The following is a 52,909-nucleotide window of genomic DNA, read 5'->3' on the forward strand; positions in this document are numbered from 1 at the left end:
CTGCGAACCAGGCAGTACCGCTCTCGGAAACGGCAGCCTTGAAGATACGGCGGTGCGCTGAAGCGGATCCGGCTCGCAGATCTTCAAGAAGGCCCACAGAATCCAGCCAGCTGTAGGCAGCCTCATACTGCGTCGGGGTTATGTCGCTGAAATCCTGATGGCTTGTGAACAGCGCTCGACAGCGCGCCGCACCGGAACGCGGAAGACGCTCCAGCCAGCGAGCTGCCGCCCGCAGGACAGGCTCAGGCGGCAGTGGCACGGAGATGCCCCATCAGTGCCTGAAGGTCGCGGAAGTCAAGGCCACCGCCAATAGCAGGCTCTTCGTCGAGGTCCGCGAGTTCCTGAACTGCGGCGTCATCAAGGATTCGCCCCATGAACTGCAACTTGTCGCTGAGTCGTTGTTCTACAACCTCGTCGATGGTGCCCTCCGAAGCGAGCACCGTGATACGTGTCTCGGTGTCTGGCGCCAGGCCCAGACGGTGGATTCTGTCGAGGCTCTGAAGAAACCGCCCGGCCGCGAAGTCCCGGTCGACGTAGACCGCATCGTGGCAGTGGTGATGAAGGCTGATGCCTTCACCCAAGGTGGCCGGGTTGGAGAGGAGCACCATGCAGTCCGGGTCATTGCGGAACCGGTTGATCTGTTCCTCTCTGTCTTCCGTCCCCCCGTGGACCACGCTCGGGGAAAACCTGCCCAGCATCCGCTGCAAGGTGTTGATGCTGCGGATGAACGTTGACCAGACCAGAGTTTTCCTTCCCTTCGCCGCGTTCTCCGCGACGATAGCGAGGGTCTCCTGGTACTTGGGCGACAGCTCATAGCTCGGCAGGTCGGCCATCAGCTCGAACAGCGGCGAATCTGGCGGGACCGCCAACGGCGGCACCTGATATGCAAGCGGCTCATAGCGCGTAGTACCGACTGCGAGAAGCGCCGGGCTGGTGGCGGCCATGAGCATGTAGACGATGATCTTCCCGAGGGCCTGGAAGTCTCCCTCAGACCCTGCGGCGCGTGCGGAGAAGCGCCCAACGAGCGCGTCGTAGACCTCCTTGTGGAGAGGGGGCAAAGGCACGGGACGCAGCGTGGTTGTCACAGGAGGCAGACGGAGTTCGCCCTTAGTGGTGCGCGTAAAGAGTGGTCGGAGGACCTGGCTGGCCTTGGCGAGATCGCCTCCAGCGACGGCCTGGGTCACCTGCTGTCGGCCATGTCCGGGCCAGACGAAACCGAAGAGGTTCTCAAGGTCTTTGACACCGTTCGGAGCGGGCGTTCCGGTGAGGATCAGACGGTGGCGAGCACGGGGCCCCAGAGCGAGGCAGGCAGCCCCATACTTGCCTTCCGCTCCCAGTTTCATCCGGTGCGCCTCGTCCAGAAGCAGCACGGATGGACGGGCTGCGAGCCACTTGCCGAGCCTGTCGGCGGCGCCATCCAGTCGTTCGTAGTTCACGATCAGAACCTCGGCAGATGGATCCACGTCACGAGAAAGGACGTCCATACGCAGAGGGTGAGCGAAGCACTGATCATTCTCGTAAAGCCACGACTCGTAACAGGATTTCGGGCCGACGATCAGCAGCCGCTCAATACCTCGGGTGCGACGCAGGGCTTGGAAGACTGCCAAGCCCACACGTGTCTTTCCCGCACCGGGGACTGAGAAGTTTGCGCCGTGCCGGAGGGACAGCAGCTTGGCGATGTCCCTGCGCTGGAACTCCGTCAGTTCAGCCGTCCACTCAGGGCCCAACAGATCATCGATCTCGCCAGGCTCGACCTCCCCTGCCCCACCGCTGGAAGGGTCAAGTCTTTGCGCAACGACTTGGGCGTCCATCGCCGAGTCAGTTGCCAGCGCCGCCAGGGAAGGGTCCCAGGTCACCGTTGCAGGATCAGGCCAGGACCCGAGCACAGCCAGGTTCGTAAGGAGGTCATCGATCTCGACGTCCGTAGTTGTCGTCGAACGCTGGACGCTGCTCCGAAATCTCAAGGCGAGACGCCTCAGATCCTCCTCGCGCCCGACCGCTGCCCTGAGCCTGGCCTGCGTCACGGTGTCCCCGAACTCGATCTCCAGACTCGGCTGTGCTGCATCAAGCGTCGTCACGAGGTCTCCCGCGTAGCGTCGAGCAGCCAGTTCACACCGTCTCCGGGAGTGCTGAAGGTACGGCCTGCCTGCTTGGCGAGACGCATCAGGCTGGCACGAAGCGTGATGAGGGCATCGTCGAAAGCATCCTCGTCGAGGGCACGTTTCTGCTTGGCGTCCGCAAACTCGGCCGCGCACTGGTTCACGTAGTCAGCCGCGTCGGTGAGGCGCTCAGGTACGGCAATCTGGCGCTTCTGTAGTTGAGCGTTCTGGCCGGCCATCTTCACAGCCTGGTCGAACGTGGTGCGCGCAGTCTTGAGGAGTCCATCCGCCTCAGCTGTCTGAGCGGCGGTGAGCATGTCTCCACCCTGCGCTGTCGCCTTCGCCTTCGCCTTAAGCAGAGCATCGGTAAGCGCCCGCGCTGTCTTCACCTCCGCGCTAGCGTCCGGAACCGCTACTCCGGGCAGGCCAGGGATGGCGACTGACGCTGATTCCTCTACCTCGGGCTTGAGCTCACCAGGCAGTCGCTCATCGAGGTATCGGACGTGGAAGTCAGCCTCGGCGAGACGGACAGTCGTCTTGGGATAGTTCAAGATCACCATCGCCAGCCGGGACTCCTTCAACCGCTCAGCGGCGTCAGGGTCAGACTTGGCCAGTTTGGTGAAGTCGCGATGCAGTTCACGCAGCTTCTCCTGGTGATCTTCAAAGTCCACCAGCCGCAGCCCTACGCCGTGGCCTGTACTGCTCCGATCGATGGCGTCGTTAATCAACTGGTAGACCCAGCGGTCCTGGTGGAGCGTCGTCGTCTTGATGTTGAAGTCACGGGCTACGTCTTCTTCTCGTCGTCCGCTCGCCAACTCCTCCTCGATCGCGATGAGGCGGTTGATGTACGAATAGTCGCGACGCTTGTCCCGGCGCAGCTGGAGCGACAGCTCCACGGTGTTGATGTCCCGACGGGAGGTGTCAGGGGGCAGCACGCCCACCCTGATGTTCTTGATGCCGATCTCGCGCATCGCTGCACAGCGGGTGTTCCCGTCGACGAGAATCCCGTTGGGACTGATGATCCCAGGTTCCTTCTGCCCGAAGTCGTCAAGCTCGTTCATGAGCGCGGTGTAATCGGGGTCGACCTGGTCCGGGTTGGCCGGCCGCCGGCTGAGGAGGTATCGCAGGTAGTCCTGTCCGCCCTCGCTCCATGGCTCCTCGACGAGCACTCGATAGCGCTCCGGGTCAAGGGTCATCTGGGCACGGATTCGGTGGGTGTCTGGATTGAAGTAGAGCATGTCAACTGGCATGGAGATGACATGCAGATGCTTCTGCTCACCGCGCCACTCGACCGTGACCTTGGCTCCCTCTTCCGCCATGGACTGACTCAGCCGCTCCGCCACGAGCGTGCGGATCTTCTCGCCCTCAGGGGGAACCCCAAAGTTCACGGCCATGGTCTGCGCCTCCAAAGCACCATCTTCAACTCGCTCCTCCATGCATGATTACAGGAGCCGCTCAGAGAGTGCCTCGATGATCATTAAATCGAGGCCAAGAAGGCTGCTGCCGCCTCGACCGGAGAACGGAGACCCACGTGCCCATGCCAGCTTGGAACGACCCGAACCTCAAGGCCGGAACCATGGTCAAGGGGGCCCTGTGGCTCATCCAAGTGGTAGGCGAGGGCAACACGTTCACCAAAGCGCAGGTTCGGGGAGCGTTCCCGGGCGTCGCGCAGGCCGACCGCCGGTTCCGCGACCTCCGGGACTACGGGTGGGTCATTCACACGAGCTCCGACGACGCCACACTGATGGCAGAGGACCAGCGCTTCGTTAAGGCTGGAGCAGCTGTCTGGGATCCCGCCGCCCGGCGAGCTGCGGCTCCCCAGAAGGGATTGTCGGCCAAGGAGAGGCAGGCAGTCATGGCCCGGGACGACTACATGTGCACCGTGTGCGGCATAACTGGTGGCGAGGCGTACCTGGACGACTCCAATCAGACAGCGGTGCTCTCCGTATACATGCGGGAAACCGTCCTTCCCGGCGGGAGGACCGGCACTCAGGCCGTCACCGAGTGCAAGCGATGCCATGCCGGATCCGACGGCGCACCTGTCCGGGCCGACGAAGCGATGGCTGAAATAACGGCGCTCGACCCTGCCGACCGGCGCCGCCTCGTCCGATGGATCGAGCGTGGCCGACGAGGCTCCACCCCGCTGGAGCGAGCATGGAACGCCTACAGGCGCCTGCCCGCCCAGGCCCAGGATCAAGTGAGGGCCTCCATCAAGCCTTAGTCCGGATCCAGAACACAGCGGGCGGTGATGCTGGCGGTGACCAGAAGTATGAGCGGGTCACCGTAGACTTCACACTCTTGCCTCGCTTCACCGAACGGAATGGCCCTCTAGGGCCTTAGGCCTGCGGATATCGTGCTGCACGCGGTACCAGCAGGTTCCGGACACCCGTGTTGCCGCAGGGATTCCAGCACCGCTGGATCGCTTCGCGCCGGATGGCCCGGCACGCCTGGAAGGAGATCACCATGTCCACATCGCCGCTCTCTGAGCAGCTCGAGGTCGTGGAGATCTGCGCTGGCGCCGGCGGGCAATCCCTCGGACTGGAGCGCGCCGGGTTCCGGCACCGGCTCGCTGTAGAACTCGATGCGACCGCGGCCGCTACTCTTCGGAGTAATCTCGTGAACACCCTTGGTTACGACCAGAGCGAGGCCGAGAAAACGGTCGTGGTCGGCGACGTAGCGGACACAGAGTGCTGGGACCCGGCCACACACAACAACGTCGATCTGCTCGCTGGCGGAGTTCCGTGCCCGCCATTCAGCATCGCGGGTAAGCAGCTCGGCGCCAACGATGAGCGCGATCTTTTCGCGTGGGCCATCGAGCTGTGTGGCACGGTGCAACCGAAAGCCCTCATGCTGGAGAACGTGCGCGGGCTCAGCGCCAACCGGTTCTCTGCGTATCGCCAACACGTGCTCGACAGACTCGACAAGCTCGGCTACATCGGGGAATGGAAGCTCCTTCACGCCAGCGATTTTGGGGTCTCTCAGCTCCGTCCTCGGTTCGTACTCGTGGCACTGCAGAAAGACTTCGCACCGTACTTCCACTGGCCAGATCCGCACACGCAGCCGCCCCTGACCGTGGGTGAGCTCCTCAAGGGCCTTATGGGTGAGAACGGCTGGGAGCGCGAGAAAGTCGAAGCATGGGTCAAGCAGGCCAACGACATCGCGCCCACGATTGTCGGCGGTTCTAAGAAGCACGGCGGCGCCGACCTCGGACCGACCCGCGCCAAGCGAGCTTGGGCCGCCCTCGGAGTCGACGCCATGGGCGTGGCGAACGCAGCACCACCTCCGGGCTGGGAGCCGCCCGAGAATGTGCCTGGCCCGAAGCTAACCAAAGAGATGGTCGCCCGGATTCAGGGCTGGACCGGCGGCGAGTTCGCTTGGCATTTCGAGGGTAAGAAGACCTCTGTTTACCGTCAGATCGGCAACGCGTTCCCGCCACCAGTCGCCAAGGCGGTCGGCAGCGCAATTCGTAAGGCACTCCTGAAGATCGGCGAACCAAGAGAACTCCTGGAGAACACGGACACAGTCCTGGACCCCGTCTACAAGCTACTCCGGGAGACTCCCCGCCCGATCAGCATCGATCAGATCATTACGAAGGTCGCCAAAGCGCAGGGAAAGCTGATGGACGAGTCGGAGGTGGAGAGGCGCCTTAACCACCTCACCCATGACTTCGAAATCGAGACGACTGAGCGCTCCAATGGCGTGCTCGCCTATAGCCTTGGCGAGTTCAAAGCTTTCGTAGGCCAACAGGGACACAAGCGGCACGACTTGTTCGCCCAACATCGCTCGAAGATCAGCTGACCTTTCCTACGCAGGCCGTGGGCGCCCAGGCCCACGGCCTGCGTCAGACCGCCACGCACTCATCCAGATCCACGCCAAAGTCGGCAGCCAGGACTAACGCCAGCCGCCGATACGCCTGCGCCTCACGTCGGCAGCGTTCATCGACCGCAGCCAGGTACGGCCGCACCAGCGAATTCTCCTCACCTCTGATCGGTGAATCCAGACCGTACGGAGAACGGTGCGCTGGCAGAAGCACCGGCTCTGCGACCGGTTCGGGCACTACCGTCATGACGCCCTCAGGGCCCGGCGCCCCATCTCGCCGCGCCCCCCGTCGGCCGGCCCCCAGCCCGGCCAGAGTCCAAAGGCGTCGGACAAGCCCCAAGGCCCGACCCCTCACGCCACCTCCCCCTCGTACCGCACAACCGCCTGATCCAGCAGATCGTCCGGATCGCACCCCCGTGCCGCCGCCCAGTGCAGCAAGTCAGCGATCAACTCGACGGCAGGCTGAGCGAGCCCAGTCGGGGCCTTCACCGCGAACAGGAGCGGACGCCCGCGGTGGTCTTGATAGGCCTGGAGTGCGTCGTGGGCACGCCGAACACCGGAGGGGAATTGGCGTCCCGGGAGGGCCAGTTCACACCAAACCGCCTTGCCTGAAGCCGTGAGCAGAGTGCCCCATTCTTCAGCGAGCGCGGCGATCAGATGGAGCCCGCGACCGCACTCCGCGCCGCACCCCACGCCCGTAACCAGCGGGATCGCCTGGCTCTGGTCATGGACCTCAATACGGAAGCGGCCACCCCTGAGCTCCGCAATCAGCGTTGCCGTCGCGCCCGCTCCCACGTGGTGCAGGACGTTCGTCGCGAGTTCTGTCACGACGAGCTGGACCTCCTCCACGAGGGCATCAAGCGACCAGCGCTCAAGCAGGCCGGCGACCTCCTGGCGCAGTCGCCGCATTTCGATCGGGGCCGCTTCAAAGAGCAGCACGTAACGGAGTTGGGGCTCAGAAGAGACGTCGTAGTCGGCCATAGCCGTACTCCCTCCGAGGCCACACAGCGCTGCGCCCGCCGCATCCATGCGACTGCGCTGCGTAGCGGAACGACCACGAGCATGGCACAGAGAAGTCTCACTGTGTAACTTCTCACAAGAATCCATCGAGTGAATCCGCTGGTCCGCCAACTCCCGCCACGCCTAGCCTGATTGGGATCTCCGGGGCCACCCGGTGCCTGCGGGGAGGAAGTCCATGTCCGTCCGGACCACCACACGCCGCCGCCAGCTCGGCGCGATGATGCGCAAGCTGCGCGCACGCAAGGGGCTCACCCTTGAAGAGGCCGGGAATCTGGTCGGCGTATCGAAGGCGACCGTCAGCCGGTACGAGACGCAGGCCGGCCCTGTGAAATGGCTCGTCGTAGACGCGTTGTGCCGGGAGTACGACGCGACCGACGCCGAACGTCAGGCAGTCGTCGCGATCGCCAAAGACGCCAAGCAACAAGGCTGGTGGAGTTCCTTCACCGACTCCATCCCGGAGAGCATGAACCTGCTGCTCACCCTGGAGGACGAGGCCGTACGCGAGGATCACTTCTGCTCGGTCTACGTCCCTGGGCTGCTCCAGACCCGCGAGTACAGCACCGCGCTCCAGAAGGCCAACGAAGTACGGCTCGCCCAGTCCGAGATCGAGCGGCTCGTGGACATCCGCATGAAGCGGCAGGCGATCCTCGACCGCCCGAACCCTCCCCACCTGTGGGCCGTCCTTGACGAGTCCGTGATCCGCCGGGTCGTCGGCTCGCCCGCCATCATGAAGGCGCAGCTCGACCGGCTCCTCGAAGCCAGCGAGTCGGAACACATCACGCTGCAGATCCTGCCGTTCGCCAAGGGGGCCCACGGGGCCGCCCTGGGGAGCTTCGTCATCCTGGGAGCGGCGGAGTCGGCCCTCGACGTCGTGTACGTGGACATCCACACCGGCTCGCTCTTCCTGGAAAAGGAGGAGGAACTCGCGCGCTACCGGCTTGCGTTCGAATACCTTCGCGCACAAGCGTTGGACATGGAGGCATCCGCCGCCGTGATCCAGAACGTACGCAAGGAGCTCTAATGCAAGGTGGGCCCGCGCTTCCAGCGGCTCGGACGTGGTTCAAGTCGTCGTACAGCGGCGCCAATACGAGTGAGTGCGTGGAGGCCTGCCCCGTCACCGGTGGGATGGCGATACGTGACTCCAAGGCCCCCGAAGGGCATGTCGCTACCTTCAGCGCCCGCCCCTGGGCCGAGTTCCTGCTCTCCCTTCAGGACCCCGGCCGCCACCCCCGCGGCCCGCAGGGCGTGAGGTAGAACTCGCGCCCGGCCGCGGCGGGTTGACCAGAAGCGAAGGTGACGGGTTGCGGCGCGCCGCGGTCAACGCCCCCCGAATCTCCCCCGCCACCCCCTCCCTCCGCCCCCGCAAATCCTCCGCCGTGACGGCAAGCACCGGGAGGCCCGCCGTGGCGAGGCGGTTGCGTTGCGAGAGGGTGCGGCGCCAGGAGGCCGGGTCCAGGTGGTACTCGCGGGAGTCGACCTCCAGGGCCAGGCCCTCCGCCGGCCAGTACGCGTCCGGGCGCGCCAGGAAGGTGCCGGTCAGCGGGTCGTGGAGGTTCGGGTTCCACAGGGGTTCCGGGAGGGCGTAGGTGTGGATCAAGGTACGGGCGTCCGCCTCCAGGGGTGAGTGGATGCCCGCCATCAAGTGGGCCGTCGACCTCGCCACGTACGGGGCATGGCGGCGCCGCGACGCGGACAGTTCCGCCAGCAGGTCGTCCGGCGTGCAAAAGCCCCGCTGCACCGCCTCCGCCAGGAGCGCCGTCACATCGCGTTCGCAGGCCAGCGCCGGCACCGCGTCCGCCACCGCGCGGGCCGGCGCCGCGCACCGCAACCCCGCCACCGGGCACCCCTCCGGCATCCGTCGCGTGCGGTGCACCTTCACGTACGACGTTCCGCGCGCGCCCGTCCCCTCGTACGGGACCAGTACGTCCACCCAGCGCAACCGCTCCGGGCGCGGCGCCGCGCGGAAACCCCGTACCGCGAGCGCCGCGTGCCCCGTCAGCAGGGCCTGCTCACCCGCGTACAGGAGCGCCGCGCGCATGCGCTGACGCGGGGTCGGGGTGCCGGAGTGGAGGAGGTGGACCCGCGGCAGCAGCCGCTGCCACGGGCCGCCAGGGTGGCAACGGCGGTTCGTGGTCGAGTTCGCGCAGCCGAGGTCCATCAGCTGTTCGCGCGTGAGGAGTTGGTCCTGGGTGAGTGCGAGCGGGTGGCGGGCGAGGGCGCGCACGGAGGTGGTGTCGTTCACGCTCGCTTCGTGCCCGGCCCCGCGCGCGCTCACCTCTCCGTACCCGGCCCGTGGCGGGGCGCGGACCGGACTGTGACGGCTCAGCGCCGCTCCGTTGTCATTTCGCGTCACAGCCCCACCGGCACGTGAGACCCAGATCACACTTCGGGCTGTCACACTCGCGGTCCCGGCTCCGTCACATCTACGTAGCCATCAACAAGGCCCGCGCAGGGCGTACCCGAGGAGTCCACATGGAAGCCCGCCTCAACCCCTTCACCAGCCCCATCGCCGGGAAGGTCATCAAGCACATCAACTCCGCCGGGAAGGTCGTCGCCGACTCCTCGCTGCCCGCCGTCACCCAGGAGCTCGTGAAGATCCGGGCCAGCCAGATCAACGGGTGCGGGTTCTGCACCGACATGCACACCAAGGACGCCGCGCACGCCGGGGAGACCCAGCAGCGGCTCAACCTGATCGCCGCCTGGCGCGAGGCCACCGTGTTCACCGACGCCGAGCGCGCCGCGCTCGAACTGACCGAGCAGGGCACCCGGATCGCCGACGCCGCCGGCGGCGTCCCGGACGAGGTGTGGGCGAACGCCGCGAAGCACTACGACGAGGAGCAGCTCACCGCACTCGTCTCGCTGATCGCGATCATCAACGTCTACAACCGCATGAACGTCATGGTGCAGATGCCCGCCGGGTCCTACCAGCCCGGCCAGTTCGCCTGACGGACCCAGGGCGTAACCTCACAAATGGGCGGGACCGGCCCACCCACGGGTCCCGGCCCGCCCTCCGGAAGCCGCTTCCGGACACCACTACGCAGGAGGTTCGCCCCATGGCCCGCGCCCTTCCCACCGCCCCGATAGCCGCCGCCGGACTCGTCGGGGGCTACGCCACCGCCCGGTTCACCAAGAAGCGGCAGCTGGGCGGGGCCGTGCTCGCCGTGGCCGGGGCCGCCGCCGCGACGCAGTGGACGAAGACGCGGGGCGGGAAGGTCGCGGGGGCGCTGACGGGCGCGTACGTGGCGGCGTTCGCCGGCTCGCACCCGCTGGCCAAGAAGGTCGGGGCGTGGCCCGCCGTGTTCGGTGTCGCCGGGGCCGTCGCCGCCGCGTCGTACGTCCTCGTGGACCGCCGCGCCGCCTAGTCGGCGCGGCCGTGCGAGAGCACGTTCACCACTTTCCCCTGCGGGTCCCGTACGAAGAAGCGGCGCACGCCCCACTCCTCGTCCCGCAGGTCGTGGACGATGTCGGCGCCCGCCGCGCGCAGCGCCGCGTACACCGCGTCGACGTCGTCCACCTCCACGCTGATGTCCGGCACCACCGGGCCCGTCGCCTCGTGCGTGAAGAACTGGATCTGCGCGGTGGGGTCGGACGGCGAGACCATCGTCATGATCCAGCCCATGTTCATGGCCTCGCGGAAGCCGAGCGTTCCATAGAAGTCGCGGTTCGCCGTCATCGCCGCCTCGTCGGGCACTGACACGTTCGGGACTGCCCTGCGGATGTGGGTGTGTGTCTCGTTCTCGTCCGTTGCCATGGACGTCATCGTCCCCGGAAAGTCGCCCTGTACGCCCCCGGCGACACCCCGAGGACCGCCTGGAAGTGCTGGCGCAGCGACGTGCCGGAGCCGAAGCCCGTCTCCGCCGCCACCCGGTCCACCGTGTGGTCCGTCCGCTCCAGCAACTCCCGCGCCCGGTCCACCCGTTGCCGGTTCAGCCACGTCATCGGAGTCATGCCGGTCTCCTCACGGAAGCGGCGGTTGTACGTGCGGACGGACATGGCGTCACGGGCCGCCAGCTGCGCCAGGGTCAGCGGGTCCGCCAGTCGCCCCAGCGCCCACTCCCGCGAGCGGGACGTCGACGCAGGGCCACCCGCCTCCTCCAGCGGCACCGGGCGCTGGATGTACTGCGCCTGGCCGCCCTCCCGGTGCGGCGGCACCACCGTGCGGCGCGCCAGCTCCGTCGCCACCGCCGCGCCGTGGTCCTCGCGGATCATGTGCAGGCACAGGTCGATGCCCGCGGCCTCCCCCGCCGAGGTCAGCACCCGGCCCTCGTCCACGTAGAGGACGTCCGCGTCCACCGTCACCGACGGGAACGTACGGGCGAACAGCTCCGACGACATCCAGTGCGTCGTCGCCCGGCGGCCGTCCAGAAGGCCCGCCGCCGCCAGGACGAACGAGCCCGTGCAGATCGACGCCACCCGGCCGCGGACCGCCGACAGCGACTCCTCCAATTCGGACTCCAGATCCCCCTTCCGGAGCTCCTCGTCCGACTCGTGCGAGGCCGGGACCAGCACCGTGTCCGCCGCAGCCACCGCCTCCAGGCCGTGCTCCGCGTAGATCGGGAAGTCGGCGTCCGTGCGGATGCGGCCGGGACGGGGCGCGCACGTCGTCACCTCGTAGAGGCGCTCCCCCGTGACCGGATCGCGGGCCGTACCGAACAGCTGGTGGACCAGGCCCAGCTCCATCGGCAGCACACCGTCCCGTACGAGGACCGCCACCGGCCGCCGACGGCGCCTCGCCCGCGCTCCGCTCATGTCCGCACTGCCCTACGCCCCCAGCGCCCGCGACACCGTGAAGATCAGCAAGCCCGCGAGCGAACCCACCACCGTGCCGTTGATCCGGATGAACTGCAGGTCGCGGCCGATGTGCGCCTCGATCTTGCGGGTCGTGTGCTCGGCGTCCCAGCCCGCGACCGTGTCCGTGATCAGGGACGTGATCTCCGCGCGGTACGTCGTCACGACGTACACCGCCGCGCCCTCCACCCAGCCGTCGACCTTCGAGCGGACGTCCGGCTCCGTCGCCATCCGGCGGCCCAGCGAGAGCAGCGACGCCCGCACCCGAAGGCGCAGCTCGCTGCGCTCGTCCTCGGCCGCCGCGACGATCATCTGGCGGACCGCGGACCAGGCCGAGGCGATGATGTCCTGCACCTCGGAACGGCCCAGGATCTCCGACTTCAGGCGCTCCACACGGTCCCGGGTGTCGGAGTCCGACTGCAGGTCGCCCGCGAAGTCGCCCAGGAAACGGTCGAGCGCGCCGCGCGCCGGGTGGTCCGGCATGTCGCGCATCTCCGTCACGAACCGCAGCAGCTCCTTGTAGACGCGCTCGCCCACCCGCCTGTCGACGAACCGGGGCGTCCAGCCGGGGGCGCCGCCCTCCACCGCGTCCATCACCGAGTCCGAGTGCAGCACCAGCCAGTCGTGCGCGCGGGCACACACCAGGTCGACGACCCGCTTGTGGCCGCCGTCCGCCACCACCTTCTCCAGCATCTTGCCGAGGCCCGGCGCGATCTCCGCGTTGTCCGCGCGGCGCGTGATGGCCTCGCCGACGATCGCCTGCACGTCCGAGTCGCGCAGCACGGTCAGGGCGCCCCGCAGCGCCGTCGCCGCCTCCGCCGTCACCCGATCGGCGTGCTCCGGCTCGGCGAGCCACGCACCGAGGCGGCTGGCGATGCCGACGGAGCGCAACCGGTCCCGTACGACGTCGCCGGAGAGGAAGTTCTCGCCCACGAACTCGCCGAGCGAGACGCCCAGCTGGTCCTTCTTCTTCGGAATGATCGCCGTGTGCGGGATCGGGATGCCCAGCGGATGCCGGAACAGGGCGGTGACCGCGAACCAGTCCGCCAGCGCACCGACCATGCCGGCCTCCGCGGCCGCCGCCACGTACCCCGTCCAGGCGCCCGCGCCCGCGTGCTCCGCCCACGTCGCCAGTACGTAGATCAGCGCCACGAGGACGAGCAGCCCGGTCGCCGTCAGCTTCATCCGGCGCACGCCGCGCCGCTTCTCCTCGTCGGCCGCGGTGAACTCCGCGACGAAGCGGCGGGCGGGGCGGATGGGCCGGGAGGGCCGGGATTGACCCGATGTGGCGCGGGAAGACTTCCCGGTGTCCGCTTCGGCCGCTTCAACTGCTTTGTCCGCTGTGTCGTACGCCCCCGGAGACTCCCCCTGGGACTCCCCACGAGACGCACCCCGGGACGCCCCATCGGCCCCCTGAGCCCCGCGCTTCACGTCGCCGTCCACTCAGCCCACTCCGCATCGGTCATCGGCCCGACTCGTCGACTTCGACTCGACTGTCATCCGCCTCACACATTGTCCCTTCCTGACCTACTCCCGGAACGAACCAAAGGTTCCCGGCGTCTACCTGTCCGGAGGGGGGCAGTGTCGGCCCCAGCCCGCCCCATGACGCATCATGGGATCATCACATCGGAGCCTCGGGCTCCCCCTGCCCGAGGAGAAACACACCGCATGACCAAGCGTCACGGTTATGCCTTGTTGACCGCGCTCGTCGCGGTCGTCGTGATGATCTCTGCCGCCATTTACGTGGGCTTCTCCGGAGTCCTGGGCGGCGGCGACGACAACATAGAGGCGGGCGGCGCACACCCGCGCAGCTCCGCCGCCCCCGCCTCCACCGGCACCTGGGCCGGCAGCTGGTCCGCCTCCCCCGCAGGCGGCGAACCCGGCACGGAGACGAACGGCTTCTACGGCCACTCCATCCGCAACATCGTGCACACCAGCGTCGGCGGCAACGCCGCGCGCATCACCCTCTCGAACCTGTACGGCCAGTCGCCGCTGCGCATCACGCACGCCTCGATCGCCGTGGCCTCGGCGCCCAACAACCCGACGGCCCTGTCCGACACGATGCGGCGCCTGACGTTCAACGGGAACTCCTCGGTCGTCATCCAGCCCGGCCAGCAGGCCGTCAGCGACGCGCTGCGGATCACCGTGCCGAGCGACTCCGACATCCTGGTCACCACGTACTCGCCGACGCCGTCCGGACCGGTCACGTACCACCCGCAGGCCCGCCAGATGTCGTACGTCGCCCGGGGCGACCGCACCGAGGACCCCAGCGGCACGCTCTACAACCAGCAGAGCCCGTACTGGCGCTACCTCAGCGCCCTCGACGTGCTCAGCAACGAGGCGCAGGGCACCGTCGTCGTCGTCGGCGACTCCCTCACCGACGGCATCACCTCCACCATGGGCGCCAACCGCCGGTGGACGGACGTCCTCGCCGAGCGGCTGCGCACGGAGTCGGGTGCCCCGCGCTACGGCGTCGTGAACCAGGGCATCAGCGGCAACCGGATACTGGCCGACGGCTTCGGCCGCCCCGCCAACAACCCGAGCGGCCTCTCCCGCTTCGAACGGGACGCGCTCAGCCGCTCCGGCGTCCGCGCCGTCATCATCGACCTCGGTATCAACGACATCCTGCGCACGCCGCAGCAGACCGACCCGGCGAAGATCGTCGACGGCCTGCGCGAGCTGACCCGGCAGGCGCACGCGCGCGGCCTGCGGGTCGTCGGCGCGACGCTCATGCCGTTCCAGGGCCACCCCGGCTACCGCCCGAACCTCGAGGCGGTCCGCCAGTCCGTGAACGGGCAGATCCGCGCCGGCAAGGTCTTCGACAGCTACGTCGACTTCGACCGCGCCCTGCGCGACCCGTACAACCCGCGCCGCCTCCTGGACCAGTACGACTCCGGCGACCACCTCCACCCGAGCGACGCGGGCTACCGCAAGATGGCGGAGGCCTTGGACCTGTCGTCGCTGCGGGGGTCGACGGGGGCGGAGCTGTAGCCGGTACCGGCTGAGACCGGCGACGTACGAAGAAGGGCGCTCCCGATGCCGGGGGCGCCCTTTTGCGTGTGCGGTCGGAGGGACTCGAACCCTCACGGGATTTCTCCCACCGGGACCTAAACCCGACACGTCTGCCAATTCCGCCACGACCGCATCAAAACGGACAACTCGCCTTGGCTGCCCGTTCCGCCTCGTCAGTGTACGACGGTGCTCCCCGCCCGAGGGGCGCGCCCACGGCCTGGCCGCCAAGTCCTCGTCGGCGCTTGCCGGTTGAGGAAAGGACGAACCGCCCCGTGCCGACGGGCAACGGGGCGGTTCGAGGAGAAGAGCGGGTCAGAACCTCGGCGTAGGCGCCTGGGATTCGACCATTTCCGCGGCCTCCTCGTCCGTCTCCACCGAGGGCGGGGAGCCGGCCAGGGGCTTCTGGGCGGTTTCCTTCATGCAGGCCACCGCGATGACGCCGATGAGGGCCGCGGCCATCGAGTAGTAGGCCGGCATCATGTCGGAGCCGGTGAGGCCGATGAGGGCGGTGATGACCAGGGGGGTCGTGCCGCCGAAGATCGAGGCCGAGAGGTTGTAGCCGACCGAGAGGGAGCCGTAGCGGACCTGCGTCGGGAAGAGCGCCGGGAGGGCCGCCGACATGGTGCCGAGGAGGCAGACCAGGGAGAGGCCGAGCATCAGCATGCCGAGCGAGACGGCCCACAGGGCGCCGTTCTTCACCAGGAGGAAGGACGGGACCGAGAGGACGAAGAAGCCGATCATGCCGGCCATGAGGAGCGGCTTGCGGCCGAAGCGGTCGGAGAGCTTGCCGACCTGGTTGATCAGGCACATCAGGACGATCATCGTCACGATCAGGATCAGCAGGCCGTGCGTTTCCGAGTAGCCCATCTCGTCCGACAGGTACGTCGGCATGTACGAGAGGAGCATGTAGTCGGTGATGTTGTAGGCGCCGACGAGGCAGATGCAGAGGATCAGCGTGGGCCAGTAGTCGCGGAAGATCTTGGCCAGGTCGCCCTTGGCCGTGGTCTCCACGGAGGAAGCGGCGTCGGTCGCGCGGTGCGAGGACTCGTCCTCCAGCTTCTGGAAGGCGGGGGTCTCGTCGAGGCGGAGCCGCAGGTAGAGGCCGACCAGGCCGATGGGGCCCGCCACCAGGAACGGGACGCGCCAGCCCCAGGACTCCATGCCGTCGCTGCCGAGCACGGAGGTGAGGATCGTGACGAGTCCTGCCGCGCCGACGTAGCCGGCGAGGGTGCCGAACTCCAGGAAGCTGCCGAAGAATCCGCGCTTCTTGTCGGGGGCGTACTCGGCGATGAAGGTGGAGGCGCCGCCGTACTCGCCGCCGGTGGAGAAGCCCTGGACGAGCCGGAAGAGGATCAGCAGGACCGGGGCCCAGAAGCCGATCGTCGCGTAGGACGGGATCAGGCCGATCGCGAAGGTGCCGATGGCCATGAGGATCATCGTCAGCGCGAGGACCTTCTTGCGGCCGACCTTGTCGCCCATGGGACCGAAGACCATGCCGCCGATCGGGCGTACGAGGAACGAGACCGCGAAGGTCGCGAACGACGAGATCAGCTGGACGGTGTCGTTCCCGGAGGGGAAGAAGACATGGCCGATGGTGACGGCGAGGTAGGAGTAGATGCCGAAGTCGAACCACTCCATGGCATTACCGAGCGAGGCCGCCTTCACCGCGCGCTTCACCGCGGTGTCGTCGGTGACGGTGATGTCGGTGCGGCGCAGCGGCGGGTTCTTGCGCCGCTTGACGGCGCGGAACAAGGCGCGGTGACGCTTGACCGCCTCCGGGTCGGGCACCAGCCCTTCCTCGGTGTCGGTGGTCATGGGGTGGATCCCTTCTCTGACTGCAAAGCGCTTCCAGGTTCCACCTGCTCACGGTCGTTGGTTGCAAACGAAAGTCCCAAGCGATCGGGACTTTCGTCACAACCTTTCGTCCCTAACCTCCGTCAATGACCGAACTTCCGCACGTGGAGCGGGTCCGGCGGATGCGGGAATTCTCAGATGCCGAGATCCTTGATGATCTTCGCTACGTGGCCGGTCGCCTTCACGTTGTAGAGGGCGCGCTCGACCTTTCCTTCCTCGTCGACGACCACCGTTGAGCGGATCACGCCGGTGACGACCTTCCCGTAGAGCTTCTTCTCGCCGAAGGCGCCGTAGGCCTCGAGAACCTTCTTCTCGGGGTCCCCCACCAGGGTGACCTTGAGGTTTTCCTTCTCGCGGAACTTGGCGAGCTTCTCCGGCTTGTCGGGGGAAACGCCGATGACGTCGTAGCCGGCCTCGGCGAGCACGTCGAGGTTGTCGGTGAAGTCGCAGGCCTGCTTCGTGCAGCCGGGGGTAAGCGCTGCGGGGTAGAAGTAGACGATCGTCTTGCGGCCCTTGTGGTCGGCGAGGGAGACCTCGTTGCCGTCGGCGTCGGGCAGGGTGAAGGCGGGCGCGGTGTCGCCGGGCTGCAGTCGCTCGCTCATGGGGGCCTCCTGGGGCGTCGTGACAAGTGGACTCGGTTGAGCGTAATGGGGGTGCCCGGGGGGTGGCGGAGGCGGCGAGCTGACAGACTGTCCATTACTCATACGCAGTGAGAGCAGCGACCTTGGAGGCAGCGCGGTGTCGCACATGTCCAGCACGCCGGATACCCCGGACACGCGAACCCCGGCTCAGATCGAGGCGGACATCAAGCGCCGTCGCGACACCCTGGCCGAGACGCTCGACGAGATCGGGATCCGGGTGCACCCGAAGACGATCGTCGGCGACGCGAAGGCCAAGGTCGCCTCGCAGGTCGACCACACGCTCGGGCGGGCGTACGTGGGGGCGAACCGGCTGGTCTCCGAGGTGAGGGGGCAGCTGGTTTCCGAGGAGGGCGCGCCGCGTCTGGAGCGGATCGTGCCGGTCGCGCTCGTCGTGGTGGGTGTGACCGGGCTGCTCGTGGTGGGTTCGCGGCGTCGCAAGCGCTGACCCGGGGGCGTACAAGGGCGCTCGGTGCAGGTAAGTTCGTCGGCGTGAGCGCCAATCCCGATAAGCACAGCACCAGCCATGACGACAAGCTGCCCATCCGCATGCTGCACGACCGTGTGCTCGTGCGGCAGGACTCCTCCGAGGGCGAGCGGCGCAGTGGTGGCGGCATTCTGATTCCCGCGACGGCGGCCGTCGGCAAGCGGCTCGCCTGGGCGGAGGTCGTCGCGGTCGGGCAGAACGTGCGGGCCGTGGAGCCGGGTGACCGGGTGCTGTTCGATCCGGAGGACCGGGCCGAGGTCGAGGTGCGGGGTGTCGCGTACGTGCTGATGCGCGAGCGGGACCTGCACGCGGTGGCGGCCGACCGGTTCGAGGGTTCCGAGGACTCGACGGGGCTGTACCTGTAGTCGACCGCCGACACACGCCGATCGCAGGGCTCAAGGTGAGTTCAGGGCGCCGAGCGGGTTGATGTCCGTGTCGCCGGGGCTGGGTGAATCGGTGGGTTCCTCGCTGCCCGTCGGTTCTTCGGACGGGGGCGTCTCGCTCGACGGTTCGTCGGAGGGGGTCTCCTCGTCCGAGGGTGTCGCGGAGGCGGTGTCCGAGGGGGATTCGGTCGCCGTTTCCGAGGCGGATTCGGGGGCCGAGGGCAGTGGTTCCTGTTCGGCGCCGCTCTGGAGGTCCAGGTCGAAGTCGCTCGCCGGGGTGCCGGAGAGGGCGGCCTGGGTGAACTGGGCCCAGATCTGTGCCGGGTAGCCGCCGCCGTTGATCCGCGGGAGGCCCGTCGCCCCGTACAGCGGGGTCTGCGCGCCGGAGACGGGGTCCTGGCCCATCACGGAGACGACGGTCGCGAGGTCGGGGGTGTAGCCCGCGAACCAGGCCGCCTTGTCCTCCTCCGCGGTGCCGGTCTTGCCGGCGGCGGGGCGGCCCGCGGCCTTGGCTGCGGTGCCGGTGCCGCCGTCGACGACCGACTTGAGGATCGACGTGGTGGTGTCGGCGGCCGCGCGCGGGACGGCCTGCCGGGTCTCCTTCTTGGGGAGCGTGACGTCCTCGCCGTTCTTGGTGATCGAGTCGAGCAGCGTGTACGTGCCGTGCTCCCCGTGGTTGGCGAGCGTCGCGTACGCCTCGGTCATGTCGAGTACGGAGGCGGTGGACGGGCCGAGCGCGATCGACGGGGAGGCCGTCAGGTCGGGGGTGTCGGAGGGGATGCCGAGGTCGAGGGCGGTCTGCTTGACCTTGTCCGAGCCGACGTCGACGGCCATCTGCGCGTACACCGCGTTGACCGACTTGTCGGTGGCCTCGCTGACGGTGATGTTGCCGTAGGAGCGGTCGTCCTCGTTGGCGGGGGCGTAGTGGCCGCCGTCCCAGCCCTGTACGGGGCGCTTGTTGGTGCCGTCGTAGATGGTGCTGGGGGTGATGCGGCGGCCGTCCTGGGTGGTCGAGGCGTTCTCGACGGCGGACGTGAACACGAACGGCTTGAAGGTGGAGCCGACCTGGTAGTCGCGTCGGGTGGCGTTGTTGACGTACTGCTTCGTGTAGTCGACGCCGCCGTACATGGCGCGGACCTTGCCGTTGGAGGGGTCGATGGCGGCGCCGCCCGCGCGGACGTTCTTGTCGATGTCGCGGGCGTTCTTGTCGAGCTTCGACATCAGCTGGTCGTCGACCGCCTTCTGGAAGGCGTTCTGCTTCTTCTTCTGCAGCGTCGTGGTGATGCGGTAGCCGCCGCCGGCGAGGGTGTCCTCGTCGAGGATCTTGTTGTCGGTGATGTAGTCCTTCACGGCCTGTACGAGGTAGCCGCGCTGCCCGGAGAGGCCGGAGGGCGCCTTCGCCTGGTCGGGCGTCGGGAACTTCATGTTCTCGCGGTCGGAGGCGTCGAGCCAGCCTTCCTTGACCATGCCGTCGAGGACGTAGTTCCAGCGGGCGGTGGCCGCGTCCTTGTTCTCGGGGTGGGCGGCGACGTCGTACGCGCTGGGGGCGTTGACCAGGGCCGCGAGGTAGGCGCCCTGGGCGGCCGACAGGTCCTGGACGTCCTCGCCGTAGTAGGCCTGGGCGGCGGCCTGGATGCCGTACGCGTTGCGCCCGAAGTAGCTGGTGTTGAGGTATCCCTCGAGGATGTCGTCCTTGGACTTCTCGCGGTCCAGCTTGATGGAGATGAAGAACTCCTTCACCTTCCGGGAGACGGTCTGCTCCTGGCCGAGGTAGTAGTTCTTCACGTACTGCTGGGTGATGGTCGAGCCGGACTGCTTGCCCTTGCCGGTGAGCGTGTACCAGGCGGCGCGCAGCATGGCCTGCGGGTCGACGGCGGACTCGGAGTAGAAGTCGCGGTCCTCGGCGGCGAGCACGGCGTGCTGCACCGATTTGGGGATCTGAGTGAGGCTCACGTTCTCCCGGTTGACCTCGCCGTCGCGGGCGATCTGGTCGCCGTTCGCGTACAGGTAGACGTTGCTCTGCGCGGTCGCCGCGGAGTTGGCGGCGGGGATGTCGACGAGGGCGTAGCCGAGGGCGAACAGGCCGATGCACAGCAGGACGAAGCCGATGATGCCGCCGAGCACCATCCGCCAGGTGGGGATCAGGCGCCGCCAACCGGTGCGCTTGGGGCGTTTGGCCTTGCCGGTGGCGGCGGGTGTGGCGCCCGCGTCGTGCGCTGCCGGTTCCTGGGGCTCCGTCGGCTGCTCAGGCTGCTCGGGCTGCTGCGGCTGCTCCGGCTCGTCGCTGCTCATGTCCTGTGGAACTCCTGATCCGCCTCGTACGTCACGTACGCCTCGTATGACACATATGACCTCCAAGACTGCTACACCACGCGGAAAATCCGTGGCAGGCGACGCGCCCTGTGACTAGGCTCCTGCGCTTCGGCCCATTTCGCGAGGGGGACTGGACTGGTGGGAGCAGTGCGGCTGTACGCGACCGTCGCGGCCGGAGGTTTCCGCAGATACGCCACCTATCGCGGGGCGACGCTCGCCGGGGTCTTCACGAACACCGTGTTCGGCCTGATCATCGCCTGCACGTACATCGCGCTGTGGGACGAGCGGCCGCACCTCGGCGGGTACGACCAGGCGCAGGCACTGACGTTCGTGTGGGTCGGGCAGGCGATGTTCGCGGTGATGGTGCTGCAGATCGGCGGCGGCTTCGAGACCGATCTGATGGAGCGGATCCGCAGCGGGGACATCGCCGTCGATCTGTACCGGCCGGTGGATCTGCAGTGCTGGTGGCTGGCGCAGGACCTGGGCCGGGCGGCCTTTCAGTTCCTGGGGCGCGGTGTCGTGCCGATGGCGGTGGGGTCGCTGATCTTCCGACTGGCGCTGCCCACGGACCCGTTGAGGTGGGTGGCGTTCCTGCTGACGCTGCTCGCGGGGGCGGCGGTGAGCTTCGCGATCCGTTATCTGGTGGCGCTGTCCGCGTTCTGGCTGCTCGACGGCAGCGGGGTGGTGCAGATGTCGGGGCTCGTGTCGACGTTCCTTTCGGGGATGCTGCTGCCGCTGAACGTGTTCCCGGGCGCCTTCGGCGAGTTCGCCCGCGCGCTGCCGTGGTCGGCGCTTCTCCAGGTGCCGGCGGATGTGCTGCTCGGTGAGCGGGGCGTGGCGGGCGCGCTGCTGTTCCAGGGGGCGTGGGCGGTGGTGCTGCTCGGCGCGGGGCGGCTGCTGCAGTCCGCCGCGACACGGAGGGTGGTGCTGCAGGGTGGCTGAGCGGGGCACGGTGATGGGCGAGGCGGCGCGGACGTACCGGCTCGTGGGCGGGATGTGGATCCGGTCGACGATGACGTACCGGGCGTCGTTCCTCATGACGGTCTTCGGGAACTTCGCGGTGACCGGCCTGGAGTTCGTCGGGATCCTGCTGATGTTCTCGCAGGTCGACCGGTTCGGCGGGTACGGGCTGCCCGAGATCGCGTTCCTGTACGGGGCGGCGGGCACGTCGTTCGGGCTCGCCGACCTGGCGTTCGGTTCGGTGGGGCGGCTCGGGCAGCGGGTGCGGGACGGCACGCTCGACACGTTCCTGGTGCGGCCCGCGCCGGTGCTCGCGCAGGTCGCGGCGGACCGGTTCGCACTGCGCAGGCTGGGGCGGGTGACGCAGGGCGTGGTGGTCCTCGGCTACGGCCTCACGGCGATCGACGTGGCGTGGACGCCGCTGAAGGTGCTGCTCGTCCCGGCCCTGGTGGTCAGCGGCGGCGCCATCTTCACGGCCGTGTTCATCGCGGGCGCGGCCTTCCAGATCGTGGCGCAGGACGCCTCCGAGGTGCAGAACGCGGCGACGTTCGGCGGCAACGCGATGCTCAGCTACCCGCCGACGGTCTTCGGCGACACGCTGCTGCGGGGCGTCACCTTCGTCCTCCCCCTGGCCTTCGTGAACTGGCTGCCCGGCCTCTACATCCTGGGCCGCCCCTATCCGCTCGATCTGCCGCGGTGGGTGGCGTTCGCGCCGCCGCTGGTGGCGGCGGGCTGTCTGGCCCTCGCGCTGTTCGCCTGGCGGGCGGCGCTTCGTACGTATCGCAGCACGGGGAGTTGACGTTGGAAGTGGGGCCCATGAGAGACGAGTTCATCCGGCTCGACGAGGTCGAGAAGGTCTTCGACGTACGGCGCAAGACGGGCTTCATGCGGCGGGAGCGGCGCGAGGTGCGGGCCGTGGACTCGCTGAGCTTCGGCGTGCGGCGCGGCGAGATGGTCGGCTACATCGGGCCGAACGGGGCGGGGAAGTCGACGACGATCAAGATGCTGACGGGGATCCTGATGCCGAGCGCGGGCCGTCTGCGGGTCGCGGGGATCGATCCGTCGCGGGAGCGGGCGCGCCTGGCTCAGCGCATGGGTGTGGTCTTCGGGCAGCGGACGACGCTGTGGTGGGACCTGCCCCTGATCGACTCGTACCGCTTGATGCGCCGCATGTACCGCATCGAGGAGAGCCGCTACGAGAAGAACCTCACCCGCTGCGTCGAACTTCTCGAACTGGGCGACCTGTTGGACGTGCCGGTGCGCCAGCTGTCGCTCGGGCAGCGGATGCGCGGGGACATCGCGGCGGCGCTGCTGCACGACCCGGAGGTGCTGTACCTGGACGAGCCGACGATCGGCCTGGACGTCGTGTCGAAGGTCAAAGTCCGGGGATTCCTCCGGGACTTGAACGCGGACCGGGGCACGACGGTCCTCCTCACGACGCACGACCTGACCGACATCGAGCAGCTGTGCCGCCGGGTGATGGTCATCGACCACGGGAAGCTCATGTACGACGGCGAGCTGGAGGGCCTGCACGCGACGGGCGGCGCGGCGGCGGAGCGCACGCTCGTCGTGGACCTGGAGCGTGAACTGCCGCCACTGGACGTCGAGTTCGCGCGGGTCGTGAAGGTGGAGGGGGCGCGGCAGTGGCTGGCGTTCCCGGCCGGGCAGTCGGCGGCGCCGCTCGTGGCGCGGATCGCGGAGCGGTATCCGCTGGTCGACCTGTCGGTGCGCGAGCCGGACATCGAGGCGGTGATCGCGAGGATGTACGCGCGGGACACGTCCGTAGCGCCGTGACGCCGACCTTCGTACGCTGACACCCATGACGGACGAATCCGGCCTCCCGAGGCCCTCCGCTGACTCCCGGCCCGAACTGCGCGCGTCCGATGCCGACCGGGAGCTGGTCGCCGAGCGGCTGCGGGACGCGCTCGCCGAGGGGCGGCTCGACATGGAGGAGTTCGGCGAACGGCTCGACGCGGCGTACCAGGCGCGTACGTACGGAGAGTTGGCGCCGCTGACGAAGGACCTGCCGGTCGGGGCGGGGGCTTCGGGGGCCGTGAGTTTCGTGAAGGAGCCGCTGCCGGAGGGGGCCGTCGACTGGTCGGCGCGGATCCGGGGCGAGGCGAGTTCCACGTGGGGCGTCGGGATCATGTCCGGGTTCCAGCGCAAGGGGCGGTGGACGGCGCCGCGGCGCTTCAACTGTTTCGCGTTCTGGGGCGGCGGCGAGATCGATCTGCGCGAGGCGGACTTCGAGGCGCGCGAGATCGTGATCAACTGCGTGGCGGTCATGGGCGGGATGAACGTGGTCGTGCCGCCGGGCGTGGAGGTCGTGGTGCGCGGCATCGGCATCATGGGCGGCTTCGACCACAACGAGGAGGGTGTCCCCGGCGATCCGGGCGCGCCACGGGTGGTGGTCACCGGTTTCGCCTTCTGGGGCGGGGTCGGCGTGGAACGCAAGGTGACACGGGCGGAGAAGCGCCGCCTGAAGGAGGAGAGGCGGCGGGGGCGGTTGGAGCGGGGGGACGGGTGAGCTCCGCTCGGACCGGGGGCGGTTGAGCGCGGCTCGGACCGGGGGGGGCGGGAGTGAGGTCGACCGGAGGCCGGGGGCGGGGTGAGGTCGGCAGGGGGCCGGTGGGCTGCCGGAGGCGGGGCGGGGGTTGCTGAGGCGGGGTCGGCGCCTCCCGCGCCGCGGGCCGGATGTGCTGCTTCCCGGCGTCGCCCATCCCCCGCCTGGCGCCCATCTCCCACCCACCCGCCCCCTCCGGGGGCTTCGGCCCCGCGGGGTTCCGCAACCGTTGCGGTCGGCCGTTCCTACGCCTCGGGGCTCCGCCCCGGACCCCGCTGCTCAATCGCCGCAGGGGCTTGATTTTGCCCGCTGCGCCGGACGACTCAGATGCGTTCCACGTCGGCACGGGCCTCAGGTTCACGCAGGTACCGGCCCCGGCAGAAGTAATCTGCGGCGTCGAGCCCTGCTGGCGCCGGACCACCGCAACCAACGCACCGCCTCAGCACAGCGCGTCGCCCACGGGGGCCGTAGCCCCCCCCCGGAGGGGGCGGGTGGGAGATAGGCGGGGCACGCAGATGTCGGCGCCGGCAGGAGGGGCCTGCGGCGTCGAACCCCGCGCGGCGAAACACCCTGACACCGGGACACCCCAACCAACGCACCGCCTCAGCACGGCCCCTCACCCACGGGGGCCGTAGCCCCCGGAGGGGGCGGGTGGGTGGGAGATGGGCGGGCCAACGGGCCAGGGTAGGCAGCGGGAAGCCTTGCCCGTGCGGTGCAGGTAGGTCATTCAACCCCGCCGGCGATTGAGGCGCGGGGTCCGGGGCGGAGCCCCGTGGCCTAGGAGCGGTCGACCGTAACGGACGCTCAGCCCAAGAGCTCCCGCACCACCGGCACCAACGCCCGAAACGCCTTCCCCCGGTGGGAAATCGCGTTCTTCTCGTCCGCCGAAAGCTCCGCCGCCGTACGGCCGTCCCCCTCGACCTCAAGGATCGGGTCGTACCCGAACCCACCCGACCCCGCAGGCGCGTGCCGCAGCACACCCCGCAACTGCCCCTCCACCACCCGCTCCGTCCCGTCCGGCAACGCAAGCGCCGCCGCACACGCGAAGTGGGCCCCCCGATGGACGTCGTCGTCGATGTCACCGAGCTGGGCCAGCAACAGGTCCAGGTTCGCCTGGTCGTCGCCGTGCTTTCCGGCCCAGCGCGCCGAGAAGATGCCGGGCGCACCGCCGAGGACGTCGACGCAGAGCCCGGAGTCGTCGGCGACGGCGGGCAGCCCGGTCGCCTTGGCGAGGGCGTGGGCCTTGAGGAGCGCGTTCTCGGCGAACGTCACTCCGGTCTCCCGGACGTCCGGGACCTCGGGATACGCGTCGGCGCCGACCAGCTCGTGGGGCAGGCCGGCGTCGGCGAGGATGGAACGGAGTTCGACGATCTTGCCGTTGTTACGGGTGGCGAGGATGAGGCGGGTCATGCCTCCAGTATCCAGCCACCCGCACCCCGGCCGCCCCTCCCCTACGACGTGCAGACCTTCGTCAGCTCGCCGGCGGAGTCGGTGACCGGGGAGACGTCCGGGGTCTCGTCACCGTTCTTGATCGACGTACGGACGTTGTCCACGGCCTTGTTGAGGTCGTCGACGGCCTTCGAGACATCGGCGTTGTCGGTCTTGTCGCCGATGCTGTCGAGGTTCTTGTCGATCTTGTCGAGGGACTCGTCGGCCTGCGTCGGGTCGTTGGACGCGTTCTCCACGGCCTGCTGGAGCTCGGTCACGCTGTCGGCGATGGATTCGGCGGTGCGGGCGCAGTCGAGTGCCTTGTCGACGGCCGAGCAGCCGACGGTGGCCGGAATCGCGACGAGTGCCGCGGTGGCGGCCAGTACGGCGAGACGGCGGTGGCGCGCGGGCATGGAAGGGTCCTCCCCCTGAAGTACGGACGGGCGGACGGCAGTTGGTGTCGTGCGGCCGTCCACCCACCCGTAGTGACGCAGTCGATGGCTGTGCGGTTGCTGTGCCCCGCCACCCTACTTGGGGAGTTCTTTACCTCCGCAAGCAGTTATCCGAGCGTCTCCTCCAGCGCCTTGCGCTGGATCGCGGCGAGCTCGTCGCAGCCCGCGACGGCCAGGTCGAGCAGGGAGTTGAGCTCGTCGCGGGCGAACGGCTCGGCCTCGGCGGTCCCCTGGATCTCGACGAAGCGGCCGTCGCCGGTGCAGACGACGTTCATGTCGGTGTCGGCGCGCACGTCCTCCTCGTAGGGGAGGTCGAGCATCGGGACGCCGTCGATGATGCCGACGGAGACGGCGCTCACCGAACCGGTCAGCGGCTTGCGGCCGGCCTTGATGATCTTCTTGCCCTGGGCCCAGGCCACCGCGTCCGCGAGCGCCACGTACGCGCCGGTGATGGCGGCCGTGCGCGTACCGCCGTCGGCCTGGAGGACGTCGCAGTCGAGGACGATGGTGTTCTCGCCGAGGGCCTTGTAGTCGATGACGGCGCGCAGCGAGCGGCCGATCAGGCGGCTGATCTCGTGCGTGCGGCCGCCGATCTTTCCGCGCACGGCCTCGCGGTCGCCGCGGGTGTTCGTGGAGCGCGGGAGCATCGAGTACTCGGCGGTGACCCAGCCCTCTCCGCTGCCCTTGCGCCAGCGCGGGACGCCCTCGGTGAAGGAGGCGGTGCAGAAGACCTTGGTGTCTCCGAAGGAGACGAGGACGGAGCCTTCGGCGTGCTTGCTCCACCCTCGTTCGATGGTGATCGGGCGGAGCTGTTCGGGGGTGCGGCCGTCGATGCGAGACATGGGGACGAGCGTATCCGGTACGCCGAAGGCCCCGCCCCCGGCGTCGGGGGCGGGGCCTTTTGCGGCGGACCTCAGTGGGTCACATCATGTCTTCGATGTCGGCGGCGATGGGGTCCGCGTCGGTGCCGATGACGACCTGGATCGCGGTGCCCATCTTGACGACGCCGTGGGCGCCGGCGGCCTTGAGCGCGGCCTCGTCGACCAGGCTCGGGTCGGAGACCTCGGTGCGCAGGCGGGTGATGCAGCCCTCGACCTCTTCGATGTTGTCGAGTCCGCCGAGGCCGGCGACGATCTTCTCAGCCTTCGTGGCCATTTCGTTCTCCCTGTGTTCTCCGGGCCCGCCTCTGGGCCGCTTTGTCACGGTAACCCACGGTTGGCCCATCTTCTCGGGCGGTAACCCCACCCGTGACGAAAGATGACGAGCACGGACCGACCCGTCCCCGCAACTGGTCTACACCAGTATCCAACGACCGCCAAGCGTGGCTTGTTCCGGGAGGATGCTCATGAGCTCCAACGCTGCCGCCGCACCACGACCGAGCCCCTGGAGCAACTTCTTCCAGGGGCTCCAGAAGATGGGGCGCAGCCTTCAACTGCCCATCGCCGTGCTGCCGGCGGCGGGCATCGTCAACCGTCTCGGCCAGCCCGACGTCTTCGGCGACGACGGTCTCGGCTGGACGAATGTCGCCAAGGTCTTCTCGGGCGCGGGTGGCGCGCTGCTCGACGCCGACCTCGGGCTGCCGCTGCTCTTCTGCATCGGTGTCGCGATCGGCATGGCCAAGAAGGCGGACGGTTCGACGGCTCTCGCGGCGGTGGCGGGCTTCCTCGTCTACCGGGGCGTGCTCCACCAGTTCCCGATCGACTGCCCGTCCGGGTCGAAGGAGGTGGCGACGGGCTGTCTGGCGGACGGGGCGGTGACCGCCGCCACGTATCAGAACCCCGGCGTGTTCGGCGGCATCATCATGGGGTTCCTGGCCTCGTTCTTCTGGGTCCGGTACCACCGCACCAAGTTGGTCTCCTGGCTCGGCTTCTTCAACGGCCGGCGGCTCGTCCCGATCATCATGGCCTTCGTCGGCATCGTCTTCGCGGCGCTGTGCCTGTGGGTCTGGCCCGCGATCGGTGACGCGCTGGAGAGCTTCTCGAACTGGCTGGAGAGTCTGGGCGCCATCGGCTCCGGCATCTTCGGCGTCGCCAACCGCGCGCTGCTCGTGATCGGTCTGCACCAGTTCCTCAACGTCCCGCTGTGGTTCCAGTTCGGCTCGTACACGAAGCCCGACGGCACGACCGTGCACGGCGACATCAACATGTTCCTGAGCGGCGACCCGAGCGCGGGCATCTACCAGTCGGGCTTCTTCCCGATCATGATGTTCGCCCTCCCGGCGGCCTGCCTGGCGATCGTGCACTGCGCGCGGCCGGAGCGGCGCAAGGTGGTCGCGGGCATGATGCTCTCGCTCGCGCTGACCTCGTTCGTCACCGGCATCACCGAACCGATCGAGTACTCCTTCGTGTTCATCGCGCCGGCGCTGTACGCGGTGCACGCGGTCCTGACCGGTGTGTCGATGGCGGTGACCTGGGCGCTCGGCGTCAAGGACGGCTTCAGCTTCTCCGCGGGCCTGATCGACTACTTGATCAACTGGAATCTGGCCACCAAGCCATGGATGATCATTCCGATCGGCCTCGTCTTCGCCGCCCTCTATTACGTGATCTTCCGTTTCGCGATCACGAAGTGGGACATCAAGACTCCGGGGCGCGAGCCCGAGGAAGAGGTCGAGGACATCACCAAGGCATAACGCTTTCGGCTCGGCCACGAGCGCCTGCGGCAAAGGGCCCCCGGACCACTCGGTCCGGGGGCCCTTTGGTGCGGGATTGCCGCGGGAATCAAGGGTTCCTTATCCCGCCTTGACCGTGCTACAACAGGTCTACACCACTGAGTGGTGTAGACCATCTGCTTTTCATGGAGGAAGTTGATGAGCACCGCCAGCGCTACGGCGGCCCCCGCAAAGAAGCGGGGCTCCGGCCTTTTCCAGGGCCTCCAAAAGGTGGGCCGCAGCCTGCAGTTGCCGATCGCGGTGCTTCCGGCCGCCGGCATCATGGTGCGGCTCGGCCAGGACGACATCTTCGGCAAGGACGGCCTCGGCTGGGACAAGGTCGCCGCGGTCTTCAACAACGCGGGCGGCGCCCTCACCGGCAGCCTTCCCATTCTGTTCTGCATAGGCGTCGCCATCGGCTTCGCCAAGAAGTCCGATGGCTCGACGGCGCTCGCCGCCGTCGTCGGCTTCCTCGTCTACAGCAAGGTCCTCGAGGCCTTCCCGGTCACCGAGGCGGTGGTCAAGAAGGGCGAGGACGTCGCGGCGACGTACAACGACCCGGGTGTCCTCGGCGGCATCATCATGGGTCTGCTCGCGGCCGTCCTGTGGCAGCGCTTCTACCGCACCAAGCTGGTGGACTGGCTCGGCTTCTTCAACGGCCGCCGGCTCGTCCCGATCATCATGGCCTTCGTCGGCATCGTCGTCGGCGTCTTCTTCGGTCTGGTCTGGGAGCCCATCGGCAGCGGCATCTCCAGCTTCGGCGAGTGGATGACCGGCCTCGGCGCCGGTGGCGCGGGCCTGTTCGGCGCCGTGAACCGCGCGCTGATCCCGATCGGCATGCACCAGTTCGTGAACACCGTCGCCTGGTTCCAGCTCGGTGACTTCACCAACGCCGCCGGCGACGTCGTGCACGGCGACATCCCGCGCTTCCTGGCCGGTGACCCCTCGGCCGGCATGTTCCAGTCCGGCTTCTTCCCGATCATGATGTTCGGCCTGCCGGCCGCCGCGATCGCCATGGCGCACTGCGCCCGCCCCGAGCGCCGCAAGGCCGTGATGGGCATGATGGTCTCGCTGGCGCTGACCTCGTTCGTCACCGGTGTGACCGAGCCGATCGAGTTCTCCTTCATGTTCATCGCGCCGGTCCTGTACGTGCTGCACGCGGTGCTCACCGCCGTCTCGATGGCGGTCACCTGGGCCCTCGGTGTGCACGCCGGCTTCAACTTCTCGGCCGGGTTCATCGACTACGCGCTGAACTGGACCCATGCCACCAAGCCATGGATGATCATCCCGATCGGACTGGTCTTCGCGGCGATCTACTACGTGACCTTCCGGTTCGCGATCATCAAGTTCAACCTCACCACCCCGGGCCGCGAGCCCGAGGAGGAGGTCGAGGACCTCACGAAGGCGTGAGCCTCACCGGCAGGGCATGACGAAGGCCCCGGAACCCGATGGCGGGTTCCGGGGCCTTCGCACATCCGGGCGGGCTCAGATCGTGTACGTCACTCCCGGCGCCGCCAGCTCGACAGGGCCGTCGTACACCGCGCGTGCGTCCGCGAGGTTCACCTGCGGGTCGGTCCACGGCGGGATGTGGGTGAGGACGAGCTTGCGGGTGCGGGAGCGCTGCGCCGCCTCCCCCGCCTCCCGGCCGTTGAGGTGCAGCGCCGGGATGTTCTCCTTGCCGTGCGTGAACGCGGCCTCGCAGAGGAACAGGTCGCTGTCCTCCGCCAGTTCGTCCAGCGCGGCGCACGGGCCCGTGTCCCCGGAGTACGTCAGGGAGCGACCCTCGTGCTCGACCCGGATCGCGTACGACTCCACCGGGTGGCAGACCTTCTCCATGCGGACGGAGAACGGCCCGATCTCGTACGAGCCCGGCTTCACGGTGTGGAAGTCGAAGACCTCGCTGAACGCGGAGGCCGAGGGCGTGTCGGCGTGCGCGGTGGTCAGGCGCTGCTCGGTGCCCTCGGGGCCGTAGACGGGCATGGGGGCGCAACGGCCGCCGTCGTGACGGTAGTAGCGCACGACGAAGTACGCGCACATGTCGATGCAGTGGTCCGCGTGCAGATGCGAAAGGAAGATCGCGTCGAGGTCGTAGAGACCGCTGTGGCGCTGCAGCTCGCCCAGGGCGCCATTGCCCATGTCGAGGAGCAGCCGGTAGCCGTCGGCCTCGACGAGGTAGCTCGAGCAGGCCGAATCCGCGGACGGGAACGACCCCGAGCAGCCGACGACGGTGAGCTTCATAAGAGCTTTCAACCTCCGCGCTGGCGGTCGGAATATGCGGGGTGGAGCCATGGGCCAAGGGCCAAGGGGGTCAGTCGAGCGTAAGGCGCAAAAGGGCGGGTGGCTCCTCCGTCACGGGCTGTTGTGGGCGAACTCACCTGCGCTGTCACCGGTTCGGAGGGGTTCGGGGCGCGGAAGCACCCCGCGCGTCCCACCGGTACCGTCATGCCTATGGACACGTCCTGGTGGCTCGCGCTCGCTGCCGTCGTACTGCTCGCGCTCGTCGCGACGCTGGTCGACGGCTGGGGGCGCGGCACGCGTCACCGCCGCCGGGAACGGCACGTGCCGCGCGGCGGTCACGCGCGTGGGCCCGAGCCGGGTGACATCTGGTGGGCGATGGTGCCGTACGAGGACGGGCCCGGCGGGAAGGACCGGCCGTGCCTGGTCCTGTCGGTGCGCAGGGGTGTCGCGACGGTCGCCAAGATCACCAGCCGGTACCACGACGAGCGGCCGGGTGTGATCGCGCTGCCGCCGGGGTCGGTGGGCGATGCGAGGGGGCGGGCGAGCTTCCTGGAGACGGACGAGCTGCGTCAGGTGCCGTTGGGGGATTTCCGGCGGCCGGCCGGGGTGATCGATCCGGGATTGTGGGATCAGGTGCGGCACCTGGGGCATTAGGTATGGCTGAGCCCCTCCGGCGTTGCGGTCCTGGGGCTCCGCCCCAGACCCCGCTCCTCAAACGCCGGAGGGGCTGAATATGAACAGCCTGAACGTACTGGCTACGCCCACAACTGGCCGTGCAGCACCTCAATGGCTGCCTCGGTCGTCGCGGCCGTGTAGACCCCCGTCGACAGGTACTTCCAGCCGCCGTCGGCCACCACGAACACGATGTCCGCGGACTCCCCCGCCTTCACCGCCTTCTTGCCGACGCCGATCGCGGCATGCAGCGCCGCCCCCGTGGAGACGCCCGCGAAGATGCCCTCCTGCTGGAGGAGGTCACGCGTGCGGGTCACCGCGTCGGCCGATCCGACCGAGAAGCGGGTGGTGAGGACGGAGGCGTCGTAGAGCTCGGGGACGAAGCCCTCGTCCAGGTTGCGCAGGCCGTAGACCAGGTCGTCGTAGCGCGGCTCGGCCGCGACGATCTTGACGTCGGGCTTGTGCTCGCGCAGGTAGCGGCCGACACCCATGAGCGTGCCGGTGGTGCCGAGGCCCGCGACGAAGTGCGTGACGGACGGGAGGTCGGTGAGGATCTCCGGGCCTGTCGTGGCGTAGTGCGCGCCCGCGTTGTCCGGGTTGCCGTACTGGTAGAGCATCACCCAGTCCGGGTGCTGCTCGGCCAGCTCCTTGGCGATCCGGACCGCCGTGTTGGAGCCGCCCGCTGCCGGGGACGGGATGATCTCCGCGCCCCACATCGCGAGCAGGTCGCGGCGCTCCTGCGAGGTGTTCTCCGGCATGACGCAGACGATGTTGTAGCCCTTGAGCCGGGCGGCCATCGCGAGCGAGATGCCGGTGTTGCCGGAGGTGGGTTCGAGGATGGTGTCCCCGGCCTTGATCCGGCCTTCCTTCTCGGCCTGTTCGATCATGTGGAGCGCGGGGCGGTCCTTGATCGAGCCGGTCGGGTTGCGGTCCTCCAGCTTCGCCCAGATCCGCACGTCGTCGGAGAGCGAGAGCCGCGGCAGGCGCACCAGAGGGGTGTTGCCCACCGCGGCCAGCGGGCTGTCGTAGCGCATGAGCCGGCTCAGCGCATTCCGCCGGCGACGGCCGGCAGGATCGTGATGCTGTCGCCGTCGGAGAGCTTGGTGCCGATGCCGTCGAGGAAGCGGACGTCCTCGTCGTTCAGGTAGACGTTCACGAAGCGGCGCAGCTGGCCGTTGTCCACGATGCGGTCGGCGATGCCCGTGTGCCGCGTGTCCAGGTCGGCGAAGAGCTCGCTGAGGTTGTCCCCGGTGCCTTCGACGGCCTTCGCGCCGTCGGTGTAGGTGCGGAGGATGGTCGGGATGCGGACCTCGATGGCCATGCTGGGCTCCTGTCGGGAGTCGGAAGTCGTGTGGGTGAGCGCGCCTGGGCGCGGGCGTTTCCGGTCAGGTGCGTGGGTGGCGGGAGCAGCGGGCCCTCGGCGGGCGCCCGGCGGTCCGGCTCAGCGCGGACAGATGGCGCTGGCGAGGCGGCACAGGTCGACGTGCAGCCGCGCCACGAGCAGCATGCCCGGCGTCTTTTCGCTCACGTCGTGGGAAACCATGGGCTCATCGTATCGATTCCCGGTCCGGATCCCGGAATGTGATCTCATCATGCGGTCGAAATGCGTCCGGTGGCTGAGAACGTCGAGGTCGCAGCCGTCCTCAGGCGGTGATCTCGACCTCTTCCTCGGTGATCTCGCCCTCGACGATGCGGTACGAGCGGAACTGGAAGGGGCCCGCGTCGTCGGCGTCGGCGGTGGAGACCAGGACGTAGTGCGCGTTCGGCTCGTTCGCGTACGTGACGTCGGTGCGCGAGGGGTATGCCTCGGTGGCCGTGTGCGAGTGGTAGATGACGACGGGCTCCTCGTCGCGGTCGTCCATCTCGCGGTAGAGCTTCAGCAGGTCACCCGAGTCGAACTCGTAGAACGTGGGCGAGCGGGCGGCGTTCAGCATCGGGATGAAGCGCTCGGGGCGGCCCTCGCCGACCGGGCCCGCGATGACGCCGCAGGCCTCGTCGGGGTGGTCCTTGCGGGCGTGCTCGACGATCTGGTCGACCAGGGTCTGGGAAATCTTCAACATGCGGCCAGCATAAGCAAATGGGCCTCCCTGTACCGGAGTGCGGTACGGGGAGGCCCACCTGTTGAGATGCGGCGCCTCAGCTGCGCTTCGAGAAGGCGGCGGCCTCCGGGTTGCGCTTCTTCAGGAAGAAGTACGAGACACCCAGGATCGCGGCCCAGACCGGGGCGGCGTACAGGGAGACGCGCGCGTCCGGGTCGATGCCCATCAGGACGATGACCATGAAGATGAACGCGAGCGCGAGGCCACTGACCCAGACGCCCCACGGCGCGCGGAACTCGGACTTCGGCAGCTCGCCGCGGTCGGACTTGAGGCGGTAGCGGATCTGGCAGATCAGGATGATGATCCAGGCCCACATGCCGGAGATGGTGGCGAAGGAGACGACGTAGTTGAACGCCTCGCCCGGCCACTGGTAGTTGATCCAGACGCCGACCAGCATCATCGCGGCGGAGAACGTGGTGCCGATGACCGGCAGGCCGTTCTTGCTCAGCTTGGTGAAGAAGCTCGGGCCCTGGCTGTTCTGCGCGAGGTCGCGCAGCATGCGGCCGGTGGAGTACATGCCCGAGTTGCAGGAGGACAGCGCGGCGGTCAGCACGACGAAGTTGACGATGGCGGCGCCGACGCCGAGGCCCATCTTGTCGAAGGCGTGCACGAACGGGCTCTCGCCGGCCTTGAAGGACGTCCACGGCACGACGGAGAGGATCATGATCAGGGCGCCGACGTAGAAGACGGCGATGCGCCACGGCACGGTGTTGATGGCCTTCGGCAGGACCTTCTTGGCGTCCTTGGCCTCGCCCGCGGTGACGCCGACGAGCTCGACCGCGAGGAACGCGAACATCACCATCTGCAGGGTCATCAGCGTCGAGCCGATGCCGTTCTCGCCGGCGAAGAAGCCGCCGAGGTCCCACAGGTGCGTCAGGGAGGCCGTGTCACCGGCGTCGGAGAAGCCGATGGTGAGGATACCGGCGCAGATCAGGATCATGCCGATGATGGCGGTGACCTTGACGGTGGAGAACCAGAACTCCAGCTCACCGAAGAGCTTCACGGAGATCAGGTTGGCGCCGTAGAGGATGACGGTGAAGACGAGTGCGGACACCCATTGCGGGATGTCCCACCAGAACGTCATGTAGGTGGCGGCCGCGGTGACCTCGGTCATTCCGGTGATGACCCAGAAGAGCCAGTACGTCCAGCCGGTCGCGAAGCCCGCGAAGGGGCCGATGAACTCGCGTGCGTACTCCGAGAAGGAGCCGGACACGGGGCGGTACATGAGGAGCTCGCCGAGCGCCCGCATGATGCAGAAGATGACCACGCCGGCGACCGCGTACGCCAGGATCAGGCTGGGCCCCGCCTTGGAGATGCCCTTGCCCGCGCCGAGAAAGAGGCCGGTCCCGATGGCGCCGCCGATGGCGATCATCTGGATCTGCCGGGCCCCGAGTCCTCGTTGGTAACCCTCGTCGGTCTCGGCCTGCGCGGCCTCATTGCCGTCGTGCTGCTCGTCGACCTGCACTGAGGTCATGGTGTGCGCCTTTCTCCATGCCGATCCGTGCCGTGCGCGGCTCGGATCGACTGTGACGATCCTTTGGGGTCTGGGCCCCTGGATGGATGGAGCTGGTGCCTACCGGCGGTCGGCCGGTCGGGGCGCCCCCCGACAGGACAGGGGTGGCGTCCCTCGGGTGGTCGTGAAGATTTATCACGGCGTTCATCGGGGTTGGCCGAGGCGCGTGTGGCGCACGCCACCAGAAAAACAGGACAAAACAAATCACCGCGCCACATTGTGGGTGAGCGCGGTGACGGGATCGTTATACGGATTTGAGGACCCGCTGAGCGAACAGGACAACCTGACCGAAGGTCAGGCCGTCAGGGTCTCCACGAGGGTCTCCTGCAGCCCGCCGAGCCACAGATACGCCATGACCATCGGCTTGCGCGCGTCGTCGTCGGGGAGCCGGTAGAGGAGGTCCGTGTCCTCCTCGTCGGTGATGTCGAGGCGGGTGCCGATCGCCAGGCGCAGATCGTTGAGCGCGCGCATCCACTGGACCGACTCGCCCTGCTGCAGCTTGAGCACCGCGCCGCCGTCGCCCGCCGGGCTGAGCGTGTCGAGCGAGCGGATCACCGCGAGGGCGTCCTCGCGCTTGCCCGCCCGCAGATCGTTCTCGGTGAAGCGGCGGAACTCCGAGGAGTGGGCGCGCAGTTCGTCGGCGTCCTCGACGCTCTCGCCCTCGACGCCCGGGCCGCCGTACGCATCGGGGAAGAGGCGGCGCAGCACCGCGTCGGAGGGCGGTTCGCTCGGCCCCTCGGCGAAGAGTTCCGCGAGCGGGTCGTCGCTCGCCTCGCCGCCCGGGCCCGGCCCGATCAGCTCGAGGAGCTGGACCGCGAGCGAGCGGATGATGGAGATCTCGACGTCGTCGAGGGCGACGGCCGCGCCGCCACCGGGGATCGGTTCGAAATGTCCTGGCATCGGGATGCTGCTACTTCCGATCCTGTTGAAGCGTGGCCCACAGGCCGTATCCGTGCATCGCCTGCACGTCGCGTTCCATCTCCTCGCGGGAACCGGTGGAGACGACGGCCCGACCCTTGTGGTGCACGTCCATCATGAGTTTGGTGGCCTTGTCCTTGGAGTACCCGAAGTACGACTGGAAGACGTACGTCACGTAACTCATGAGGTTCACCGGATCATTGTGGACGAGCGTGATCCATGGGACGTCCGGCTCAGGGACGACGGACGCGTCCTCCGTCGTCTCGGGCCTTTCGATCTCAAGGGGTGCTGGAGCCGTCACAGGGCCCATGCTGCCACCACCACCCGCCCCACGCACAAACGGACGCAGAAATCGTCACCCTGACGTTAATCGGGGGTAGCATCCTTCGTATGAACACAGCGGACCTTGGCCTGCCGGTGGACGTTCCGTCGACAGCGCTCTTCACCGACCACTATGAGCTGACGATGCTGCAGGCCGCCCTGCGCGGGGGCACCGCCGACCGGCATTCGGTCTTCGAGGTCTTCACCCGGCGCCTGCCCGAGGGCCGCCGCTACGGCGTCGTCGCGGGCACCGGGCGGGTCCTGGACGCCGTCGAGAACTTCCGCTTCGACGCCCAGGTGCTCGACTTCCTGCGCGAGCGCGACGTCGTCGACGAGCCGACCCTCCAGTGGCTCGCGGACTACCGGTTCTCCGGCGACATCTGGGGCTACCCCGAGGGCGAGGTCTACTTCCCCGGCTCCCCCGTGCTGCGCGTCGAGGGCTCCTTCGCCGAGTGCGTGCTCCTGGAGACGGTGATCCTCTCGATCCTCAACCACGACTCGGCGATCGCCGCCGCGGCGTCCCGGATGTCCTCGGCCGCCGGGGACCGGCCGCTGATCGAGATGGGCGCGCGCCGCACGCACGAGCTGGCCGCCGTGGCCGCCTCGCGCGCCGCGTACGTGGGCGGGTTCGCGACGACCTCGGACCTCGCGGCCGGGTTCCGGTACGGGATCCCGACCGTCGGCACCAGCGCGCACGCCTTCACGCTGATCCACGACACCGAGCGGGACGCCTTCCGGGCCCAGGTCGACTCCCTGGGCAAGGGGACGACGCTGCTGGTCGACACGTACGACGTGCAGGAGGCGGTCGCGACGGCCGTCGAGATCGCGGGGCCCGAGCTGGGCGCCGTCCGGATCGACTCCGGCGACCTGCTGCTCGTCGCGCACCGGGTGCGGCAGCAGCTGGACGAGCTGGGCGCCACGAACACCAAGATCGTCGTCACCTCCGACCTCGACGAGTACGCCATCGCCTCGCTCGCCGCCTCGCCCGTGGACGCGTACGGGGTGGGTACGCAGCTGGTGACCGGGTCCGGGCACCCCACCTGCTCCATGGTCTACAAGCTGGTGGCGCGCGCCGAGTCCGCCGACCCGAAGGCGCCGCTGGTGCCCGTGGCGAAGAAGTCGGCGGGCGGGAAGACCTCCATCGGCGGCCGCAAGTGGGCCGCGCGCCGGCCGGACGCGGACGGGGTCGCGGAGGCCGAGGTCGTCGGCACGGGGGACGTCCCGGCGGACCTCGCCGACCGGCAGCTCCTCGTCGAGCTGGTCAAGGGCGGTGAGGTGGTGTCCCGCGAGCCGCTCGACACGGTGCGCGAGCGGCACATCGCGGCCCGCGACCGGCTGCCGCTGTCGGCGACGCAGCTGTCGCGGGGCGAGCCGGTGATTCCGACCGAGTACGTCTGAGGGCCACGGCCTTCCCGAGTGCGCTCCATGCCCTCTCCCGCAACGCACTTGAAGCTTCTACGCTCGTAGTCTCCAAGCAGAAGGACAGCAATCATGCGTCGCGCCCTGATCGTCGTGGATGTGCAGAACGACTTCTGCGAGGGCGGCAGCCTCGCGGTGGCGGGGGGTGCCGATGTCGCTGCCGCGATCACCGATCTCGTCGGACAGGCCGGCGGCGGGTGCTACCAGCACGTCGTCGCCACGCGTGACCATCACGTCGACCCCGGTGAGCACTTCTCGGAGGCGCCGGACTTCGTGCACAGCTGGCCGCGGCACTGCGTCGCGGGGACCGAGGGGGTGGGGTTCCATCCGAACTTCGCCCCTGCGGTCGCCTCCGGCGCGATCGACGCGGTGTTCGACAAGGGGGCGTACTCGGCCGCCTACAGCGGGTTCGAGGGGGCGGACGAGAACGGGGTGCCGCTGGCGGAGTGGCTGCGGGCGCGGGAGGTGTCCGAGGTGGATGTGGTCGGTATCGCCACGGATCACTGCGTTCGCGCGACCGGGTTGGATGCGGTGCGGAACGGGTTTCGGACCAAGGTGTTGCTGGAGCTGACGGCCGGGGTTGCGGCGGCCTCTACCGAGGCGGCGCTTGATGAGCTGCGCTCGGCTGGGGTGGAACTCAACGGGAAGCCCGTCGTGGCCTAGGTCGCGGGGCTCTGCCCCGGACCCCGCGCCTCAATCGCCGGCGGGGCTCCAATTACACGCCTGATGCGCTCACGCGGCCCGGGAAGAGCGCTCGTATCGGGTGCCACAGTTCGCCCGATCTTGTGTCCGGGGCCGTGCGCCAGATGAGGCCGTCCGGGTGGTGGAGGACCGCGGTTATCTCGTCCGGGGTCGGCGGGTGGGCGTTGCCCCGGAGGTAGACCGCGCGCAGGCCCAGGTTGCGCAGGCGGGTCAGGGCGCGCGGGCGGTTCGCGGCGTGCACCAGGACCCGTACGGCGCCGTCGGCGGAGCCGGGCGCGGGCAGGGTCAGGGCGACGACCACGGTGCCTCCCGGCAGCTTGCAGAACCCTCCTGCGGACATGACTGTCACACCCCCGTGAGACGTAGTGTCAATAAGGAACTCACAGGACGCACCTAAGCACGACCGGCCGCGACCCCGCTAGAGGGTCGCGGCCGATCCGCTTCTGACCTGCGGTTTTGCCTTACTTCTTGGCCGAGGGGCCCACCTTGACCGTCATCGAGGAGCCGTCGCGCGGCTGGCTCACGATGCTGATCTTGGTGTTGGTGTCAGTTGTGCGCACGCTTCCGGTGGGGTTCTCCGCGTACCAGTACGTGCCCTTGTGATCGTCGAAGACCGGGACGCCGGCCTGCGCCGGGATCTTCGTTTCGACGCCCAGCTTGTGGAGGGTCATGCCGGGGACCCGGTAGTGGCCGAAGGCGGCGTCGTACGGCGTGATCTTGTTGGTGATCAGCTTGCCGTCGGACCACTTCAGCGGCTTCGCGTGCGCGTCGACCGGGAGGATCAGACCCTTGCCGGGGTGCTGGCCGACGTTGTTGTTGCGCTGCGAGGTGTCCCACTGCCAGATCATGAGGCCGGGGCGGTACGCGTAGTGCTCGACCCAGTTCTGCTTGGCCCCGCCGTCGCGCCAGCCGAAGTTGTACGGGCCGACCGCGAGGGTCTTGTCGTACGAGACGTACTGGCGGTTCTCCGCGATGTAGAACTGCGGGAAGTCACCGGTGATCGAGGCGCCGATGCGCGAGAAGCCGCGCGTGGTCCAACCGGCCTGCTCCGTCTCGGCGTTGTCGGAGAACAGCGTCGCGCCGTCCGCCTTGACCGTGAAGTTGTCGAAGGCGAAGCCCATTTGGGCCACTCCCCCGTCGGTCTTGTAGCGGAAGCGGACGTCGATCTTCTGGCCGGCGTAGTCGTTCAGCGGGTAAGTGAGGTGCTGGAACTTGCCGTTGGTGCCCGTGAGGGCCGGCTTGTCGCCGCCGTCGCGCGGGATCGGCTGACCGTCGGCGGTGCCGTCGATCGTCTTCCAGCTCGCGCCGCCGTCGGTGGACACCTGCGTGTACAGGTAGTCGTAGTCCTTCTCGATGTCGTACCAGCCGTCGAGTTCGAGGGCGGCCGACGTCCTGCCGGTCAGGTCCACGGTGCGGCTGAGGGTGTTGTCGAGGTCGTCGCCGTAGTCCGACCACCACTGCTTCGTGCCCTCGGCGGGCTTCACGATGTCCGTGGTGACGTTCTTCTTCGGCAGTTCGACGACGAGCGCCTGCTTCAGCTTGGTGTTGTACTCCGCGACACCCAGCTTGTGCGTCGACTTGGTGGCGGCCTTCGCCTTGTCGTAGTTCAGCCAGCCGAGCTGCAGCTTGTCCCAGGCCGTCATGTCACCGGGCATGTCGCCGATGGCTTCCTTGCCGGTGCCGAGCCAGGAGCCCGCCGACATCAGCGACCAGAAGCCGACCGAGTTCTCGCCGGTGTACGTCGTGTCGTACAGGTCCGGCAGGCCCAGGTCGTGGCCGTACTCGTGGGCGAAGACGCCGAGGCCGCCGTTCTCCGGCTGCATCGTGTAGTCGCCGACCCAGATGCCCGTGTCGCCGATCGGAGTGCCGCCCGCCTTGAAGCCGGCCGGGCCCGTGTCGCCGTCGTCGCGGGAGAAGGCGTAACCGCGGTGCGCCCACAGGGAGTCGCCGCCCTGCGCACCGCCGCCCGCCGAGCCGTCCTCGCCCGCGTGCACGATCTGGAAGTGGTCGATGTAGCCGTCCGGCTCGTTGAAGTTGCCGTCGTTGTCGTGGTCCGTGCGGTCCCACTGGTCGTACTGCGCCATGTCGGCCTTGATGTCGGCGTCCGACTTGCCGGCCGCCTTCTGCTGCGCGACCCAGGCGTTGACGCCGTCGCGGACCAGGTCCTCGACGTTCGGGCAGTTGTCGGCGCCGCAGTAGTTGGAGCCGTAACGGGCCTCGTTCCACTCGACCTTGACCCAGTCGGAGACCTCGCCCTCGACCGAGTAGCGGCCCGATGAGGTCTTCTCGTAATAGGTCTTGAGGGAGTCGGCGCCCTTGCCGGAGGCGGACTTGCCGTCGCCGAAGTAGAGGTCCTTGTAGTGCTGGGAGTCGTAGTCCTTCTGCCAGGCCGTGCTGTTGTCCTTGGCACGGTCCGGCTCGGCTATCTGGTTGTGCAGCGGTCCTGGCGTGCCGCCGTACTTGGGCTTCAGCTCGTCCGTGTCGTCGTCCGCGCGGTCCACCAGGGTGGTGTTGTCGACCTTGTCGCCGAACTCGGCCAGGATCGTGAAGATCTTGTCCGTGCGCTCGCGGCCCAGCTCGACGTACTTGCCCTTGGACAGCTCCACGACCTTGGAGCCGTGCTTCTCCTGGACCTTCGACGTGCCCTGGAGGACCTGCTGCAGCGCGGCCTGGCGCTGCTTCTCCTGCTGCTTGCTGAACGGGCCGTCGAAGACGTGGCCCTTGCCCCCGTACGTCTTTCCGCCGGCGGTCGAGCTCGTCGCGGCCGGGGTGTCGGCCTGGGCGGTGGTCGCCGCGAGCGAACCCGTGGCCGCGGTGGCGGCGAGGGTCGCGATGACGGCGACGGATCTCAACGCCCGTCTCTTGGTGGTCACTTGAGTGGTCCCCTCCTCCGTGGCGTGAGCGCCACGCGTCACAAGTGACGTCATTTGACCGGAAGTAGAGGAGAAATAACAGACCTTGACTGAGACATTCACATTGCACTATGCAGAGCGCCCGGTTCGAAATGCGGACGCTCCGTCCGCCGCTTCCCCACGAGCAACGGGCGCGTCCTTCCGTCCACTTGGTGGACCCGATGACTCCGTGCGCCCCCCATGCTCCGGCGGCAGGGCTTAGGGCATGCTTACCGGGTGCTCTGCTCGGGCACAGGTCCGAATAGTCCCCCGATGTCACGAGGACGGATCTCACCATGCCTCGCCCGACTGTCGCTCAGCTCGCCTACGGATCGGCCACCGTCGTCTGCTCCACCATCGCCATGGTTCTGCTGTCCCGGACGAGCTCGGGTCCCGGCATCCCGGTGATCGCCGTCTCGGCGCTCATCCTGGGTCTGTTCGTGGCGATGTCGGTGCCGACGCGCAAGCGGGAGTCCGCCGCGGCGGGCACCGCGGAGGAGCGGGTGCCGGCCCAGCGCCTGAGCACCACGCTGCCCTCCCCCTCGGCCCCGTCCGAGCCCTCGCGCGCACGCGAACCGGCGGGCCCGTGAGACACGGACCCGCCGGTGTTTCGCTGACCGGTTTCCTCAGGCGGTGCTGACCACCACGGTCTTCGCCGCCTTGTCGTGCAGCCCCTGCTTGTAGGGCTTGTCGAAGAAGCTCCAGCCGCCGCAGATCGCCGTCCAGATGCAGGCGCAGCAGAACACCGCGGGCACCCACAGGACGACCGCGCGCAGCAGGTTGGTCTGCATGCCGGGCGTCGCGCCGTCGCTCAGGTTGGCGACGCGCAGCTTCAGCCACTTCTTGCCGAGCGTCTGCCCGGTCTTCGCCGTCATGATCGTGTCGTAGCCGACGTAGAGGATGGCTCCGATCAGCGACTGGCCGAGCCGTTTGCCTGCGCTCATCTCGTCGGTGTCGATGTTGTACTGGCCGACCCCGAAGGCCCACGACAGCAGGCCCACCACGATCGCGATGAGGATGATGTCGATGATCCGCGCGAGGACGCGCTTGCCGCTGTCGGCCAGTGGCGGCATCCCCGCGAGCGGGTCGGCCGCGCCGTAGCCGCCCCCGTAGGGATCACCGCCGTACGGGGGCGGTGGCGGAGGCGGGGGCGCCGAGCCGTAGGGGTTCTGGGGGTTGTCGTACGGAGAGCCGCCGCCCTGGTCGTTGGGCGGCGGCTTGCGGAACGGGTCGTCGTCCGGCGGCTGGCCGGACCCGGCAGGCGGCGGTTCGGTGCTCATGGCCCGAGTGGAACGCAAACCCCGCCGCCCTGCACGTGGCGGGCCGCCGTCCGGATGACCCGGACGTCAGTCGGCCGCCACGAACGTGCGCGCCGCCTTGTCGTGCAGGCACTGGCGCCACGGCCGGTCGAAGGCACCCCACAGGACGCCGAGGACGCCCACCACGAGGACGCCGGGCACGCTGTAGGCGATCCAGCGCTTGAGGGCCGAGACGAACGTCGGGGAGTCGTGCTCCTCCATGTCACGGACCGTCAGGCCGAACAGCTTCTTGCCGAGCGTGTGGCCCCACTTCGACGTCGGCAGCGCCTCGTAGAGCGTGCCGACCACGAGCAGCACCGCGAGGATGATGCCGAGGTACGTGCCGGTCGTGCCGTCGAGCAGCCAGACCGTGACCTGGTGCCCCGAGGCCTTCGCCTCGTCGATCTTGCCGTTGATGTGGTCAGCGGCCTTGGTGCCGAGCGGCACGGCGACGGTCGCGGTGACGGCGCCGACGATCACCGAGTCGACGAGCCGGGCCGCGAACCGCTTGCCGAGGCCGGCCGGGCGGGCCGCGGCGGCGGCCTGCGCAGCGGCGAGGAACGGGTCGGTGGAGACCGGCTTGAACGGCGTCACCGGACCGTTCGGCTCCGCCGCGGGGGCGGGCGCCGGGGCCTGCCCCTGCCCCGCCAGCTGGTGCACCTGCTGCGGCCAGGACGGGGAGCCGCCGCCGGGCCCCTGCGTCATGGGGCTCTGCAGGTGCGCCTGCGCCTGGGGCGGCTGCTGCTGTTGCGGCTGCTGGGGCTGTTGCTGCTGCGGCTGCTGTTGCGGGACGTTCGGCTGGGCCGGGGCGGCCGGGGCCTGCGGGGCGGGCTGCGGGTTGAGGCCCGCGCGGGACTGCGCCTGGGACTGGCCCGGCGTGGCGGTCCCCGCCTGGCCGTCCTGCTTCGGCAGCGCCCTGAACGCCATCGTGCCGTCGGCGGGGGCCGGCTTCCCGGCTCCCGGCTGCTGCATGGCGCGGAGCTTGACCGTGCCGTCCGTGCGCTCCGGCGGCGCGGACGCCTCCGGGGCGGACTGCTCGGGCGTCTGCGCGTTCGAGTCCGCGCCCCAGGACACCCGGTTGGCCTGCTCGGCACCGAAGCCCGCCTGCCGGGCGGCGTTGGCCCCCCAGGCGGACGCGGGCTCGGGCGCCGCGGGCGCGCCGTGCTCCGGGGGGCCCATCTCCGTACGCACGGAGGGCTCCTCGTCGAGGAAGACGGGTCCGGTCTCCTCCGCCGGAGGCGGTTCGGAGACCGAGGTGGGGGCGGGGGCGGCGCCCGCTCCGGGCGGGGCCGGAAGGGACTGTCCGTCGGAGGGCGCGGGGCGACTGGTGCCCGGCACCCACGCGGCCCCGTTCCAGTACCGGACATATCCGGGAATGGACGGATCGGGGTAGTAGCCTTCGCGGGGCCTGTCGTCGCCGGGGGCCGGGGTTGGGGCACTCATGTCCGTCGTCCCGTATCTGCTCGGGGGTCTTGTTGTGGGGTCCACATCTATCAGACCGCCGCGCCCGCCCGTGCCGCTCCGCCGTTACGGACCACTTTCCGGGGAACGTGAGGCCCCTTCCGGGACGCCGAAAAAATAACTTCGACGAACTCGCGTAATGCTCCCGGCACATCGCGCTCTCACCTTCCAACGGGCCCGCTCCGGACCCGTACGACGGAGAGGAAACGCACGACATGCACACCGTGGTGGAACGCGAACTGGAACTGAAGCTCGTGCTCTCGCCGGAGCGGAGCATCCCCGTCCCGGCCCGACTGACCTACCGAACCGGCGACCCCTACGCCGTCCACATCACCTTCCACATCGGCTCGCACCACCCCGTCAACTGGACGTTCGCCCGCGAGCTGCTCGTGGAGGGCGTGTTCCGGCCGTGCGGGCACGGGGACGTGCGGGTGTGGCCGACGAAGGTGGACGGGCGCAGCGTGGTCCTGGTGGCGCTGAGCTCGCCGGACGGGGACGCGCTCCTGGAGGCGCCGGCCGCGCAGGTCTCGGCCTGGCTTGAGCGGACGCTGCGGGCGGTCCCGCCGGGCACGGAGGCCGATCAGCTCGGCATCGACGAGGCCCTGGCCGAGCTGCTCGCCCCGACCCCGGCCACCGACGACCTGTACCTGTGCGACCCGTGGCCGGGGGACGAGTCGTCCTCCGAGGACCTGTGAGGGGACCGGCACGGGGGCCGGATCACTCGGAAGGCGTGCCCGGGTCCAAGGTGCCGGTGAGCGTGGCGCCCGCCGGGGCGGGACCCGGGTCCGCGACGGCAGTGCCGACCGCGAGGCCGACGGAGGACAGCGCGAGGGCGCCGACCAGGACGGCGGCGGTCGTCCTGCGGCGGCGGGCGGACTTGTCGTGGTTGCGGTCGGCGGTGCCGTGGCTCATCGGCGGGACCTCTTCGGGCTGCGGGATGCCGGCCGGCGCCCTGACGGCCGGCCGTGCGACCCCTTCAGGGTCCCGCCGGACGACACCCGGCCACATGAGGCTTTCGTCCTTTATATGGACGATACGTAACCGGGGCCGCACGCCCTGCGACACCCCGCGGGGCGCTCCCCGCGATCAGAACAGCTTGCCGGGGTTGAGCAGGCCCAGTGGGTCGAAGGCCGCCTTCACCGCCTGCTGCATCTCGACCCCGACCGGGCCCAGTTCGCGGGCGAGCCACTCCTTCTTCAGCACACCGACGCCGTGTTCGCCGGTGATAGTGCCGCCGAGTTCGAGGCCGAGCGCCATGATCTCGTCGAAGGACTCGCGGGCACGGCGGCCCTCGTCGGCGTCCTGCGCGTCGAAGCAGACGGTGGGGTGCGTGTTGCCGTCGCCCGCGTGCGCGCACACCCCGATGGTGAGGTCGTACTTCTCGGCGATCCGGTCGACGCCTTCGAGCAGCTCGCCCAGCTTGGAGCGGGGCACGCACACGTCGTCGATCATCGTGGTGCCCTTGACCGCTTCGAGGGCCGTGAGCGACAGGCGCCGCGCCTGGAGCAGCATCTCCGACTCGGCGGCGTCCTCGGCGGGCACGACCTGCGTGGCGCCCGCGGCCTCGCACAGCGCGCCGACGGCCGCGAGGTCCTCGGTGGGGTCCGGGGTGTCGAAGGCGGCGAGCAGCAGCGCCTCCGTGGTCTCCGGCAGGCCCATGTTCGCCATGTCGTTGACGGCCTTCACCGTCGTACGGTCCATGAGTTCGAGCAGGGACGGGACGTGCCCGCCCTCCATGATCCGGCAGACCGCGTCGCAGGCGGCCTCGGCCGAGGCGAACTCGGCGGCCAGTACCAGCTGTTGGGGCGGCTGCGGCTTCAGCGCCAGCGTCGCCTTCACGACGATCCCGAGGCTGCCCTCGGAGCCGACGAAGAGCCGCGTCAGGTCGTAGCCCGCGACGCCCTTCGCGGTGCGCCTGCCGGTCTGCAGCAGTCGGCCGTCGGCGAGGACGACGTCGAGCCCGAGCACGTACTCCGCCGTCACTCCGTACTTCACACAGCACAGGCCGCCCGAGGCCGTGCCGATGTTGCCGCCGATGGTGCACATCTCCCAGCTGGAGGGGTCCGGCGGGTAGTAGAGCCCGTGCTCGTTGACCGCGCGGGAGAGCGTGGCGTTGATGACGCCCGGTTCGACGACGGCGATCCGGTCGACCGGGTTGATCTCCAGGACGCGGTCCATCTTGACGAGCGAGAGGACGATGCAGCCCTCGGATGCGTTGGCCGCGCCCGACAGGCCCGTGCGGGCGCCCTGCGGGACGACCGGGACGCGCAGCGCGGTCGCCGTGCGCATCACGTGCTGGACCTCTTCGACGGTGCGCGGCAGGACGACGACGGCCGGGGTGCCGGCGTCGCAGAAGCTCGCCATGTCGTGGGCGTAGGAGGCGGTGATGTCGGCGTCGACGATGATCGCTTCCGCGGGCAGGCCCGTGCGGAGCTCTTCCATGAGGGTGCGGCTCATGATCACACCTTTGCACTCCGTTTCGGCCGTGTGAACCCCTTGCAGTCACCCGTCGTTGCGGTCACGGGGCTCCGCCCCGGACCCCGCTCCTCAATCGCCGGAGGGGCTTGAAAGGCAAGAAGCCGCAGGGGCTTGAGTGGCTCACACCAGAGCCGTGCCGATCAGGCCGTTGCGGGTGATCAGGGACGCCAGGTCCGACTCACTGAGGCCCTCCGTTTTCGCGGGACGCCGCGGGAGGACCATGTAGCGGGTTTCCGCGCTGGAGTCCCACACCGTGATCTTGACGTCGGGCGGCAGCGTGACCCCGAACTCGCCGAGCACAGACCGTGGTTCACGCACCACGCGGGAGCGGTACGCCTCGCTCTTGTACCAGCCGGGCGAGGGGCCGAGGAGCCGCAGCGGGTAGCAGGAGCAGAGCGTGCACACGATCATGTTGTGCACGTCCTCCGTGTTCTCGGCGACCCGCAGCCGCTGGGGCTGGACTCCCCCGCTGGAGAAGCCCAGTTCGGCCACGGCCGCCGAACCGTCCGCGAGCAGCCGCTCCTTGAACGCCGGGTCGGTCCAGGCGCGGGCCACCACCTTCGCGCCGTTGACCGGCGAGGCGCCCGCGAGGAAGCCGTCGATGACCTCGTCGACCGTCTCACCGCCGACGATGCCCTTGTCCTCCAGGAGGCTCTCCAGGAGCCGTACTTGGCGGGAGATCACCGCGTCGTCGTGGTCACCGGACATCGGCGTCGGCCTCCTCGTAAGGCTCCAGGTAGCTTGCGGACAGGTCGAGGACGACGTCGTGCTCGCCCTCGCCCCACAGCTCGCGCGCCGCGAACCGCACCGCGTAGATCATCTCGACGGGGGCGTCCTCGCGCCCCTGCGCGCGCACGTCGGCGAGCGGCGCCCGGCCCTCCGGCTCGACGACGACGCCGAGCTTGCCGCGGGCGTAGCGCGGCAGGCGGGTGTGGTGCGGCGGGTCGTGCCGGTAGGTGCGGACCCGGTCGCCGGGCGCGAAGGTCGGTTCAGGCACGGTCGAGGATCCCCTCCTCGATGACGCCCTTGCGTTCGAGGAGCACGCGGATCGCGTGGAACCAGCGCTCGTAGTACGAGGCCGCGAGGTACTCCTGGGGCGGCATCGTCTCGATGGCGTCCCGGAACTCGTCGAGGTTGAAGACCTTCTTCACGAGCAGCGCGCGCTGGAGCGCGAAGACCCGCGCCTCCCAGTCCGCGTGGAAGGGTTCGGCGTCATCGGTGGTGTCGATGGCGCCGAACCCCGTCGTTCCGCCTACGTCGTTCATCCTGGCCATGCGGCCAGCTTAGGAGCCCGCGTCAGAGATTTCCGCGCTTCTCCTGCTCGCGCTCGATCGCCTCGAAGAGGGCCTTGAAGTTGCCCTTGCCGAAGCCCATCGAGCCGTGCCGCTCGATCATCTCGAAGAACACGGTCGGCTTGTCCTGGACCGGCTTGGTGAAGATCTGCAGCAGGTAGCCGTCCTCGTCGCGGTCGACGAGGATCTTCAGCTCGCGCAGCGTCTCGACGGGCACGCGGGTCTCGCCGGCCCACTCGCCGAGGGTGTCGTAGTACGAGTCCGGGGTGTCCAGGAACTGAACTCCCGCCGCGCGCATGGCCTTCACCGAGGCGACGATGTCGTTCGTCGCGAGCGCGATGTGCTGGACGCCCGCGCCGCCGTAGAACTCCAGGTACTCGTCGATCTGCGACTTCTTCTTCGCGACGGCCGGCTCGTTGATCGGGAACTTCACCTTGAGGGTGCCGTCCGCGACGACCTTCGACATCAGCGCGCTGTACTCGGTCGCGATGTCGTCGCCCACGAACTCCTTCATGTTCGTGAAGCCCATGACCTTGTTGTAGAACGCGACCCACTCGTTCATCTTGCCGAGTTCGACGTTGCCGACGCAGTGGTCGATGGCCTGGAAGGTGCGCTTGGCCGGGGGCTCGACGATCGGGTCCGCGGCCGCGAAACCGGGCAGGTAGGGGCCGTCGTAGCCGGAGCGCTCGACCAGCGTGTGGCGGGTCTTTCCGTACGTGGCGATGGCGGCGCGCACGACGGTGCCGTGCTCGTCCTTCGTCTCGTAGGGCTCCTGGAGGCCGCGGGCGCCGTGCTCGACGGCGTACGCGTACGCGGCACGGGCGTCCGGGACCTCGATGGCGAGGTCGACGACGCCGTCGCCGTGCGCCGCGACGTGGTCCTGGAGGAAGGTGCCCCACTCGGTGGACGCCTTGATGACGGAGGTGAGGACGAAGCGGGCCGAGCCGTTCGTGAGGACGTAGGAGGCCGTCTCGCGGCTGCCGTTCTCCGGTCCGGAGTAGGCGACGAGCTTCATGCCGAAGGCGGTCGAGTAGTAGTGCGCGGCCTGCTTGGCGTTGCCCACGGCGAAGACGACCGCGTCCATCCCCTTGACCGGGAAGGGGTCGGCCTGCCGTGCGGTGTCGGGGGTGTGGTCTGTGGTCTGCGTCATACCGTGAGGTTCCCGCCGTACCGCAAGGTGCGCAATAGTTTGCGTTTTCGCTGGGCAATCTGCCCAGTGGCGGTCCCGTTTCCGCGGGCTGCTTGTACAGGATGACCATCCCCGGAGGGGCCCATGGCGATCGACGATCTGGACGGGCGGCTCATCGTGCTGCTGGCGCGCGAACCGCGGATCGGGGTGCTCGAGATGTCCCGCCGGCTCGGCGTCGCGCGCGGCACCGTACAGGCCCGCCTCGACCGGCTTACCTCGAACGGAGTCATCCGCGGCTTCGGCCCCCAGGTGGACCCGGCGGCGCTCGGCTACCCGGTCACCGCGTTCGCGACGCTGCAGATCAGGCAGGGGCAAGGAGCCGATGTCAGGACCCATTTGGGCGGCGTCCCCGAGGTCCTGGAGCTGCACACGACGACCGGCAGCGGGGACATGCTGTGCCGGCTCGTGGCCCGCTCGAACGCGGACCTTCAACGTGTGATCGACCGGGTTGTCGGTTTTGATGGCATCGTCCGGGCTTCCACGGCGATCGTCATGGAAAATCCTGTTCCGCTGCGGATCATCCCGTTGGTGGAGCAGGCGTCAGGAGATTCCTGACGGCTATCCGAGCACCGCCCGGGAGTGAGGTGCGATGAACTTCTGGGACTACCTGGGTGCCCGGCACCAGCAGCTGCTCGCCGACGCCTATCAGCACGCGAGCGCCGTCTTCCAGTGCATGGTCCTCGCGACCTTGATCGGCATCGTCATCGGCATCGTCTCGTACCGCAGCGAGTGGGCCGGGAATCTGGCGACGACCGCCACCTCGACCATTCTGACCATCCCCTCGCTCGCCATGATCGGTCTGCTGATCCCGATCGTGGGCCTGGGCGTCGCGCCGACCGTCATCGCGCTGACCCTGTACGGGCTGCTGCCGATCGTGCGGAACGCGATCGTGGGACTGCGCGGCGTCGACCCCGCGCTGATCGACGCGGCGAAGGGCATCGGGATGTCCCGGACCGCCCGCCTGTTCAAGGTGGAGCTGCCGCTCGCCTGGCCGCCGATCCTCACCGGGATCCGGGTCTCCACGCAGATGCTGATGGGCATCGCCGCCATCGCCGCGTTCGCCTCGGGCCCCGGGCTCGGCAACGAGATCTTCCGCGGCATCGCCTCCCTGGGCAGCGCCAACGCGCTCAACCAGGTGCTCGCCGGAACGCTCGGCATCATCATCCTCGCCCTGCTCTTCGACGCCGCGTACGTCCTCATCGGACGGCTGACCATCCCGAGGGGGATCCGTGCCTGAGACCACGACGACCGCGGCGACCGAGCCGTCCGGGGCCCCCGAGGCGTCCGGGGCCAGCATCGAGCTGGAGAACCTCACCAAGCGCTATCCCGGCTCCAGCGAACCCGCCGTGGACAGCGTCAACATGGAGATCAAACCGGGCGAGCTGATCATCTTCGTCGGCCCGTCCGGCTGCGGGAAGTCCACGACGCTGAAGATGATCAACCGCCTCATCGAGCCGACCGGCGGACGCATCCGCATCGGCGGCGAGGACGTCACCGACATGGACCCGGTGAAGCTGCGCAGGAAGGTCGGCTACGCGATCCAGTCCTCCGGGCTCTTCCCGCACATGACGGTCGCCCAGAACATCGCGCTGGTGCCGAAGATGATCGGCTGGTCCAAGTCGAAGATCAAGTCGCGGGTCGAGGAGATGCTCGATCTGGTCGGGCTCGACCCCGCCGAGTACCACGGCCGCTATCCGCGCCAGCTCTCCGGAGGCCAGCAGCAACGCGTGGGCGTGGCCCGGGCGCTCGCGGCCGACCCGCCCGTGCTCCTGATGGACGAGCCGTTCGGCGCCGTCGACCCGATCACCCGCGACCACCTCCAGGACGAGCTGATCCGGCTCCAGCACGAGCTGCACAAGACGATCGTCTTCGTCACGCACGACTTCGACGAGGCGATCAAGCTCGGCGACCGGATCGTGGTGCTCCGCGAGAAGTCGCACATCGCGCAGTTCGACACCCCGGAGGCGATCCTCACCAACCCGGCGGACGACTTCGTCTCCGGGTTCGTGGGCGCGGGCGCGGCGCTCAAGCGCCTCAACCTGACGCGCGTACGCGACGTGGAGGTCACCGACTATCCGACGGTGAGCGTCGACGACCCGCTGCAGGACATCTTCAACAAGCTGCGGGCGGCCGGCACGAACGAGCTGCTGCTGCTCGACAAGCGCGGCCGGCCCTACAAGTGGCTGCGCCGCGGCGACCTGATGCGCGCCAAGGGCTCCCTCGCCCGCGCGGGCACCCTCGTGCACGACACCGTCACCCGCGACGCCACCCTGCGCGACGCCCTCGAAGCGGTCCTCACCGACAACGCGGGCCGCGTCGCGGTGACCGGGCGGCGGGGCGCGTACGAGGGCGTCGTCGACATGGAGACGCTGATGAACTCCGTACAGGAACTCCTGGAGGCCGACCGGCTCGAAGCGGTCGAGCACCAGCACGAGCTGGAGGAGCAGCGCGCCGAGCAGACGCACCAGGAGCAGGAGGGTTCCTACGGCCCCGGCGGGGAGGCGAAGGCGTGAGCACACCGTCCCGCAAATCGCCCCCGAAGGGCGAGCGCCCCGAGGGCGAGCACGAGGTCAGGGGCCTCGCGTTCCGCGACGAGGGCCGGGCCGAGCCGGAGGCTCCGCCCTCCCCGGCCGCCCGGAAGGACCCGCCGCGCATCACCTGGAAGAAGCTGACGTTCCTTCCGGTGTTCCTGGTCCTGGTCCTGGTGATCACCTGGCTGTGGTTCCGCAACGCCGACCTCGACACGATCTCCGAGAACGCCATCTCGGGCGGCGCGGTGGGCAAGGCGGTGCGCCAGCACATCAGCCTGACGGTGATCTCGACGTTCTTCGTGCTGATCATCGCGATCCCGCTGGGGATCCTGCTGACCCGCAGGATGTTCCGCAAGGCGACCCCGTTCGCCCTGGCGATCGCCAACATGGGCCAGGCCACCCCGGCCATCGGCCTGCTCGCCCTGCTCGTCATCTGGCTGGGCATCGGCGAGAAGTCGGCCCTGATCGGCATCATCATCTACGCGATCCTGCCGGTGCTCTCCAACACCATCGCGGGCCTGAAGGCCAACGATCCGACGCTCCTCGAAGCGGCCAAGGGCATCGGGATGTCGCCGATGGGGGTGCTGCGCAAGGTCGAACTCCCGCTCGCCGTCCCGCTGATCCTTGCGGGCGTGCGCACGGCGCTCGTCCTCAACGTCGGTACGGCGACCCTGGCCACCTTCGGCGGTGGCGGCGGCCTCGGTGTCCTCATCACCACCGGCATCACCAACCAGCGCATGCCGGTCCTGATGCTCGGCTCGATCCTCACGATCGCGCTCGCCCTGCTCGTCGACTGGCTGGCGTCGCTGGCCGAACTGCTGCTGCGCCCGCGCGGGTTGGAGGTGCGCTCATGAAGCCCGTGAAGCACATGAGGTACCGCGTACGCGTGGCCGTCGCGGCGAGCTGCGGGATCGCGCTCCTCGCGAGCGGCTGCGGACTGACCAGCGGCAGCCCGCTGGTCGACGACGTGCAGCCGGGCTCCATCGGCAAGGACAAGCCGCTGGAGGGCGCCGACATCACCGTCACGTCCAAGGAGTTCACGGAGCAGCTGGTGCTCGGCGCGATCATGGGCATCGCGTTCAAGGCGTCCGGCGCGGACGTCCTCGACCGGACCGGCATCCAGGGCTCCATCGGCGCCCGCGAGGCCATCAAGTCCGGTGACGCCGACGCCATGTACGAGTACACGGGCACGGCCTGGATCACGTACCTCGGCAACTCGGACCCGATCCCCGACCCGCAGAAGCAGTACGAGGCCGTGGCCAAGGCCGACAAGAAGAACGGCATCACGTGGCTGCCGCAGGCCGAGCTCAACAACACCTACGCGCTCGCCATGAACAACGCCAACTTCAAGAAGTACGGCACCAAGACGCTCTCCGACGTCGCCGCGCTCGCCAAGAAGGACCCGAAGGCCGTCACGCTCTGCG

Annotated in this window: 58 protein-coding genes and 1 tRNA gene (2 of these 59 cut by a window edge); 25 read left to right on the forward strand and 34 right to left on the reverse strand. The window is 68.8% G+C overall.

The window, feature by feature from the left end; all coding sequences use genetic code 11:
- The 3 genes in view from ACZ7L4_RS18790 to ACZ7L4_RS18800 are tightly spaced (each overlapping or abutting the next) and all read right to left on the reverse strand, a layout consistent with a single transcriptional unit that may run on beyond the window.
- Positions 1-259, reverse strand: partial view of a protein NO VEIN domain-containing protein gene (locus ACZ7L4_RS18790; RefSeq protein ID WP_472103794.1) — the start only. Its footprint begins 569 nt before the window's first position; the window shows 259 of its 828 coding nt (coding positions 1-259); the start codon lies at positions 257-259; its stop codon lies off the left edge, out of view.
- Positions 243-2,078, reverse strand: a complete 1,836-nt coding sequence (locus ACZ7L4_RS18795; RefSeq protein WP_472103796.1) for a DEAD/DEAH box helicase — start codon at positions 2,076-2,078, stop codon at positions 243-245. The genes ACZ7L4_RS18790 and ACZ7L4_RS18795 overlap by 17 nt, the downstream gene beginning before the upstream one ends.
- Complete coding sequence (locus tag ACZ7L4_RS18800) at positions 2,075-3,535, reverse strand: ParB N-terminal domain-containing protein (protein ID WP_472103798.1); 1,461 nt, start codon at positions 3,533-3,535, stop codon at positions 2,075-2,077. Before ACZ7L4_RS18800 ends, ACZ7L4_RS18795 begins: the two co-directional genes overlap by 4 nt.
- 101 nt (positions 3,536-3,636) lie before the next feature.
- On the opposite strand from ACZ7L4_RS18800, the gene ACZ7L4_RS18805 reads away from it, so the two are divergent.
- Positions 3,637-4,320, forward strand: a complete 684-nt coding sequence (locus ACZ7L4_RS18805; RefSeq protein ID WP_472103800.1) for a hypothetical protein — start codon at positions 3,637-3,639, stop codon at positions 4,318-4,320.
- 242 nt (positions 4,321-4,562) lie between these two features.
- Entirely contained in the window at positions 4,563-5,897 is a 1,335-nt protein-coding gene (locus ACZ7L4_RS18810; protein ID WP_472103802.1) for a DNA cytosine methyltransferase, read from the forward strand.
- A 372-nt stretch (positions 5,898-6,269) separates the two neighbouring features.
- Here the strand turns inward: ACZ7L4_RS18810 and ACZ7L4_RS18815 are convergent, their stop codons facing one another.
- Positions 6,270-6,899, reverse strand: coding sequence for an ATP-binding protein (locus ACZ7L4_RS18815; RefSeq protein WP_472103804.1), 630 nt, complete (start codon positions 6,897-6,899; stop codon positions 6,270-6,272).
- Positions 6,900-7,113: 214 nt separating this feature from the next.
- Between ACZ7L4_RS18815 and ACZ7L4_RS18820 the strand changes: the two genes are divergently transcribed.
- Both ACZ7L4_RS18820 and ACZ7L4_RS18825 read left to right on the forward strand, forming a co-directional pair.
- Positions 7,114-7,959, forward strand: coding sequence for a helix-turn-helix domain-containing protein (locus ACZ7L4_RS18820; protein WP_472103806.1), 846 nt, complete (start codon positions 7,114-7,116; stop codon positions 7,957-7,959).
- Positions 7,959-8,192, forward strand: a complete 234-nt coding sequence (locus tag ACZ7L4_RS18825; RefSeq protein ID WP_472103808.1) for a DUF397 domain-containing protein — start codon at positions 7,959-7,961, stop codon at positions 8,190-8,192. The genes ACZ7L4_RS18820 and ACZ7L4_RS18825 overlap by 1 nt, the downstream gene beginning before the upstream one ends.
- Here the strand turns inward: ACZ7L4_RS18825 and ACZ7L4_RS18830 are convergent.
- Positions 8,110-9,180, reverse strand: coding sequence for a hypothetical protein (locus ACZ7L4_RS18830; RefSeq protein ID WP_472103810.1), 1,071 nt, complete (start codon positions 9,178-9,180; stop codon positions 8,110-8,112). The genes ACZ7L4_RS18825 and ACZ7L4_RS18830 overlap by 83 nt on opposite strands.
- 230 nt (positions 9,181-9,410) lie before the next feature.
- Here ACZ7L4_RS18830 and ACZ7L4_RS18835 point away from each other — a divergent pair, with 230 nt between their 5' ends.
- Both ACZ7L4_RS18835 and ACZ7L4_RS18840 read left to right on the forward strand, forming a co-directional pair.
- Positions 9,411-9,884, forward strand: a complete 474-nt coding sequence (locus ACZ7L4_RS18835) for a carboxymuconolactone decarboxylase family protein (RefSeq protein WP_472103812.1) — start codon at positions 9,411-9,413, stop codon at positions 9,882-9,884.
- A 107-nt stretch (positions 9,885-9,991) separates the two neighbouring features.
- Positions 9,992-10,300, forward strand: a complete 309-nt coding sequence (locus ACZ7L4_RS18840) for a hypothetical protein (protein WP_450818021.1) — start codon at positions 9,992-9,994, stop codon at positions 10,298-10,300.
- Here ACZ7L4_RS18840 and ACZ7L4_RS18845 read toward each other — a convergent pair.
- Genes ACZ7L4_RS18845 through ACZ7L4_RS18855 form a run of 3 tightly spaced genes read right to left on the reverse strand, consistent with a single transcriptional unit; the run spans position 10,297 to position 12,983 of the window.
- Positions 10,297-10,689: a VOC family protein gene (locus ACZ7L4_RS18845; RefSeq protein ID WP_472103814.1), complete on the reverse strand. Its 393-nt coding sequence runs from the start codon at positions 10,687-10,689 to the stop codon at positions 10,297-10,299. The two genes, ACZ7L4_RS18840 and ACZ7L4_RS18845, sit on opposite strands and share 4 nt — an antisense overlap.
- 5 nt (positions 10,690-10,694) lie before the next feature.
- Positions 10,695-11,687 (reverse strand): GlxA family transcriptional regulator, encoded by a 993-nt coding sequence (locus ACZ7L4_RS18850; protein WP_472103816.1) that lies wholly within the window; start codon positions 11,685-11,687, stop codon positions 10,695-10,697.
- A gap of 12 nt (positions 11,688-11,699) precedes the next feature.
- Positions 11,700-12,983 (reverse strand): DUF445 domain-containing protein, encoded by a 1,284-nt coding sequence (locus tag ACZ7L4_RS18855; RefSeq protein ID WP_472104068.1) that lies wholly within the window; start codon positions 12,981-12,983, stop codon positions 11,700-11,702.
- 411 nt (positions 12,984-13,394) lie between these two features.
- On the opposite strand from ACZ7L4_RS18855, the gene ACZ7L4_RS18860 reads away from it, so the two are divergent.
- The gene (locus ACZ7L4_RS18860) at positions 13,395-14,717 is read left to right on the forward strand and encodes an SGNH/GDSL hydrolase family protein (protein ID WP_472103818.1); all 1,323 of its coding nucleotides are present in this window, start codon (positions 13,395-13,397) and stop codon (positions 14,715-14,717) included.
- 69 nt (positions 14,718-14,786) lie between these two features.
- Here the strand turns inward: ACZ7L4_RS18860 and ACZ7L4_RS18865 are convergent.
- The 3 genes from ACZ7L4_RS18865 to bcp all read right to left on the reverse strand — a co-directional run bounded on the left by ACZ7L4_RS18865 (position 14,787) and on the right by bcp (position 17,194).
- A tRNA-Leu gene (locus ACZ7L4_RS18865) sits at positions 14,787-14,870 on the reverse strand.
- Between the two features lie 180 nt (positions 14,871-15,050).
- On the reverse strand, positions 15,051-16,553 hold the full coding sequence (proP, locus tag ACZ7L4_RS18870) for a glycine betaine/L-proline transporter ProP (protein ID WP_472103820.1): 1,503 nt from the start codon (positions 16,551-16,553) through the stop codon (positions 15,051-15,053).
- 173 nt (positions 16,554-16,726) lie between these two features.
- Complete coding sequence (gene bcp / locus ACZ7L4_RS18875) at positions 16,727-17,194, reverse strand: thioredoxin-dependent thiol peroxidase (RefSeq protein ID WP_266710760.1); 468 nt, start codon at positions 17,192-17,194, stop codon at positions 16,727-16,729.
- Between the two features lie 145 nt (positions 17,195-17,339).
- On the opposite strand from bcp, the gene ACZ7L4_RS18880 reads away from it, so the two are divergent.
- Both ACZ7L4_RS18880 and ACZ7L4_RS18885 read left to right on the forward strand, forming a co-directional pair.
- Positions 17,340-17,678 (forward strand): DUF3618 domain-containing protein, encoded by a 339-nt coding sequence (locus ACZ7L4_RS18880; protein WP_472103822.1) that lies wholly within the window; start codon positions 17,340-17,342, stop codon positions 17,676-17,678.
- Between the two features lie 101 nt (positions 17,679-17,779).
- A complete protein-coding gene (locus ACZ7L4_RS18885) occupies positions 17,780-18,082 on the forward strand; it encodes a GroES family chaperonin (protein ID WP_266718636.1) in 303 nt (100 codons plus the stop codon).
- Positions 18,083-18,112: 30 nt separating this feature from the next.
- Here ACZ7L4_RS18885 and ACZ7L4_RS18890 read toward each other — a convergent pair whose 3' ends face one another.
- Positions 18,113-20,392 carry a transglycosylase domain-containing protein gene (locus ACZ7L4_RS18890; protein WP_472103824.1) on the reverse strand — a complete coding sequence of 760 codons (2,280 nt, stop codon included), beginning with the start codon at positions 20,390-20,392 and terminating at the stop codon, positions 18,113-18,115.
- Between the two features lie 159 nt (positions 20,393-20,551).
- On the opposite strand from ACZ7L4_RS18890, the gene ACZ7L4_RS18895 reads away from it, so the two are divergent.
- Genes ACZ7L4_RS18895 through ACZ7L4_RS18910 form a run of 4 tightly spaced genes read left to right on the forward strand, consistent with a single transcriptional unit; the run spans position 20,552 to position 23,900 of the window.
- On the forward strand, positions 20,552-21,355 hold the full coding sequence (locus ACZ7L4_RS18895; RefSeq protein WP_472103826.1) for an ABC transporter permease: 804 nt from the start codon (positions 20,552-20,554) through the stop codon (positions 21,353-21,355).
- A gap of 13 nt (positions 21,356-21,368) precedes the next feature.
- Positions 21,369-22,172 carry an ABC transporter permease gene (locus ACZ7L4_RS18900; protein ID WP_472104070.1) on the forward strand — a complete coding sequence of 268 codons (804 nt, stop codon included), beginning with the start codon at positions 21,369-21,371 and terminating at the stop codon, positions 22,170-22,172.
- Positions 22,173-22,189: 17 nt separating this feature from the next.
- Positions 22,190-23,167, forward strand: a complete 978-nt coding sequence (locus tag ACZ7L4_RS18905) for an ABC transporter ATP-binding protein (protein WP_472103828.1) — start codon at positions 22,190-22,192, stop codon at positions 23,165-23,167.
- A 25-nt stretch (positions 23,168-23,192) separates the two neighbouring features.
- A complete protein-coding gene (locus ACZ7L4_RS18910) occupies positions 23,193-23,900 on the forward strand; it encodes a DUF1707 SHOCT-like domain-containing protein (RefSeq protein WP_472103830.1) in 708 nt (235 codons plus the stop codon).
- Between the two features lie 840 nt (positions 23,901-24,740).
- Here the strand turns inward: ACZ7L4_RS18910 and rdgB are convergent.
- From rdgB to ACZ7L4_RS18930, 4 genes are all read right to left on the reverse strand, one after another.
- On the reverse strand, positions 24,741-25,346 hold the full coding sequence (gene rdgB, locus ACZ7L4_RS18915) for an RdgB/HAM1 family non-canonical purine NTP pyrophosphatase (RefSeq protein WP_472103832.1): 606 nt from the start codon (positions 25,344-25,346) through the stop codon (positions 24,741-24,743).
- Between the two features lie 41 nt (positions 25,347-25,387).
- Entirely contained in the window at positions 25,388-25,777 is a 390-nt protein-coding gene (locus ACZ7L4_RS18920) for a hypothetical protein (protein ID WP_472103834.1), read from the reverse strand.
- A 146-nt stretch (positions 25,778-25,923) separates the two neighbouring features.
- Positions 25,924-26,658: a ribonuclease PH gene (rph, locus tag ACZ7L4_RS18925; protein ID WP_356376303.1), complete on the reverse strand. Its 735-nt coding sequence runs from the start codon at positions 26,656-26,658 to the stop codon at positions 25,924-25,926.
- A 79-nt stretch (positions 26,659-26,737) separates the two neighbouring features.
- Entirely contained in the window at positions 26,738-26,971 is a 234-nt protein-coding gene (locus ACZ7L4_RS18930; protein WP_306322340.1) for a PTS sugar transporter subunit IIB, read from the reverse strand.
- A 190-nt stretch (positions 26,972-27,161) separates the two neighbouring features.
- Here ACZ7L4_RS18930 and ACZ7L4_RS18935 point away from each other — a divergent pair, with 190 nt between their 5' ends.
- The gene (locus tag ACZ7L4_RS18935; protein ID WP_472103836.1) at positions 27,162-28,445 is read left to right on the forward strand and encodes a PTS transporter subunit EIIC; all 1,284 of its coding nucleotides are present in this window, start codon (positions 27,162-27,164) and stop codon (positions 28,443-28,445) included.
- Positions 28,446-28,622: 177 nt separating this feature from the next.
- Entirely contained in the window at positions 28,623-29,873 is a 1,251-nt protein-coding gene (locus ACZ7L4_RS18940; RefSeq protein ID WP_461778632.1) for a PTS transporter subunit EIIC, read from the forward strand.
- Between the two features lie 75 nt (positions 29,874-29,948).
- Here ACZ7L4_RS18940 and ACZ7L4_RS18945 read toward each other — a convergent pair whose 3' ends face one another.
- The gene (locus ACZ7L4_RS18945; protein ID WP_450818190.1) at positions 29,949-30,701 is read right to left on the reverse strand and encodes an MBL fold metallo-hydrolase; all 753 of its coding nucleotides are present in this window, start codon (positions 30,699-30,701) and stop codon (positions 29,949-29,951) included.
- Between the two features lie 210 nt (positions 30,702-30,911).
- Between ACZ7L4_RS18945 and ACZ7L4_RS18950 the strand changes: the two genes are divergently transcribed.
- The gene (locus tag ACZ7L4_RS18950; RefSeq protein ID WP_472103838.1) at positions 30,912-31,355 is read left to right on the forward strand and encodes a type II toxin-antitoxin system PemK/MazF family toxin; all 444 of its coding nucleotides are present in this window, start codon (positions 30,912-30,914) and stop codon (positions 31,353-31,355) included.
- Positions 31,356-31,456: 101 nt separating this feature from the next.
- On the opposite strand, the gene ACZ7L4_RS18955 is transcribed toward ACZ7L4_RS18950, so the two are convergent.
- The 7 genes from ACZ7L4_RS18955 to clpS all read right to left on the reverse strand — a co-directional run bounded on the left by ACZ7L4_RS18955 (position 31,457) and on the right by clpS (position 36,213).
- Positions 31,457-32,407 (reverse strand): PLP-dependent cysteine synthase family protein, encoded by a 951-nt coding sequence (locus tag ACZ7L4_RS18955; protein WP_472103840.1) that lies wholly within the window; start codon positions 32,405-32,407, stop codon positions 31,457-31,459.
- Between the two features lie 8 nt (positions 32,408-32,415).
- A complete protein-coding gene (locus tag ACZ7L4_RS18960; protein WP_450816150.1) occupies positions 32,416-32,694 on the reverse strand; it encodes a MoaD/ThiS family protein in 279 nt (92 codons plus the stop codon).
- A 120-nt stretch (positions 32,695-32,814) separates the two neighbouring features.
- Positions 32,815-32,916 carry a putative leader peptide gene (locus ACZ7L4_RS18965; RefSeq protein WP_323179532.1) on the reverse strand — a complete coding sequence of 34 codons (102 nt, stop codon included), beginning with the start codon at positions 32,914-32,916 and terminating at the stop codon, positions 32,815-32,817.
- A gap of 100 nt (positions 32,917-33,016) precedes the next feature.
- On the reverse strand, positions 33,017-33,433 hold the full coding sequence (locus tag ACZ7L4_RS18970; RefSeq protein ID WP_399233421.1) for a M67 family metallopeptidase: 417 nt from the start codon (positions 33,431-33,433) through the stop codon (positions 33,017-33,019).
- A gap of 76 nt (positions 33,434-33,509) precedes the next feature.
- Positions 33,510-34,946 (reverse strand): amino acid permease, encoded by a 1,437-nt coding sequence (locus ACZ7L4_RS18975; protein ID WP_472103843.1) that lies wholly within the window; start codon positions 34,944-34,946, stop codon positions 33,510-33,512.
- Positions 34,947-35,279: 333 nt separating this feature from the next.
- Entirely contained in the window at positions 35,280-35,885 is a 606-nt protein-coding gene (locus ACZ7L4_RS18980) for a DUF2017 domain-containing protein (protein WP_472103845.1), read from the reverse strand.
- A gap of 10 nt (positions 35,886-35,895) precedes the next feature.
- A complete protein-coding gene (gene clpS / locus ACZ7L4_RS18985) occupies positions 35,896-36,213 on the reverse strand; it encodes an ATP-dependent Clp protease adapter ClpS (protein WP_472103847.1) in 318 nt (105 codons plus the stop codon).
- An 80-nt stretch (positions 36,214-36,293) separates the two neighbouring features.
- Between clpS and ACZ7L4_RS18990 the strand changes: the two genes are divergently transcribed.
- The gene (locus tag ACZ7L4_RS18990; protein WP_472103849.1) at positions 36,294-37,622 is read left to right on the forward strand and encodes a nicotinate phosphoribosyltransferase; all 1,329 of its coding nucleotides are present in this window, start codon (positions 36,294-36,296) and stop codon (positions 37,620-37,622) included.
- 93 nt (positions 37,623-37,715) lie between these two features.
- Positions 37,716-38,306: an isochorismatase family protein gene (locus ACZ7L4_RS18995; protein WP_472103851.1), complete on the forward strand. Its 591-nt coding sequence runs from the start codon at positions 37,716-37,718 to the stop codon at positions 38,304-38,306.
- Between the two features lie 52 nt (positions 38,307-38,358).
- On the opposite strand, the gene ACZ7L4_RS19000 is transcribed toward ACZ7L4_RS18995, so the two are convergent.
- Both ACZ7L4_RS19000 and ACZ7L4_RS19005 read right to left on the reverse strand, forming a co-directional pair.
- Positions 38,359-38,685 carry a hypothetical protein gene (locus ACZ7L4_RS19000; protein ID WP_472103853.1) on the reverse strand — a complete coding sequence of 109 codons (327 nt, stop codon included), beginning with the start codon at positions 38,683-38,685 and terminating at the stop codon, positions 38,359-38,361.
- A gap of 121 nt (positions 38,686-38,806) precedes the next feature.
- Positions 38,807-41,218, reverse strand: coding sequence for an immune inhibitor A domain-containing protein (locus ACZ7L4_RS19005; RefSeq protein ID WP_472103855.1), 2,412 nt, complete (start codon positions 41,216-41,218; stop codon positions 38,807-38,809).
- Positions 41,219-41,532: 314 nt separating this feature from the next.
- On the opposite strand from ACZ7L4_RS19005, the gene ACZ7L4_RS19010 reads away from it, so the two are divergent.
- Positions 41,533-41,826, forward strand: coding sequence for a hypothetical protein (locus ACZ7L4_RS19010; protein ID WP_472103857.1), 294 nt, complete (start codon positions 41,533-41,535; stop codon positions 41,824-41,826).
- Between the two features lie 36 nt (positions 41,827-41,862).
- Here ACZ7L4_RS19010 and ACZ7L4_RS19015 read toward each other — a convergent pair whose 3' ends face one another.
- Both ACZ7L4_RS19015 and ACZ7L4_RS19020 read right to left on the reverse strand, forming a co-directional pair.
- A complete protein-coding gene (locus ACZ7L4_RS19015; RefSeq protein ID WP_472103859.1) occupies positions 41,863-42,516 on the reverse strand; it encodes an RDD family protein in 654 nt (217 codons plus the stop codon).
- Positions 42,517-42,582: 66 nt separating this feature from the next.
- Positions 42,583-43,977, reverse strand: a complete 1,395-nt coding sequence (locus ACZ7L4_RS19020; protein ID WP_472103861.1) for an RDD family protein — start codon at positions 43,975-43,977, stop codon at positions 42,583-42,585.
- A 233-nt stretch (positions 43,978-44,210) separates the two neighbouring features.
- Here ACZ7L4_RS19020 and ACZ7L4_RS19025 point away from each other — a divergent pair, with 233 nt between their 5' ends.
- Positions 44,211-44,690: an SsgA family sporulation/cell division regulator gene (locus ACZ7L4_RS19025; RefSeq protein WP_472103863.1), complete on the forward strand. Its 480-nt coding sequence runs from the start codon at positions 44,211-44,213 to the stop codon at positions 44,688-44,690.
- A gap of 22 nt (positions 44,691-44,712) precedes the next feature.
- Here the strand turns inward: ACZ7L4_RS19025 and ACZ7L4_RS19030 are convergent, their stop codons facing one another.
- The 6 genes from ACZ7L4_RS19030 to hppD all read right to left on the reverse strand — a co-directional run bounded on the left by ACZ7L4_RS19030 (position 44,713) and on the right by hppD (position 48,915).
- Positions 44,713-44,907 (reverse strand): hypothetical protein, encoded by a 195-nt coding sequence (locus ACZ7L4_RS19030; RefSeq protein ID WP_472103865.1) that lies wholly within the window; start codon positions 44,905-44,907, stop codon positions 44,713-44,715.
- A 174-nt stretch (positions 44,908-45,081) separates the two neighbouring features.
- Positions 45,082-46,452: an FAD-binding oxidoreductase gene (locus ACZ7L4_RS19035; protein WP_472103867.1), complete on the reverse strand. Its 1,371-nt coding sequence runs from the start codon at positions 46,450-46,452 to the stop codon at positions 45,082-45,084.
- Between the two features lie 141 nt (positions 46,453-46,593).
- The gene (nthA, locus tag ACZ7L4_RS19040; protein WP_472103869.1) at positions 46,594-47,181 is read right to left on the reverse strand and encodes a nitrile hydratase subunit alpha; all 588 of its coding nucleotides are present in this window, start codon (positions 47,179-47,181) and stop codon (positions 46,594-46,596) included.
- Positions 47,171-47,470, reverse strand: a complete 300-nt coding sequence (locus ACZ7L4_RS19045) for an SH3-like domain-containing protein (protein ID WP_472103870.1) — start codon at positions 47,468-47,470, stop codon at positions 47,171-47,173. The genes nthA and ACZ7L4_RS19045 overlap by 11 nt, the downstream gene beginning before the upstream one ends.
- Positions 47,463-47,747, reverse strand: coding sequence for a hypothetical protein (locus tag ACZ7L4_RS19050; RefSeq protein WP_472103872.1), 285 nt, complete (start codon positions 47,745-47,747; stop codon positions 47,463-47,465). Before ACZ7L4_RS19050 ends, ACZ7L4_RS19045 begins: the two co-directional genes overlap by 8 nt.
- Before the next feature lie 22 nt (positions 47,748-47,769).
- Positions 47,770-48,915 carry a 4-hydroxyphenylpyruvate dioxygenase gene (gene hppD, locus ACZ7L4_RS19055; RefSeq protein ID WP_472103874.1) on the reverse strand — a complete coding sequence of 382 codons (1,146 nt, stop codon included), beginning with the start codon at positions 48,913-48,915 and terminating at the stop codon, positions 47,770-47,772.
- 123 nt (positions 48,916-49,038) lie between these two features.
- Here hppD and ACZ7L4_RS19060 point away from each other — a divergent pair, with 123 nt between their 5' ends.
- The 5 genes in view from ACZ7L4_RS19060 to ACZ7L4_RS19080 are tightly spaced (at most 34 nt apart) and all read left to right on the forward strand, a layout consistent with a single transcriptional unit that may run on beyond the window.
- Entirely contained in the window at positions 49,039-49,509 is a 471-nt protein-coding gene (locus tag ACZ7L4_RS19060) for an Lrp/AsnC family transcriptional regulator (protein WP_351338227.1), read from the forward strand.
- A gap of 34 nt (positions 49,510-49,543) precedes the next feature.
- Positions 49,544-50,191 (forward strand): ABC transporter permease, encoded by a 648-nt coding sequence (locus ACZ7L4_RS19065; protein WP_266710829.1) that lies wholly within the window; start codon positions 49,544-49,546, stop codon positions 50,189-50,191.
- A complete protein-coding gene (locus tag ACZ7L4_RS19070; RefSeq protein WP_472103876.1) occupies positions 50,184-51,467 on the forward strand; it encodes a betaine/proline/choline family ABC transporter ATP-binding protein in 1,284 nt (427 codons plus the stop codon). The genes ACZ7L4_RS19065 and ACZ7L4_RS19070 overlap by 8 nt, the downstream gene beginning before the upstream one ends.
- On the forward strand, positions 51,464-52,339 hold the full coding sequence (locus ACZ7L4_RS19075) for an ABC transporter permease (RefSeq protein WP_472103878.1): 876 nt from the start codon (positions 51,464-51,466) through the stop codon (positions 52,337-52,339). The genes ACZ7L4_RS19070 and ACZ7L4_RS19075 overlap by 4 nt, the downstream gene beginning before the upstream one ends.
- A 14-nt stretch (positions 52,340-52,353) precedes the next feature.
- Positions 52,354-52,909, forward strand: partial view of a glycine betaine ABC transporter substrate-binding protein gene (locus ACZ7L4_RS19080; protein ID WP_472104072.1) — the 5' portion only. 416 nt of this gene lie beyond the right edge of the window; the window shows 556 of its 972 coding nt (coding positions 1-556); the start codon lies at positions 52,354-52,356; the stop codon falls past the right edge of the window.

The sequence above is a fragment of the Streptomyces sp. NPDC107575 genome, from assembly GCF_055657265.1.

Excerpts from the sequence above, each read along its gene's own strand:
- ACZ7L4_RS18835 (WP_472103812.1), top strand. The coding sequence starts at position 9,411 with ATGGAAGCCCGCCTCAACCCCTTCACCAGCCCCATCGCCGGGAAGGTC.
- ACZ7L4_RS18820 (WP_472103806.1), top strand. The coding sequence starts at position 7,114 with ATGTCCGTCCGGACCACCACACGCCGCCGCCAGCTCGGCGCGATGATG.
- ACZ7L4_RS19035 (WP_472103867.1), bottom strand. The coding sequence starts at position 46,452 with ATGAGCCGCACCCTCATGGAAGAGCTCCGCACGGGCCTGCCCGCGGAA.
- ACZ7L4_RS18845 (WP_472103814.1), bottom strand. The coding sequence starts at position 10,689 with ATGGCAACGGACGAGAACGAGACACACACCCACATCCGCAGGGCAGTC.
- ACZ7L4_RS18975 (WP_472103843.1), bottom strand. The coding sequence starts at position 34,946 with ATGACCTCAGTGCAGGTCGACGAGCAGCACGACGGCAATGAGGCCGCG.
- nthA (WP_472103869.1), bottom strand. The coding sequence starts at position 47,181 with ATGTCCGGTGACCACGACGACGCGGTGATCTCCCGCCAAGTACGGCTC.
- ACZ7L4_RS18965 (WP_323179532.1), bottom strand. The coding sequence starts at position 32,916 with ATGGTTTCCCACGACGTGAGCGAAAAGACGCCGGGCATGCTGCTCGTG.
- ACZ7L4_RS18945 (WP_450818190.1), bottom strand. The coding sequence starts at position 30,701 with ATGAAGCTCACCGTCGTCGGCTGCTCGGGGTCGTTCCCGTCCGCGGAT.
- ACZ7L4_RS19000 (WP_472103853.1), bottom strand. The coding sequence starts at position 38,685 with ATGTCCGCAGGAGGGTTCTGCAAGCTGCCGGGAGGCACCGTGGTCGTC.
- proP (WP_472103820.1), bottom strand. The coding sequence starts at position 16,553 with ATGACCACCGACACCGAGGAAGGGCTGGTGCCCGACCCGGAGGCGGTC.
- ACZ7L4_RS18900 (WP_472104070.1), top strand. The coding sequence starts at position 21,369 with ATGGGCGAGGCGGCGCGGACGTACCGGCTCGTGGGCGGGATGTGGATC.
- ACZ7L4_RS18815 (WP_472103804.1), bottom strand. The coding sequence starts at position 6,899 with ATGGCCGACTACGACGTCTCTTCTGAGCCCCAACTCCGTTACGTGCTG.
- ACZ7L4_RS18860 (WP_472103818.1), top strand. The coding sequence starts at position 13,395 with ATGACCAAGCGTCACGGTTATGCCTTGTTGACCGCGCTCGTCGCGGTC.
- ACZ7L4_RS19065 (WP_266710829.1), top strand. The coding sequence starts at position 49,544 with ATGAACTTCTGGGACTACCTGGGTGCCCGGCACCAGCAGCTGCTCGCC.
- ACZ7L4_RS18930 (WP_306322340.1), bottom strand. The coding sequence starts at position 26,971 with ATGGCCACGAAGGCTGAGAAGATCGTCGCCGGCCTCGGCGGACTCGAC.
- ACZ7L4_RS18890 (WP_472103824.1), bottom strand. The coding sequence starts at position 20,392 with ATGAGCAGCGACGAGCCGGAGCAGCCGCAGCAGCCCGAGCAGCCTGAG.
- ACZ7L4_RS19020 (WP_472103861.1), bottom strand. The coding sequence starts at position 43,977 with ATGAGTGCCCCAACCCCGGCCCCCGGCGACGACAGGCCCCGCGAAGGC.
- ACZ7L4_RS18850 (WP_472103816.1), bottom strand. The coding sequence starts at position 11,687 with ATGAGCGGAGCGCGGGCGAGGCGCCGTCGGCGGCCGGTGGCGGTCCTC.
- ACZ7L4_RS18800 (WP_472103798.1), bottom strand. The coding sequence starts at position 3,535 with ATGGAGGAGCGAGTTGAAGATGGTGCTTTGGAGGCGCAGACCATGGCC.
- ACZ7L4_RS18950 (WP_472103838.1), top strand. The coding sequence starts at position 30,912 with ATGGACACGTCCTGGTGGCTCGCGCTCGCTGCCGTCGTACTGCTCGCG.
- ACZ7L4_RS18970 (WP_399233421.1), bottom strand. The coding sequence starts at position 33,433 with ATGTTGAAGATTTCCCAGACCCTGGTCGACCAGATCGTCGAGCACGCC.
- ACZ7L4_RS18880 (WP_472103822.1), top strand. The coding sequence starts at position 17,340 with ATGTCCAGCACGCCGGATACCCCGGACACGCGAACCCCGGCTCAGATC.
- ACZ7L4_RS18960 (WP_450816150.1), bottom strand. The coding sequence starts at position 32,694 with ATGGCCATCGAGGTCCGCATCCCGACCATCCTCCGCACCTACACCGAC.
- ACZ7L4_RS19050 (WP_472103872.1), bottom strand. The coding sequence starts at position 47,747 with ATGGCCAGGATGAACGACGTAGGCGGAACGACGGGGTTCGGCGCCATC.
- ACZ7L4_RS18980 (WP_472103845.1), bottom strand. The coding sequence starts at position 35,885 with ATGCCAGGACATTTCGAACCGATCCCCGGTGGCGGCGCGGCCGTCGCC.
- ACZ7L4_RS19010 (WP_472103857.1), top strand. The coding sequence starts at position 41,533 with ATGCCTCGCCCGACTGTCGCTCAGCTCGCCTACGGATCGGCCACCGTC.
- ACZ7L4_RS18885 (WP_266718636.1), top strand. The coding sequence starts at position 17,780 with ATGCTGCACGACCGTGTGCTCGTGCGGCAGGACTCCTCCGAGGGCGAG.
- ACZ7L4_RS18935 (WP_472103836.1), top strand. The coding sequence starts at position 27,162 with ATGAGCTCCAACGCTGCCGCCGCACCACGACCGAGCCCCTGGAGCAAC.
- hppD (WP_472103874.1), bottom strand. The coding sequence starts at position 48,915 with ATGACGCAGACCACAGACCACACCCCCGACACCGCACGGCAGGCCGAC.
- ACZ7L4_RS18995 (WP_472103851.1), top strand. The coding sequence starts at position 37,716 with ATGCGTCGCGCCCTGATCGTCGTGGATGTGCAGAACGACTTCTGCGAG.
- ACZ7L4_RS18955 (WP_472103840.1), bottom strand. The coding sequence starts at position 32,407 with ATGCGCTACGACAGCCCGCTGGCCGCGGTGGGCAACACCCCTCTGGTG.
- rph (WP_356376303.1), bottom strand. The coding sequence starts at position 26,658 with ATGTCTCGCATCGACGGCCGCACCCCCGAACAGCTCCGCCCGATCACC.
- ACZ7L4_RS18805 (WP_472103800.1), top strand. The coding sequence starts at position 3,637 with ATGCCAGCTTGGAACGACCCGAACCTCAAGGCCGGAACCATGGTCAAG.
- ACZ7L4_RS19025 (WP_472103863.1), top strand. The coding sequence starts at position 44,211 with ATGCACACCGTGGTGGAACGCGAACTGGAACTGAAGCTCGTGCTCTCG.
- clpS (WP_472103847.1), bottom strand. The coding sequence starts at position 36,213 with ATGGGCCCTGTGACGGCTCCAGCACCCCTTGAGATCGAAAGGCCCGAG.
- ACZ7L4_RS18920 (WP_472103834.1), bottom strand. The coding sequence starts at position 25,777 with ATGCCCGCGCGCCACCGCCGTCTCGCCGTACTGGCCGCCACCGCGGCA.
- ACZ7L4_RS18905 (WP_472103828.1), top strand. The coding sequence starts at position 22,190 with ATGAGAGACGAGTTCATCCGGCTCGACGAGGTCGAGAAGGTCTTCGAC.
- ACZ7L4_RS18910 (WP_472103830.1), top strand. The coding sequence starts at position 23,193 with ATGACGGACGAATCCGGCCTCCCGAGGCCCTCCGCTGACTCCCGGCCC.
- ACZ7L4_RS18990 (WP_472103849.1), top strand. The coding sequence starts at position 36,294 with ATGAACACAGCGGACCTTGGCCTGCCGGTGGACGTTCCGTCGACAGCG.
- ACZ7L4_RS19015 (WP_472103859.1), bottom strand. The coding sequence starts at position 42,516 with ATGAGCACCGAACCGCCGCCTGCCGGGTCCGGCCAGCCGCCGGACGAC.
- ACZ7L4_RS18940 (WP_461778632.1), top strand. The coding sequence starts at position 28,623 with ATGAGCACCGCCAGCGCTACGGCGGCCCCCGCAAAGAAGCGGGGCTCC.
- ACZ7L4_RS18840 (WP_450818021.1), top strand. The coding sequence starts at position 9,992 with ATGGCCCGCGCCCTTCCCACCGCCCCGATAGCCGCCGCCGGACTCGTC.
- ACZ7L4_RS18825 (WP_472103808.1), top strand. The coding sequence starts at position 7,959 with ATGCAAGGTGGGCCCGCGCTTCCAGCGGCTCGGACGTGGTTCAAGTCG.
- ACZ7L4_RS19060 (WP_351338227.1), top strand. The coding sequence starts at position 49,039 with ATGGCGATCGACGATCTGGACGGGCGGCTCATCGTGCTGCTGGCGCGC.
- ACZ7L4_RS18810 (WP_472103802.1), top strand. The coding sequence starts at position 4,563 with ATGTCCACATCGCCGCTCTCTGAGCAGCTCGAGGTCGTGGAGATCTGC.
- ACZ7L4_RS19030 (WP_472103865.1), bottom strand. The coding sequence starts at position 44,907 with ATGAGCCACGGCACCGCCGACCGCAACCACGACAAGTCCGCCCGCCGC.
- rdgB (WP_472103832.1), bottom strand. The coding sequence starts at position 25,346 with ATGACCCGCCTCATCCTCGCCACCCGTAACAACGGCAAGATCGTCGAA.
- bcp (WP_266710760.1), bottom strand. The coding sequence starts at position 17,194 with ATGAGCGAGCGACTGCAGCCCGGCGACACCGCGCCCGCCTTCACCCTG.